The sequence below is a fragment of the Brinjal little leaf phytoplasma genome, from assembly GCF_978563805.1.
This window is the reverse complement of record NZ_CEAFKD010000001.1, coordinates 1-57,671: the sequence shown is the minus strand read 5'-3', so window position 1 is coordinate 57,671 and position 57,671 is coordinate 1. Positions and strand designations below refer to the sequence as shown.

Below are 57,671 nucleotides of genomic sequence, written 5' to 3'. Positions count from 1 at the left end.
TTAAAGGATAAATTTTATATAATATACTTATTGTTTCTTTAACAATTTCATTATTAGGAAAAGGCCCAAATATTTTTTTATTTGGCGGTACATTTTTATATCTGACTGATATTAATCTAGGATGTTTTTCATTGGTTATTTCAATATAAGGATAACTAGTGTCATCAATTAATTTAAAATTATATTTAGGTGTATATTTTTTAATCAAATTAGACTCTAATATTAGAGCTTCTAATTCATTATTGGTTAAAATATAATTTACATTGGTAGTTTCTGAAATCAAAAGATTAGTTTTGTGATTATGAGAACCCTGGTAATAACTTTTAATTCTATTTTTTAAATTTTTAGCTTTGCCAATATAAATTATATTTTGGTTTTTGTCTTTAAATAAATAACATCCTGGTATAGCAGGCAATGTTTTTAATTGTTTTGATAAGCACATTTTTTTGCCTTTATAAAATATTTTTTTAAAAATAAATAAAAAAATATTTGTTAATTAAAGATTATTAAAAAAAATAAAATTTATTAATATCAATAATTTAAACAGAATGATATTAATATATTTTTTTTATATTTAACAAAAGAGATGGCGATAAATAATTAAATTTTTTCTAAAGAAGAATGAGTAATAAGTATTTTTTTTATGCCATGATCTTTAGAAAAAATAATAGTTAAAATATCTTTGTTTATTGAAATAATAAATCCTTTTCCAAAGGTTTTATGTATAATTTTATCTCCTGCTTTATATATTGTTTCATTTTTTGAAATTTTTTTGTATTTTTGTTTATTTTCTTTATTTTTATTTTCATTTTGTTCTTCTAGTTCGGATAATTCCATTTCTTTTAAAAAAGAGACAGGTTGACACAATACCTTTTGGCCATCTAAAAATCTATATTTAGAACTAGTAAGATATAGTAATTCTTTTGCTCTTGTTATTGCAACATAAGCAATGCGTCTTTCTTCTTGAATTTCATTATCATCCAATGACATATTATTTTTATTATATTTAGAAATTTTTTTTTCCCAACCTATAGCAAAAACAACTTTAAATTCTAATCCTTTTACTTTATGGATAGAAGATAAAAGAATTTGATCTTGATTATCATTTTCTTTTTCACTAGATAAAATTATTTTATTTAATAAAATATTTAATTTTTCTAAAAAAGTACCTTGATTTTGTTTTTTATTTTCTGCATCAAAAATTTTTTGTAAATTAGTTAAATTATTTTTAATTTTTGCATTTTCTTCTTTATTTTTAGATAAAGTGTTAGAATATTGAATAATTTCATCAATTAAAAAAATAACATTAGATAAATTACATTTTGATTCATCATAAAAGACATTTAATAGTTTTTGAAAGATATTCTTTAAATTATTAATTTTTATTTTAATTTTATTTTCATCAGATACATGATTTATAGCTTCGAACAAAGAAATTTGTTTTTGATTAGCTATTTGTTCCAATGTTTGTATTGTAGTTTTTCCTATTTGACGCGGTGGAGTATTAATAATTCTTTTGAAATCAGAATCGTTTTTCAAAAAACATAGAACTCTTAAATAAGAAATGAAATCTTTGATTTCTTTTTTATTATATAAAGGTATTGCTTTATTGATAACATAAGGTATATCTTGGATATTTAAACTATTTTCTATTTCTTTATAAAGATTATTATTTCTATATAAAATCGCTATATCTTTATAATTATATTTTTTGTTATTAACTAAATCTTTGATTTTGGTAACAATAAATTTGGCTTCTTTTTGGGCATCGTTAAAATAATGATAATGATGTATTTTTTCTCCCTCTAATTTATTATTTTTAAGATTCGTTTTAAGATTCGCTTGAAAAGAATTATTTTTATTATAATAATTATACTTTATTAAAAGATTAGCTTTATCTAAAATATTTTGAGTAGAACGATAATTTTGTTTTAAATAAAAAATATCAGCTTTAAAATTTTCTAGAAATAATTTATTACAAATAGCATCTGCTCCTCTAAAACTGTATATGTTTTGATTAGGATCTCCTACTACAAAAGCAAAATTATTTTGGCCTATTATTTTTATTAATTGATATTGTATTAAATCAATATCTTGAAATTCATCTACTAAAATATGAGTAAATTTTTTTTGATAAAAAGAAGCTATAGAAGAATTATTTTTTAATAATTTGTAAGGATAAATAATTAAATCATCGAAATCTACAAAATTATTTTTTTTTAAATTTTTATTGTAAAGTTGAAGTATTTGTTCCTCTTTATCAGGAAGAAATGATTCAAAATTTTTATTTTGAGATAAATTTAGTTCTTTATAAATTTTTGCTTTTATTTTATTTGTTTTCATTCGAGACATTTTTTTTTGAAGTTCTTTTGGTTTATATAATTCTTTATCTAATTTTAAATTTTTAATTATTTCTTGAATTATTTGTCTTTTTTTTTGTTCGTCAGCAATAAAAAAAGAAGGGTTTAAATCTAAATAAGAAATGTATTTTCTTAAAATAAGATGCCCCAACGAATGAAAAGTAGAAATTGTTAAAGAAGACAAAATATGAGTATCAATCATTTTTTTTAAACGTTCTTTGAGTTCTTTAGCAGCATTATTAGTAAAAGTGACTACTAAAATATTTCGGCCTTCAATTTTTAATTCATTTATTAAATGAATAATTTTATTTGTTAAAGTTGTTGTTTTGCCTGTTCCGGCTCCAGCATGAACATAAACAGCTCTTTTATTAGTTTCAATTGCTGCTTTTTGTTGTTCATTTAAATTATTTAACCATTTTGTCATTTCTTTTTTTCCATTTTTTAAAGCAACTTTCTTAATTTTTTTAAAATTTTTTTAATAATTAGAATATTTATTGTTATATATTTTTAATCCTATTCTAGTACAAGATAAAAAATCTTCTATGTTTAAAGAACTCTTACCTATCAAAACACCATCAACTTCTTTTTGTTTTAAGATAGATTCTATATTATTAACATTAATAGAGCCACCATAAATAATTCTTATTTTTTGAGCTAATTCTTCAGAAAATAAAGAAGAAATTTTTTTGCGAATATTTTTTATAATTTCATTAGTATCTTTAGGTTTAAGATGTTTGGTTGTGCCAATAGCCCAACAAGGTTCATAAGCTAATATAATTTTTTCTGTTGAATGATAAGGAACGTTTTGGAAAATATTTTCTAATTGATTATCTAAAAATTTTTGAGTTTCATTTTTTTCTTTAGCAACAATATTTTCGCCTATGCAAACGATAGGATAGATATTCACATTGAGCAGAGCTAAAATTTTTAAATTTGCTGTATAATCTGTTTCTCTAAAATTTTTTCTCCTTTCATAATGACCGATTAAAGAATATTTAATACCTAAAGATTGAATATTTATAGGTGAAATTTCTCCTGTATAAGATCCTTCATTTTTATAAAAAACATTTTGAGCGCCTATTCTTAAATTTTTACCTTCTATTTGAGTTAAAGCATCTAATAAAGTTATTTGTGGAAAAATGATAGTTTCTACTTTTTTTCTATCAGGCACTTTATTATTTATTTGATAAATAAAATTTAATGCTGAATTTTTACATTTATTCATTTTCCAATTGCCAGCAATAATAATTTTTTTCATTAGACAAATACTCCTTATATGTTTTTCCCAGGCGAAATTATTTTTAATATTTTTGTTGTTTCTTCGCTTTGATTCAATAAATAATATTTTTTATTTGTGAATAAATAAAAAGTATCGCCTTTTTTTAAAAAATATCTAAATTTATTTAAAATTAAAATAATTTCTCCTTCGAGAACAAAAACAAATATATCTTCTTTTTTGTCATTATTTATAGGGGTCTGTCCTTGAGATTCTATTTCTATAATAATTGGTTCTATTTGATATCTTGTTAAATAAGGGAAAAGATAATAAGTGGTATTTTTTAAATTAGTTTCTTTTACAGCTAAAAAATTATCTTTTTTATGAATTAATTCTATATTTTTTTCTTCTTGAAAAAAATCTGAAGCTGATATTTTAAAAATTTTTAGCAACGAAAATAGAATTTTTAAGGAAGGAGAAATTAAATTATTTTCAATTTGGGAAATATACCCACTAGTCACATTAATTTTTTGTGCTAAATCTTTTTGAGTTATTTTTTTATTTATTCTTAAGTTCCTTATTTGAAGTCCTATATTCAATATTTAATTTCCTTTTTTGTAGTTAAATGAGTTTTATAAAAGCGATGAATTATAAAAATTTTTTTTAATTAAAAAAATAAATTTAAGAAATATAAGAGAAAAAAATATTTTTTATATATACATTATATTATATAACATTTTAAAAGATATTTTGAATTTATAAAAATATTGCGAATTGTTTGTATAAAAATAATTGTATTTTAATTTTATAATTAATTTTTTTTTGATTTTGGGTATAAGTTTTTTTGATTTCTAATTTTTTTTTAAAATTTTTGAAATAAAACATTATTTTAGTTTTCCATAAAGATTTTTTTTGCAATAAAAAAAGGTAATAAATATTTTGTTTCATTTTTTTAATTATTTTATTTTTGTGTCGTGATAAAATCGAATTATAATTATCATATTTATTTTTTATTTTATCTTTAATTGACAAAATATTTATTTCTTCTTGTTTATGGTATGTTTTCATTAAAATTTTTTTATTTTCTATTGTTTTATTTTTTGTCAAAATATTATTTATTTTAGTATTTAAATTTTGAATTAATTTTTTTTCTTGATTCAAACTTTTTATTCTCATTTGATTAAATTTTATATCAAAATTATTTTGGATCGTGGCTAAAACATCTTTTAAATTTTCTTCAATTAAATCATTTTCTTTTTTTTTGTTTTGTGATCGGAATTCAAAAATTTTTGTATTAAGAATTAATTGGTTATTTAAAATATTTTTTTCTTTTTGTTGGTTTTGTTTTAAATTTTTAATATTGATATGATTTATGTTTTTAATGATATCTAAAAAATGTTCAGATAACCATATTATTTTATTTTTGTTATCAGTTAATATTTGTTTTGCTTCGAGTGATGTTTTTTTATTTAAAGTGTTAATGTTTTGGAATAAAGTGTTATATTCTTTATTTAAAATTTGATTTAAAAAATTAATATTGTTTATCCATTTAGAAAAATAAATGTTAATTTTAAATTTATAAAATTTTAAATAAATTTTATTTAAAAGAGATTTATCTTTTGGAATATTTTCCATTTTGATAAAAAAAGAAGAGATTTTATTTTGATATAAACCATTTTTTTTTAATTTATAATTTTGAATTTTTTTTATTTTTTGAATCAATTGTTCTTGTTTGGATTGTTCTTTTTCTTTTTGTAACGAAATATTTTCTTTTTTTAAAGAGAGATACATTTGTTCATAATTTTTAATTTTGTTTTCTATTTCTGCGTATTTTTTTTTGTTTTTTAATTTATTTTTATAAATTATATTGTGAATATAAAAAATATTTTTTTTTGCATATTGACAAATTTGATTATGGAAATCTATTTTTTGTTGAAGTCTTAATTGTTTAAGTTTTTTTATTTTTTCTTTTAGAATGTAATGGTAAAAAAATTGTTTATTTTTAATGTTATTTATGAATAACGGGAATAAATCTAGAATTTTTTTTAATTCTTTCGTTTGATATTGTTTTTTTTCGATACATTTATTTATTTGTTTTACAATTTCGTTGAATAAATTTTCTTTTATTTTATTTCGATTTTTCATATAATCAATAAATGAAATTAAATTATCTGAAAAAGATTTATTGTAATTAAAATATCTTTGAATTTCATATTCTATTTCTAATTGAGTTAGAGAGGTTCTTTTGCGAAAATATTCTTTTTGTTGTTTGAAATTAATTTTTTTAAAAATATTGTTTTTGTTATGTGTTTTATTTAATTCTATCTTTTTTTTATTTAAATCTATTTTTTGGTTGATATTTTGTATAGTATTTTCTAAATGTTGAGCATTTAATTTAATAATTTCTATCCTTAATTGATTTTGTATTAAAAAAGTTTTTTGTTCTCTTTCTTTTTGAATCATAAGTATTTGTTTTTGGTAATTCAAATAATTCAAATAAATGTCTATTTTGTTATTATCTTGATAATACAAATACTCTAAATTATTTTCTTCTTCTTCCTCTTTTAATTCTATATTTAGAATGTTATATTTTTTATTCATTTCAAAAATTAGAAAATTAGTTTCTAAAAGTTTTATTTTTTTAATAGTATTATTATTAATAATTTCTTTATCTTTTTCTTTTAACAAATTATTATTTTTTATTTTTACATTTTTTTGTTTATCTAAAAAAATATTTTCGATATCGTTTTTTTTAGTTTGTTGTTGATACAATAATTTTAAAAATATATATTTTTTATGCCAAAGATATAAATTTTGAAAATATTTTAATTTGTTTGTTTTATTGTGATTCATCAAGGAAATAAATTTTTGATTTTGTGCGGGTTCGATTGTCATGTTTAGCGCAAAAAATATTTTTAATTTTTGTTCTACAAATAATTTATTTATCGCCTTTTCTAAAGTATTCTTTTTTTGAACAAATTTTTGTTTTATTTGGGCTAAAATTTCATTATGTTTATTTAAATTTTTTTGAAATAAAATATTGTTATATCGAAGTTTTTTTAAACATTTTTTTTTTTCTTGATTTTGCTCTTTTTGGATTTGATTGAAATAAGATTTATATTTTTGATTTAAACAAATTATTTGTTCTTTTTGTTCTTTTTTCATTTGGTTTATTTCATCATTAGAAATAATATGTTTTTGTTCAAAATCTTTTATAATATTAGAGATAAGAATTTTAGTTTTGTCTAATAGAATTTTACTATCTTCAGAAAATTTTTGAGTTAATTGTTCTTTTTGAAGTTTTTTTTCTTTTTCTGTTTCGTTAATATTATTAAAATTTAATTTATATTTTTGTTCAATTTCTTCTTTTTGAATATTAAATTTAGTATATATTTCTTTTTTTTCTAAATCTTTTTGTTTTATTTCGTTTTTTATGTTTTCGATTAAAAGAAAATAATCTTTATGATTTAAATTTGTTTGTTGTTGATAATTTTTTTTTTGTTCTAAAATTTTTGATATATTATTTTTATGTTGAATATTTAACTTGTTTATATTCTTTAGGAAATTTTTTTTTAATGTGTCTTGTTCTTGAAATTGATTTTTTTGACAATTTGTAAAGAAATTTTCTTGTTCTAAATTATCACAAAAATTAATTTTTTTTAAAAATGTTTCTATTTTTTGAATTTCTAATAATAAATTAGATTCAGTGTGATCTATTTTATCAGAGGTATTTAAATTATTATTATCTTCTGAATAGGGTATATTTTCTTTTAATAGAGTCATAATTGAAAAAAATCACTTTCGTTTATGTTTTATTTTTTATCATAAATTTTAACGTTTATGATATTATAACATATTCAAAAATTTTCATAAAAGGATATTTTTTAAAATAAATTTAACAAAGGAAATTATATATTTTATGTATTTTTATATTAAAGGAAAAATTACTTCTATTCATAATGATAGCGTTGTTTTAGAAAATAATGGGATCGGTTATCGTATTGTTTTTTCCAACCCTTATGTTTTCGCTATTAATCAAGAAGTTAAAATGTTTACTTACTTTTATGTTAAAGAAAATATTCATTCTTTATATGGTTTTTTAAATACTGAAATTTTATTTTTTTTTAAAAAATTAATTTCTATTTCAGGAATCGGTCCTAAAAGCGCTATTTTATTGACTAATCAGGATTTATTTGAAGAGATTCAAAAAGCAATAACTGAAAATAATTTTATTTATTTATCTAAATTTCCGGGCATCGGTAAAAAGACAGCTCAACAAATTATTTTTAATTTACAAAATAATGGGTCATTTTATAAAAATCAATTTTCTTTAAATCCCAAACAAAAAGATGTTAAAGAAGTATTAATCAATTTGGGTTTTAAAAATAAAGAAATTGAAAACGTGATTAATAAATTAGATTTTAATAAAAAAATAGAAATTATTATTAAAGATGCTTTATCATTCATGATGAAATAATTTTTTAAAAAAAATAATATTAAAATTTTGGGGAATTTAAAATATGAAAAATTTCAAATTACAAGAAGATCATGATAATCAAATTGAAGATAATAATGAAAACAAAAAATTTTTGAGACCTCAAAAATTAAGTGAATACATAGGTCAAAATAAAATTAAAAAAATTTTGTTTGTTTATTTAAAAGCAGCTCAAAAAAGAAAAGAATCAATAGATCATCTTTTATTTTATGGGCCTCCTGGTTTAGGTAAAACTACTTTAGCTAAAGTTATAGCTAATGAATTAGGCGTTAATTTTAAAACTACAAGCGGTTCTAATATTGAAAAAATAGGTGATATAGCAGTTCTTTTAAGCAGTTTACAAACAGGCGATATTTTATTTATTGATGAAATACATAGTCTTCCTAAAAATGTTGAAGAAATTTTATATTCGGCCATGGAAGATTATGTATTAGATATTACTATTGGTAAAAATGATGAAAAAAGAACAATTCGAATTGATTTGCCCCCTTTTTCTTTAATCGGAGCAACTACTAAATTTGGCAATATTGCTTTTCCTTTAAGAGATCGTTTTGGTTTGATTTTGAAATTAGATTATTATAATAAAAAAGAATTAAAATTAATTTTAAAAAGAACTTCTTCTGTTTACGGCAATGAAATAGAAGAACAGGCTTTAGAAGAATTAGCCAAAAGAAGTAGGGGAACACCTCGTATAGCAAATCGTTTATTTAGGAGAGCCCGAGATTTCGCAGAAATTTATTCTAAAAAAAAAATTAGTTATGATATTACTTTGAATACTTTAGAAAAATTACAAATAGATGAAAATGGGTTAGACGCGACAGATTTTAATTATTTAAAAAATTTAGTTTATAAATTTAATGGTGGTCCTGTAGGCATTAAAAATCTTGCGGTTACTATTGGAGAAGAAATTTTTACCATTGAAGAAGTATACGAACCTTATTTAATTAAAGAAGGGTATATTAAAAGAACTTCACGTGGAAGAATAGCTACAGAATTAGCTATCAAACTTTTGACAACAAATGAACAAAAAAAAGAATAAAAAAATATTTATTTATAAAAAAATTATAATTTTTTATACTATTGAATAAGTAATGTGTAATTGGTTATTGTAAATTTGATTGCATAAATAATATTGTTGCATTAATATAAAGTTTTTTTATTGCAATTGATATTAATTATATTATAATTATATAAGGGGATGTTTTAGGAATTTGCCAAAATTAAGGAGTTTTTTATGCATATCTTGGTTGCGCAAGTAAAAACGTTCGAGGTTTTTAAAATAACTGGCAATAATAAAAACGAAGAAGCAGTATCTTCTTATCCTTTTGTATCATTAAATAACAAAGGAATGTTTGGACAATTAGCTTACGCTTAATTTAAAATATTTTTTATAAATTAAAACTAAGTATTGTTTTAATGTCAATACCTTTATATTTTTTCTAACATTTTTTTCTTTACTCTTCTCATAATTTATTCGGTAATTTTAATAAATTATTTAAAATTTATTAAAATATTTAATTTAAATAAATAAAATAAGTATGTAGATTTAAAAAACGAATTAATTTTGTACAGGGGTTCGAATCCCCTCATCTCCACCAAATAAAATTATCAAATTTATTTAAAAAAAGTTTAAATTCATTTGATAATTTTATTTTTTTAATATAATATCATTTTGTTTGAATTTAAAATATTCATTTTTTAGATTTTTATAGATTAAATAAGTATAATTTTATTGTATTTAATTATATTAAATATTAAAATTATGATTAAAATGATAAGTAAGATTAAAATTTATTATTTCAAAATAAGGAATTGAAGGGGTATATATAAATTATATGTCATTCAAAAAAAAAGAGAATTATTTATTTAAAAGGATTTATTTATTATTAGTTCTTTTAGGTATTGCTTTGGCAGTGATTATTGTAATTGGTAAAATACAGGCTTTTGCAGAAAACTTTACAGACAAAACAGAAAAAATAAAGGACCAAGCAGAAGAAGCAATTGCTGAAAGAAATAAACAAATAAAAGATCAAATAGATAAAATAAAAGACCAATTAGAAGAAGCAATTGCTAGCAGGAATAAACAAGCAGAAGAATTAATCGCTAAAAAAGATCAACAAATAGAGAAACAAATTAATATTCAATTTAATTCGATTCAAGAAAAAATTAACAAAATGTATGATTCTTTGATTAAAGATAAAGAAGAAATAAAAAACTTAATTATTGAAAAAGAAATACCGAATTTAAGAGATTCAATTAAAGAAGAATTAAAATACAAAATTGAAGAAATTTATAAATCTTTGATTCAAGATAAAGAAGAAATGAAAAAAATAATTATTGAAGAAGAAATGCCAAACCTAAGAGATTCAATTAAAGAAGAATTCAAAGGAAAAATTGAAAGCATAAATATTGAAGGTATAAATAATTTAATTCAAGAAAAAATTAACAAAATTTATGATTCTTTGATCAAAGATAAAGAAGAAATAAAAAAATTAATTATTCAAGAAGTAATATTAAACTTAAGAGATTCAATTAAACAAGAATTAAAAGCCAAAATAGAAATTATAAATAATTTAATTCAAGCAAAAATTAACAAAATGTATGATTCTTTGATTAAAGATAAAGACCGAATAAACGACTTAATCATTGGAGAAGAAATACCAAACTTAAGAGATTCGCTTAAACAAGAATTAAAAGGCAAAATCGAAAGTATAAATATTTTACTTCAAGATAAAATTACAGAAATGTATGGATCTTTACTTCAAGATAAAGAAGGAATAAAAAACTTAATTACTGAAGAAGAAATACCGAAATTAAGAGAATTAATTGAAAAAGACTTAAAGGGCAACATCGAAAGTATAAATATTTTACTTCAAGACAAAATTAGAGAAATAAGTAAATCTTTAATGGATGAAAAGGACGAAATAATGACAAAAGATAAAGAAAACATAATTAGAAATATAATTCAAACTCTTGACGAATCAATTAAAAAGAAAATCTCAGATTTATCACCGTTCACACCATTTAAAAAATTATTTAAATTTAGTACATCTAAATAATTATTTTTGTTTTTTTAATCAAAAAAATATTTTATATTTTATAAAAATTTAAAGAAGGTTATTAAAAAAATGAATAAAATTAAATTAATATCTACATTAGGGCCGGCTTGTGATAATAAAGAAGTTTTGAATGAATTAGTCAAAAATGGACTTTCCATAGCACGTTTTAATTTTTCTCATGCTAATTATGATAATAGTAAAAGAATTTTAAAAATCATCGAAGAAATTAATAAAGAAAATAAAAGTTATTTAGCGACTATGCTTGATACTAAAGGACCTGAAATTAGAACTCATGAATTTGATGGCGCAGTTAAAATAGAAAAAGATTCTGAAGTGAGAATTACTTTTAACGAAGTTTTAGGGACTAAAGATAAGTTTTCTTTAACTTATGATAAATTGTATGATGATATCGTAGAAGGCAATTTTATTTTTATTGATGATGGTTATTTAACTTTAGAAGTAATTAAGAAAGATGAGCAAAAACGTGAATTAGTTACTAAAGCTCAAAACACTCATATAGTTAAATCTCGTAGAGGCGTTAATATACCAAATGTTAAATTGCAAATGCCTTATATTTCTGAAAAAGATAAAAATGATATTATTTTTGCTTGTCAACAAAAATATGATTTTTTAGCTCTTTCTTTTGTTAGAAAAAAAGAAGATGTTTTAGATGTAAGAAAAATTTTAGAATCTCAACAAGATTATAATATAAAAATTATTTCTAAAATAGAAAATCAAGAAGGTTTGGATAATTTAGATGAAATTATTCAAGTTTCAGATGGTATTATGGTTGCTCGCGGAGATTTAGGTATTGAAATTAATAGCGAATTAGTTCCTTTTTATCAAAGTCAAATTATTAAAAATTGTTTACGTGAAGGAAAACTTGTTGTTGTAGCGACTCAAATGTTAGAATCTATGCAAAGAAATCCTCGTCCTACAAAAGCAGAAACAAGTGATGTTTATAATTCTGTTTTAGAAGGCGCTTCTGCTACAATGTTATCAGGAGAAACAGCTTCAGGGATTTATCCTGAAAAAGCAGTTATGACGATGGCTAAAATTCAAAAAGAAGCTGAAAAAAATATCAATTATGATTTAATATCTCTTCTTTATAATCCTAAAAAAGATGAAGATATTTTAGCTTGGGGAATGATTCAAATGACTTTAAAACATTCTATTGCTGCTATTATTGTTGATGATAAAAAATACGCTATTGCTTTATCTAAATTCCGTCCAAAAGTAGCAGTTTTTGTGAAGGTTAAAAATAATACAGAAGCTACTTCTTTGGCTTTAAATTTCTCTAATGTACCTTTTGTAAATGATCAAGAGTTACAACAAAAATTAACATCTTTACAAAAAAATAATGATTCAAAATTATTATTACAAGTTGTTAAAGACACTTTAAAAGTTATATCTTTTTAAAAAAAATTATAATAATATTTTTTATTTTGGCAAGTAAAAAATAAGAAATTATTTTTACTGATATAATTTTTGTGTAAATAAATTTATTTTTAATATTTAAAAGACTAGTTTTTAAACTAGTCTTTTTTTGTTTTTTTACTGAAAAAAGAGATATCAAAGTTATTTTAATAATAATTTGGCTCATATATTTTTTTAATATTTATAATAATTTTTAATATATAGATATTAGTTTTTTCAAAACAAATTCAAAAAATAATTGAAAAAAATTACACTAAAATAAAATATAAATCATTAAAAAATTATAGATTTAGGTTGAGGTTTTTTATTATGTTCAAGAACTCTGAAATAAAAAAGAACTTACAATAAAAATCTATTATAAGTTCTTTAGTATTCATTTAGATCATATTTGATTATATTTCCGTTAGAAGAAATACTTTTTAATAATTCATTTGTTTTGGAATTATATTCATACATTATGTATGAATTATCCAAAAAAATTTCTTTTATTAATAATTTATTTATTGGATCATATATTTTAATTGTTTTATTAGGTAAAATTTCTTTTATTAAATTTTGTGTGTTAATATCGAATTCTTTGATATGATTATTTGGTAAAATTTTTTTCACTAATATTTGAGTATTCGGAATATATTCTTTTATTGTTTTTTTAATTGTTCCGTCTGGATAAATTATTTGTTGAATTTCGTTTGAATCAGGTTCAAATTCGATTATATTTTTGTTAGGCAAAATTACTTTTTTTAATTTTGTTTTTTCTTTATCATTATATTCTTGTTTTGTTTCAATTATTTCTTTATTAGGTTTTATTTCTTTTAATATAAAACCTATATCAGGATTATATTCTTTTATTATACCATCTTCTTTATTTGTTTTTTTAATTTTATTCCCAGTGAAGGGATCATATTCTATAATATCTCCATTGGGTAAAATTTCTTTTGTTAATTTATGATTATATAAACTATATTCTTTAATATGGTTATTAGGAAAAATGATTTTAGTTAATCTTTTAGAATTCAAATTATATTCTTTTTTTATACGCGGATTAAATGAAATTTCTTCAAAATAATTAGAAAAATAATTTCTTATACTACTATCAGGTAAAATTTCTTTTTTTAAAGAATGGTTATATTCTTTTATGACGTTATTATCTGAATTCATTTCTTTAGATAAATGACCTGTGAAAGGATCGTATTTCTTTGTTTTTTTGTTTATATCAGTAATTTGGTTTATTTGACCTTTAATATAATCATATTCTAAAATTATATTATTATTTTGAGAAATTATTTTTATAATATCGGGATTTAAATCATCATATTGAATTAAGACGTTATTTTGAGATAATTTTTCTTTTATATTATTTTGGTCAATTATTTCATTTGGATTTGATTTTTTTATTAAATTTTCTTCAATAGCTTCATATTCTTCTTTTGTTTTTTTATTTTCTAAAATTTCAATTGAATTATTTATTTTATTTTTATTATTTTCTAGATATTTGGATTGCTTTGTATAAAAAAAATAAATTATAATAACAATCAAAATTAAAATTACAAAATATATTTTGTAAAAAAATTTTTTATTTTTTTTAATTTTAATCAATTGCCTTTCTAATAAGCAAATAAATCAAATTTATTAAATATATTTCAACATTTTTATATTTTTAATTTTCAATTAAAAAAAATTATAAATATTTTTTTAATAAAAAGAAATTTTTATTATTTTTTTTATTAAAAAATTAATTTTCTTTATAAATTTTTATAACAAAAACATTGATATTATATATTAAAATTATTAGAATAAAGAACATAAAAAATATATAAAATATAATTTTTTATTATGAAAATTTTTTATATAAAAATTTACAAAAGTGCGTTTTTTAAATTTTATTAATATAATTTTATTAAATTTTCTTAAAATTCATATTATTTCCAAAAAATTTGTTTTAAATCTTCAAAGTTAAAAAATTATTTCAAAAATAATACGCTTTAAAATAAGAATTCAAAAAAGAACAATATTGTTTTAATGTAAAAAAAGCAATATTTTAAAAAAATATTTTACTATGATTTTTATTATAATTAATTTTGTTATATAAATGTCTTGCTTGAAATCAAGATGTATACTCAAAAAAGTTATTTTAATATAAAAAATATATTTTTTTTGAAATAAATAAATTTAAAAAAATAATTGATGAAAAATATTTTTTTTTTAGATCTATTTTGTAATTTTTTTTCTTCATTTTTTTGATTGTTATATAAAAAAATAAATTTTAAATTTCTCCTAGTTTGTTTATCAAAACTTTAAAATTGTTTTTTTATATTTAAAATATGTTAAATTTTTTTATGTTTTTTTTATTATTTTTTAAATTTTTTTGTATATTTAAAATTTTATATATTCAACTATTAAATAATTCAACAAAAAAAAGAAACTTATTAAAGAAATTCATTTCGGTCATAATATTAAAGTTAATTTTTATAATTATCATTTATTTGAGTTAATTAATTCTATGCAAGAAAAAAAAGATTAATTAATCTAAGAAATAGAAAAATATGTTTCATTAATAATGAATGAGGGGAACATTTTTTGATGGATGAAAAAGAAATTGATGATAAAAAAACCATTAATGCTTATTATCTCCTTGCTAAAGAAATTTTAATAAAAAAAAGCGTGAGGAAAAAATTACTTTTATTAAACAAAACATTGAGAATTTATAATTACCTTTAATAATTGATAATTATAAAAATTTATCTAATAAAGAAATTAATAAAATTTATATTGATATTTGTTGTTTTCTTTCTCCTCAATTTAATCAAAATTTGAAAAAAACTATTTCTCTTACTGATATTATTAAAAATATTGAAACAAGTAAAAAGAAAGCTCGTTATAAAGCTATTCATAATTTTTATCAAGAAAATAAATTAAGTTTTTTAACTTTAACCTTACCAAAACACAACGCTAACGGTTCTTTTTCTAAAGCAGTCTTAAATTTAAATAAAATCGAACCTTTAAGCAAATTATTTATGAAAAAATTAAGACAAGAAATGAGAATTTATTTAAAAAAAATTAAATTATTCTCCTTCTAAAATCAAATATTTTATGAAAAAAACTTTTAAATCTTTAAAAGTTACTCAAACTCAAAAAAGTAAAGTTATTCATTTTCATTTTTTATTTAACGTTAATTTATTAAAAATGTTTGGTTATGATAATAAAGTAATGTATCAATCAAAAGGACTTTTATTTAATACTGAATTTTATCAAAATTCCCAATATTATAAAAAAAACCAAGCTAAATATAATATTAATAATGGTTGGTTTTTTTCAACAAAACAAGAATCTTATTATCTCTTTAGTGACTAAATTGTAGGCTGTATTGTTAATCATCATTTACCAAATTTAAAAAAATTAAATCCTCGTTCTCAAAATCTTCAAATTTTTACTAAGACTGCTTTTAATTGAAGCCAAACAACCACTCATACCTGGAGTTTGTTTCGCTAATTGATCAAAATCAATATCATTAGCTATTTTTTTATTACGAACATGAACTTTTAAAATACCTTCTCGGGCTTTTATATCTGGTAATCCTACTTTAAAAATACGATCAAATCTTCCTGGCTTTTTAATAAAGCAGAATCTAAGCTAAGATATTTATTCTATTATTCGCTCCTATTGCGATAATCCTTGAGATTTAGTAAAACCATCCATTTCAGTTAATAATTTATTTAAAGTTTGATCTTTTTCTTTGAGAACAACCATCAGCAAAATTATCACCTCTTTGAGTATTTATCTTTAGCTTCCTGAAATAGATTTCTTACTCTAGAAGCTCTTACCTCGATATATATTTCTACAAATTTACTGTCAGTAACCCCATAAAAAGGAACATTAGCTTCACCAGTTAAAAATTGAGCTAATAAAGTTTTCCTTGTTCCCGGTGGACCTCCTAATAAAACACCTTTAGGAATCGAAGCACCTATTTCTTTATATTTTTGAGGTTATTTTAAAAAGTCGATTAATTCTTTCATTTCCTCTTTTTCTTCTTCATTACCGGATACAATATTGGAAAGTAAAAAGAGATTTTTTTTAGAAGAAATCAAAGGTTTGGAATTGGATTTTCCTATAATATTGCGTATATTTTTTCTAATATAATAAACCAATACAGTGGTGTACGCATATTTTTATAAAATTAATGATTATAAATAAAAATGACCATTTATCAGGTATTTTGAATAAAATTTCAAAATCTGTTTTGCATTCATATGCTGTATATTGAGAATTATTTTCTGTTTTTAAAATTTTAATAAAATCATATATTTTGTTTAGTCCAATTAGGTTCTAATATTTTAGTTTGATATAGAATATTGTTTATATCTTTTGCTTCTAATAAATAATATATTGAATTGTGGAATGCATTATTATGTTTTGTATATTTAAAATTTTGAATCAATTTATTATTAAATTTGTTTTCCATTTTTTTAATTAAAAAAAGATTTTGTATAACAAAATAAAAATAGTAGATAATTAATAATATATTATCTTAATATTTGTTTCTTATTTATCAAATTGAAGCTAAACATTATTTATATTTTAAAAAATAAATTTTCAGGATAAATTTTTTTATATTTTTTTATGAAATATCAAAGTATATTATTTTTTTATTAATTATTATTTTAATAATGAAGTGGAATTCTTAAAATTTAAATTTTTTACCAAAATTTCATTTTTTATTTTTTGTTATTTATTTTAAATTATTTTTTATGTTTATAGTTTGATTTAGTAATTTTTTTGGATTTTTGATAATCTTTTTTGACTTTTCAAAATAAATTTGTTATAATTAGAACATAATTTGACTATCCTGTTGAAATTTAACACTTTAAATTTGTTTATTTTTTTGAATTTTTATTTGTATTTATTTTGTAAAGGTTTAAGAGAGTATTTTTTTAAATGATTTTTTTGTATAAGAAAGAATTTTTATTTTTATGATTTTTATTTTAACTAGTAATCCTTGTTCTTCATGTAAAAAAGCTAAATAATGGTTAGATTTACATCATATTAAATATCACAAAAAGAACTTGAGTTATTCTTTTCTTTAACTGAAAAAGATATTGATATAATTTTGAATTATGAAAATATAGATTTTAAAAATATAATATCTATTCGTTTTCGGATTTTTAAAAAAACAAAAAAAAGATTTATTTCTAATGACTATTTAAAAGATAAAAAAATTTATAATAAAACCTATCTATTTATAAAAAAACTATTATTATATAATTCAAAATCTATTGTAATAGGTTATAATGAAGAAGATATTAGAATTTTTATGTTTAAAAATTTACGCCAATATATTATTAAAAATAATATTAATACAGAACATAATTATAATAATTATAATTCTATAATAAAAAAATATTTTAGTTTTAAATAATTTTACCAATTGATAAATTTATCGATTGGTAAATTTATCAATATAGTTAATTTTAAATATATGTCTAGTTTTAAAGAAGATTATTATTTTGAAAAAATAAAAAATAATATTAATACAAAAACTAATTTGATTTTTTTATTTAGTTTAATACAATAAAAAAATATTTTTTTATTTTAATATAAATAATAAAATATTGTAAATGTAGAGCATTTAATATGATTCTAAACGGAACAATAACAAAGATAGTAATAAAATTTTTTAATTATTTTATTTTTTTTTTATATTATATTTTTGTATTTATTATTTTTTATTTTATTTTTTTGAATTTTTATAATTATTTTTATCCTAAAAATGCTAATAAATTTATTTTTTTTAATATTAATTATATATCTAGTAATAGCATGTCTCCTGAATATAAAAAGAATGATTTGATTATTGTAAAAAAAATAACTAAAGACGAAATTTTAGATTTAAAAGAAGGCGATGATGTAGTTTTTTATATTGAGGAACAATTTCAAACGAATAGATTATTGAGACAAATTCCTTTTGTTTGTCATCGAGTACAGTATAATAATAAAAATGAAAGATTTATAACAACTAAAGGGATAAATAATAATAAAATATTAGATTTTGAAAAAAGAATTAGTTACGAGAATGTTGCGTATAAAATTATTTATACAATTCCATTATCAAATATTATGAGGGAAAAGAAATCTTATTTATCTATTCTTGGTTATATTATTTTGATTTTATCTATTCTTTTTTTAATATTTAATTTTAAGAATTCAAGTAGTTTTAAATTTATTAAAAATAAGTTTTCTTATTTTATAAATTTAATAAATTTGTTTCTAAAATAATACATAGATACTATAAACTCGAAAAAATATTATATTTTCAAATTCAATTTTAAAATAATTTTGGAATTAGCGGTAGGATTAAAAATATTGGATTTTATTAATGAATTTGAAATATTTTTAAAAATTGAATGTAATTATTCTTATTTTACTATTAAGAATTATATTTATGATGTAAAAGAATTTCAAAATTTTTTGTTTCAAAAAAATATGATATTTAATTTTATTGATTTATCTGAAATAAATGAAGCTCGTTATTTTGTTTCTTATTTAAGCAATAAACATTTGTCTAATACTAGTATTCTTAGAAAAATCTCTTCTTTAAGACTTTTTTATAATTTTTTAATCGAAAGATATAACTTTAAGCATAATATTTTTAAATTAATTAAATTAAAAAAAAAATCTAGAAAATTACCTCAAATTTTACCTGAATCTTTTATTCAAAACTTATTAGATGTTATTGATACATCAAATATTTTTGGGTATCGTAATTATATTATTTTAGATTTGCTTTATAGTTGTGGTTTAAGAGTAAGTGAATTAGTTAATTTAAAAATAAATAATATTTATTTTATGAATCATCAAATTTTAATTTATGGTAAAGGTAAAAAAGAAAGATTTATACCACTTCACATTGTTTTATCAAATATGTTAAAACATTATTTAACTTATATAAGAGATAAATTTTTAAATAAAAATACAAAATCGAATAGGGATAAACATGATTTTTTATTAATCAATTATAAAGGCGATCCTTTAACAGAAAAAGGAATTAGATTTATTTTAAATCAATTAAGTTCTAAGGTAAATTCAAATATTTCTTTATATCCGCACGTTTTTAGACATGCTTTTGCTACTGTTTTATTAAATAACGGAGCAGATTTAAGAGTTGTTCAAGAATTATTAGGACACGCTAATTTAAAAACAACTCAAATTTATACTCATGTTTCTGATGTTTTTTTAAAAAATAAATTTATAGAAAAACATCCTAGAAATGTTTATAAAAAAAAATTATTAAAAAAACACAAAGGAAATATTGAATATGCAAAATAAAATAAATTTTTTTTTTGAAGTTGTAAGTATTTATAAAGATAAAAATATTAGTTTACCGAAAAGACATACTCTTTATAGCGCGGGATATGATTTTGAATCGGCTATTTCGATTATTATAAAACCTAAAGATTTAGTTTTAATTCCTACAGGTATAAAAGCTTATTTTAAAAGCGATAAAGTTTTATGTATATATCCTAGATCTTCATTAGCTTTAAAAAAAGGTTTGATAATGACTAATAGTGTAGGAATTATAGATAGTGATTATTATAATAATTTAAAAAATGAAGGACATATTTTTGTACCTTTATATAATATATCGGATAAAGAAGTAAAAATTGAAAAAAGAGAAAGAATAGCTCAAGGTGTTTTACAAAAATTTTATTTAACTAATAATGATTTGATGCAAGATAAGAAAATCCGCAAAGATGGTTTTGGAAGTACTGATTAAAATTTTTATATAAAGATTTAAATTATAAAAAAATAAAAATATGTTACAATAATTTAGATTTGCGTAAAATAAATAATTTTATGGAAAACATTAGAATTTAATATAAATTTAATTTGCAAATTATAAATATAAATAATTTGATGTATTATGGGATGTTCAATAATTTAATTATTTTAAAAATTTTGATAAAATTTAATTAGGAGTTAATTTTGTTTTTATGTCATCTGTTGTTTCTATTAAACAATTATTAGGATCAGGAATTCATTTCGGAAGTGCAGCTAGAAAATGCCATTATAAAATGAAACCTTTTCTTTTTTCAAATGAAACAGGAATACCTATTGTAAGAAATAGAATTCATATTATAGATCTAAAGAAAACAATGGAAGCAATTGAATTTGTTTATCCAAAGATAGTTGAATTAGCATCTAATAATGGGAAAATTTTATTTTTAGGCACCAAAAAACAAATTCGAGAAATTGTTCAGCAAGAAGCTGAAAGATCCAAACAATATTATATTTCATATAGATGGTTAGGTGGTACTTTTACTAATTTTCAAACTATTTTAAAAAGAATTAATGTTTTAAAAGATTTATATAATCAAGAAAAAGAAGGTTTATGGAAAGGTTTACCTAAAAAAGAAGTTATTAAATTAATAAGACAAAGAGAAAAACTAGAGAAGTTTTTAGGCGGCATAAAAAACATGACAAGTTTACCTCAAGCTATTTTTGTTATTGATGTTAAAAAAGATATTATAGCGATAACTGAAGCACGTAAATTAAATATTAAAGTTTTTGGAATTATTGATAGTGATTGCGATCCTGAATTAGTTGATTACATTATTCCTGCTAATAATGATGCTATTAAAGGCGTTAGATTAATAACTTCTATTATTGCAAATGCAGTCATTGAGGGAACTCAAAAATCAAATAATAATAATAAAATTGATGTAAAAAATAATGAATAAGAAAATATAAAAAACACAACAAAAATTTAAAAAAATGAAATTTGCTATAAAGCGATATTTTATTTTTAATCTTATTTTATTAAAATCGTAATTTATTATAATTAAAGATGTTTAATAAACATCTTTTTTTAATATTAAAAATAATATTATTAGTATTGAAATAAAAAATAAATTTGAAAAAAAATTAAAAAAGGAATAAACATTCATGAAAATAACAATTGAAATGATTAAAGAGTTAAGACAAAAAACTCAGGCAGGTATTACCAATTGTAAAAAAGCTTTAGAAGAGACTAATGGTGATATTGAATCAGCGATTAATTTTTTAAAGGAAAAAGGTCTTTTTTATTATAAAAAGAACAAAACCAAAGACATTGCAGAAGGCTTAACGAATGTTGTTGTTAAAAACAACAAAGCTATTTTATATGAACTTAATGCAGAAACAGATTTTGTTGTCCAAAATAAAAATTTTATGGATTTATATTATCAATTAGAAAATATTTTATTAGAAGCTGATTCTTCAATTAAACATTTAAAAGATTTTTTAAAATATAAATGGAATGGTCAAAGTGTTGAAGAATTAATTTCCCAAAAATCTTTTATAATTAAAGAACAAATTTTTTTATCACGTATTCAAATCATTTATAAAAAAGATGAGGAAGGTTTTGGTTTTTATAAACATCAAGGGGGCAAGATTTCCGCTTTAGTTCATTTAACTAAATCTTCTTCTGATGTCGAAGAACATATGCCAGTGCATATAGTTGGAATGAAACCTAAATTTTTGAGCAAAGAATTAATAGATATTAATTTTTTAAATAAAGAAAAAGAAATTTTATTAGAACAATTGAAAGAAAAAAATAGTCATAAACCTTTAAAAGACGAACTATTAAACAAAATAGTAGAAAATAAATTTAATACTTTAATAGAACAAACTTGTTTATTAGAACAACCTTTTTATATGGATTCAAATAAAAAAGTTAAAGAATATTTAATCCAAAATAAAACTGATATTATAAACTATTATTATTTTGAAGTAGGAAAAAAATAATTTTAAATAAAATATTTTGTAAATAATTTTTTATTAAAAAAAGAGAGAGGGGAAATTTAATGTTTAAAAGAATTCTTTTAAAATTAAGTGGAGAGGCATTAAAAGGAGAAGATTTTAACATTAATCCTCAAACAGTTAAGAAAATAGCTGAAGAAATAAAAGAAATTAAAGATTTAGGCATCGAGATTATAATTATTGTTGGCGCAGGAAATATTTGGCGTGGTCTTGTGGGTCAAGAATTAGGTATGGAACGTAGCCGTTCAGATTATATGGGTATGTTAGGCACTATAATTAATTCTTTAGCTTTGCAAGATGCTTTAAATAATTTGCAAATCCAAACAAGAGTAATGACTTCTTTTCCTGTTATTGCAGTAGCAGAACCGTATATTAAAGAAAAAGCTTTAAGACATTTAGATAAAAATAGAGTTGTTATTTTAGGTACTGGATTAGGTTTACCTTATTTTTCTACAGATACTGCAGCCGCTTTGAGGTCAGCAGAATTAAATGTAGATGTTATTTTAATGGCGAAAAATGGGGTTGAAGGTGTTTATGATAAAGATCCTAAAAAACATACAAACGCTATTTTGTTAAAAAAAATCGATTATAAAGAAATCCTTTCCAAAAGATTAAATATTATGGATATGACAGCCGTTTCTTTATGTTGGGAAAATAAGATTGATATTTTAGTTTTCGATATGAATGAAAAAGGAAATATTAAAAAAGTTGTTTTAAAAGAGAAAATAGGAACTTTAATTACTTCAACGGAGGATAAATAAAAGAGATATGGAAGATTTATCAAAAGAAATTTTAATAAAATTAGAAAATCAAATACGTAAAGCTAAAGAAGTTATGTTATCTAAATTTAATAACATTCGAACAGGCAGAGCCAATCCTAAAATTTTGGATAAAATAACTATTAATTATTATAACGAAGATATTGCTTTAAAAAATATTAGTACTATTAGTGTTCATCAAGGTAATCAGATTAATATTAAACCTTTTGATAATACTGTTATCAATAATATTTCTAAGGCTATTTTAAATTCTGATTTAGGAATAACTCCTCAAGATGATGGTAAAGTTATAAAATTAATTTTTCCTCAACCTACAGAAGAAAAAAGAAAAATGTTAGTTAAAGAAGTGGAAAAAATAGCAGAGCAAACTAAAGTAATAATAAGAAATATTCGCCGTCAAGGTAAAGAACAAATTCAAAAAATGAATTTAAATGACGCATCAGAAAATATTTGCTTAAAAGATATACAAAATTTAATCAATAAATGGATTAAATTAATAGAAGATGAAACAATTAAAAAAAATAATGAATTGTTGAAAATTTAAAATGAATAAAAAAAAATCATTTATTAAAATTTATACAGGATTAATCCTTTTTTTAATAAATTTATTTTTTTTCTTTTTTTTTACATGGATTGACGAAAAATTTAATAAAATTTTTTTTATTTATTTTTGTTTATTTTTTATTTTGATAATTATGATATGTTCTGTTAAAGAAATATTAAAATCTAAACAATTAGCCAAAAATAATTCTTTAAAGTTTATTTATTTTATTTTTGCTTTTGTCTTTTTTTATCTTTTTTTTCTTTTTTTATTTTTTTTTTATTTTAATAATCCTCAATTAAATGATTTTTCAAAAATTTTTTCGCAAAAAATTAATTTACCTGCGCAATTAATTGATTTTAAAAAATCATTTCAACTTGAACAATTTTTGTTTTATTTTTTCTTTCTTTTTATTTTTTTGTGGTTTTGTTTTTTATTTGTTAATAAGTTTAGAGTAGAAAATTTAAATTTTCTTTTATTAATTTTAATATATATTGTTTTACCTAGTGCTTGTTTTTTTACTTTAATTTGTCTCAATTATAAATGGTTTTTTTACTTATTTGTTATTACTATTGCAAATGATAGTTTTGCTTATTTAGGTGGCATTTTATTCGGTAAACATCTTTTATATCCTGAAATTAGCCCTAAGAAAACTTGGGAAGGTTCTTTATGCGGCGTTATTATATCCTTAATTATTGTATTTTGTATTTTTGACGGGGTATTACTTATAAACAAGTTGCCATTTTATATTTTTACTTTTTGTAATTGTATTATCGCTCAAATAGGCGATCTTATTGCTTCAAAATTTAAAAGAGATTTTTTAATTAAAGATTTTGATAGTATAATACCTGGCCATGGTGGTTTTTTAGATCGTTTTGATTCTTTATTCTTTTTATCTTTTTTTGTTATTTTTATTTTATCAATTCCTCGAGAATTTATTTGCTTTTAAAATAAAAAAATATCTCAAACGAGATATTTTTTTATTTTAAAGTTTAAACAATTAAACTCTTTGTAATTCTAATTTTTTTAATGCACGCGCTGATATATAAACTTTTTTCTTTTTACCTTTTTGATCTATAATATTAACTTTTTGTAAATTAGCTTTCCATAATTTACGATTTGCATTCATTGCATGACTACGTTTATTTCCGAATAAAGTTGTTTTGCCAGTGATATAACATTTACTCATAATATTTATTCTACTCCTTTTATGATTTTTTTGTGTGTTTATAACATATGATTCATTATAATATATTTTTGTTAAAAAATAACATATTTTCATTTCTAAGAATACAAGAAGATAATTAAGAATCCAAAAACAATATTAACAAAAATATTACATATGTTATAATATAATTGTTTTTTTAAATTATTTTATATTTTTTAATTAATTAAAAAATATAAAATAATTTATTAGTTACGTTTTTTTATAAAGAACTTAATATTATAATTAAGAAAAGATTTAAATTACAAATAAAAGAAAATTTTATAGAAATTAAAAAGGATTACATTATAAAAAATGGTAGAACAAAACATTATAGACGGTAATTTATTTAAAAAAATGATTATAAACGGAACTTTTAATTTAAAAAAAAATTATCAAAAAATAAATAGTTTGAATGTTTTTCCTGTTCCTGATGGAGATACAGGCACTAATATGCAAATGACTATGATGGAAGGCGTTAAACAACTTCAATTGATAAATGATTCTTCTATTATTAAAGTTAGTAAAGTTTTATCTGATGCTTTATTGATGGGTTCTAAAGGTAATTCAGGCGTTATTTTCTCTCAATTTTTTTCCGGTATTTATGATTATATTAGTAATTTACAAAAAAATAATATTAATGCTGAAGAGTTTGTTAATTCTATGATTAGCGGTTATAAAAAATCTTATTCCTCAATTGTTGAACCAGTAGAAGGAACTATTTTAACTGTTTTACGAGAATCTATTGAAGAAACTGTAAAAAAAAAGAAAGAAATTAATACAATCAAAAGAGCTCTTCAAATAATTATTGAAAATGCTAAAATTTCTTTAAGCAAAACTCCTGATTTATTACCTATTTTGAAAAAATCTAAAGTAGTAGATAGTGGCGGAGCAGGATTTATTTGTTTTTTAGAAGGAATGTTATTATTTTTAGAAGATGTTCAGTTAGAAAATGATGATATAAAAACTTTAGATTTAAAATTCAATCATAATATTGAAAAAAATAGTGAATTAAAATATAAATATTGTACTGAATTTATTATTAAATTAAATAGTTCAAATGATTTTGACGTTGAAGATCAGAAACAAAAGATGAATAATTATGGTGATTCTTTAATTTTATTGAAAAATTCTGATTTATTAAAAATTCATATTCATACGAATAATCCTGACAATATTTTAACAAAATTATCTAAATACGGGACATTAGTTAAATCGAAAATTGAGAATATGAAAGAACAATATAATAATTTTATTTCCAAGGAACAACATAAAAATGATTCCAAAGTTTCTAGATATTCTATTATTACTTTTGTTTCTAGTTCAGGAAAAGAAATCGAAAATACTTTTAAAGATTTACAATCTGATATTGTTTTTAATTTATATAAGAATTTTTTGTCAGTAGAAAAATTAAACAAAATAATTAATGAAATCAATGCTGAAATTATAGTTATTTTCCCTAATCAATCAGACATAATACCTATTATAAAAGAAACTTGTGAATTAAATCCTAAATTCAAAATTGAAATTATTCCTACTAATGATATTGTTGAAAGTTATATTTCTCTTTTAGTTTTTGATAAAAATATTTCTTTACAAAAGAATTTGACTAATATGAAGAATTATATGCAAAAAATTCAAATTGGAAAAATCATTGATTCAAGGCATTGTGATAAAAAAACAGATCATAAATTAGCTTTAGATTGTTTTGTTTCTTATATGAAAAATAAAATAATAGAAAATAATAAAGATTTAATTTTATTAACTCAAAATTTATTAAAAAAAATGATTGGCAAGAAAAATAATTTTTTAACTATTTTTTATCATAAACAAACTTTTTTGAAAAGAAATTTAGAAAAAATAGAATCTTTTGTAGAAGAACATTTTCCTAATTTAGAAATAGAAAAGATAGAAAATAATAATAGCCAAAAATATCCTTATATTTTTGTTTTAGAATAAATCATTAATATTTATTTTTTTCATTTTTTTATATTATTTTTTTATTGATGTTTATATAAATAAAAAATTATATTTAATATATTTAAATATATTATGTTTATTGTATGGATAAATTTAAATTTTTTATTATAAATTATATGTTTTCTTTTCAGGTTGCATATGTTTATTTGAATTATTTTTTTTATATGAATAATAAATAAAATTATTTTCTTTTATAAAAAAGAAGAAATTATAAATTTAATTGTTTTATAATATCGGTTTCTTTGGATATAAATTTTTATATTTTTTTTGATATAATGGATTATAATTAATTAAAGTATAAATAGTATTTTTGACTAATTTTTCATTTTTTTAATAAATAAATTAAATTAAATAATATAAGAGAGGTTTTTAATCATTAAACGAAGATTATTTTTTTTTGATATCGATGACACTTTATATAGTAATGAAAAAAATGAAGTTTTGTCACAAACTAAGAAATTGATTTTAAAATTATCTCAAAATCCTAATGTAGTATTAGGTATAGCAACTGGCAGAAATTATGCAAATTTAGATGTTATTCAGGAATTATTACCTTGTTTCAAGTATTTAGTTTTGGTTAATGGCGCTTTGGTTTTAGAAGATAATAAAGTTATTGATGAACAACCAATTCCTATTAATTATATTGAGAATGTTGTGAAACAAATTAAATTATACTCTGGTCTTAAAATTTTAGCTTCCGGAGTTAGCATGAACGGATCAGCTTTTTTTTCTAATGATGATTCGAAACAATTAGAAATTATTAAGCATTGGACAAAGAAATTCGATATTAAAATTGATAATCAATTTTATTTAAAAGAAAAAGTTTTTATGTTGAATATTTTTGGAGATGATCGAGAAAAGATAAAACCTTTTTTAGATAAATTAGATTGTTTTCAAGGATATTATTGGCGTACTCATATTGATTTAACAATGAAAACAATTAATAAATTACATGGCATTCAACAAATTAAGCAAAAATATAATTATTATGAGTTAATTTGTGTTGGGGATGGTTGTAATGATAAAGAAATGTTAGAATTTGCTGATATCGGTATTGCAATGGGTAATTGTGAATATATAGATGTTAAAAAAAAAGCTAATTTAATATCTGATCATATTATGGAAAATACAATGTATGATTTTTTTATTAAAAATAATTTAGTTTAATTTTTTCAATTTCGATTGATTTTGTAGTAAATTCATCAATTGGTTTTCATTATTTTTTATTATGCGATATTAATAATTAGTAAAGGATTTTTTTGATGGAGCAAAAAACAAAAGCATTATATATTTTTATAGAAAAATTTAAAAATTTAACAGAACAAGAAAAAAATATTTTTTCTAAAATTGTAAATAAATTATTTCAAATAAATTATTTAACTATTCAAAAAACAGAAGATGCCAATGATTATCGTTTTATTTTATTATATAAAGAACTTTTTATTTCTTTTTTTCAACTGTCTGATTTTCAATTAGAAATTAAAAAATATGATGAAGTTATTTTTATTAAAAATTTAAATCATTTTAATAAATTAAAATTAAAAAAAGAAGAAAGTTTAATTTTATTAATTTTACGTATTTTATTTCAACAAAAAAGAGAAAATAAATCTAGTGGTATTATTTCAATATATTTACAAGATATTTATCATAAATTAAATAGTATTGATTATAAAGAAATCAAAAAATTGACTAAAGAAAAAATAAAAAACATTTTAGCTTTGTATAAAAGATTTAATATTATTAATTATATAGAAAATGAATTATCTGATGGTTTAATCATAACAATTTATAATTCTATTCTTTATTTGATTGATTTAGATATGATTAAACAGTATACAGAGTCATTAAATTTGAAGTATGACGACAAACAATTAAAATGAAAAAATTAACTAAAATAATATTAATTAATTGGCATTTATTTTCTTATCAAGAGATAGAAATTAAAGATAATGTTTTAATTTCAGGAGAAAATGGAGCAGGTAAATCAACTTTATTAGATGCTTTACAATATGTTTTGATAGGCGAGAAAAATAGTGTTAAATTTAATATAGCTGCTAATGATAATGCTAAGCGTTCATTAGAAAGTTATATTAAAGGTAAACTTGGCATCGAAAATAAAGAATTTTTAAGAAATCAAGATGTTGTCACTCATATTGCATTGGAGTTTTACGATGAACAAACAAAAACATATACTATTGCGGGATGTGTTTTAGAATTACCTTATAGAGGGGTTTTAAAGGATAAATTTTATCTTTTATCTAATATTCGTTTGAATAAAAATGTTTTTATATTTGATAATCAAATAAGAAATATTAAACATATGCGCGATTATTTTAGATCTTTTAATAAAGATTTTGATTTTTTTGATACTAAAAAACAATATCATAATACAGTTGGTAAATATTTAAAAATTAATATTGTAAAATATTTAAAAATATTACCTAAAGCATTATCTTTTAAACCTTTAAATTTACAAAAGTTTATTTTTGATTTTTTGCTAGAAGAAAATCCTATTAATATTAATAGTTTAAAGAATAATGTTCAACAATTAAAACAAATTGAATTCCAAATGGAGATGGAAAAAAAGAAATTAAAAGAGTTGTCTGAAATTATCGAAATTAATAAAAATTTAACAAAAATAGATGATCAAATGAAGATTCAATCTTTAACTAAACAAATGATTTTGGTTCAACAGAATGAAATAAATTTAGAGTCTTATATTAAAAAAAAAACATTAGTTGAAAAAGAATTAGTTAATTTAACATCTCAAAAACAAAAATATAACGAATCTATTGATAATTTAAATGATTATATTTTGAAATTACAAACTAATAAATTACAAAATAATTTAGGTTCTGTTTTGCATTCTTTGCAAAAAGATTTAATTCAAGAAAAAAGGTTTATCGAAAATCTTAAGGAAAAAATAAATATTTTCATAAAACAATTAAATGAAGAAACTTTTATTTTAGATAATTTATTTATTTTGACTAATGAGATGTTTTTTAAGGAAAGTTCTGAAAAGATTAAGTCTTTTTTATTAAAATCTATAGATAAAAATCCTTTTTTATTAAAAACAAAAATTAATGAAGTATTAGAATATTTTTCTAAAAAAATAATTAGTTTTAATGTTTCGCAAAATAATTTACAAAAAGAAATAATTCTTTTGAAAGAAACAATTAATAAAAATAATTCTGATTTAGAAATGATTACTCAAAATTATGTTTCTCCTAATAATCGTTTTATTAAAATAAATAATTTATTAAAAGAAAAATTAAGTCAAAAATATAATAAAAATATTTTTGTTCATCCTTTATGTGAATTAATAGAATTAAAAGATGAGTTATGGAGAAACGCTTTAGAAGGCGTTTTAGGATATAGAAAGTTTAATTTAATTATAGATCATCGTTATTTCGATTCTGCTTTAAAAATTTATGATAAATTACAAGATGAATTGAAAATTTATGATGTTGGTTTAGTCAATGTTGAAAAAATTCCTGATATTTCTGATAATTTAGATAGTTTAGCTTCGCATATTACTAGTGATAATAATGATGCTTTAAAATATATTAAAATATTGTTATCTAATATTAAATGCGAATTAAATATTGAAAATTTAAAAAATCACAAAACCGCCATTACTCCTTTATGTATGATGTATAGCAATTATACTGCTAAAAAAATAAATCCTAAAATTTATCAAGTTCCTTATATAGGGATTAATTCTCGGAAAATACGCGCAAACATAATTTTAAATGAAATGAATTTGCAAAAAGAAGAGTTAAACCAAAAACAAAATTATTTTAAAAATAATGCAAATATTATTTCTTTGATTCAAAAAAGTAAAATATTTTCGATTGCAAATTTAAATTATTGCGATTGGTTTGAACAAAAAAAAGATAAAGAATCTAATTTAATTATTATTGAAGAAAAAATAAAAAAATTAGAAGCGAATCCTAATTTAAATCAATTAGAAAATAGTATTATTCAAGCACAAGAAGACAAAAAAGTAAAAAATCAAGAATTAGAACAAATTTTATTTCAAATTTTAGAAAATAAAAATAAAGAAAATATTTATTTGAATCAAATTAATAATTTAGAAAATGATTTATCTTTGAACAAAAATAAATTATTCGAAGAAGAAAAAAAAGAAATTATTAATGCGGAAGCTGCTTCTGTACAATTTCATAATTATTTAAAGGAATATTCTAATCATTATGAAATGATGTTCAAAAGTATTCAAGAAGATTTGAAAAATATGGAAAAACAAAAAAATATTTTTGAAATAGATTTAGTCGCTTTCATGAAAAAATATATTGATAATTATCATTTATTTAATGTTGAAGCTAAATTAGAAAATTTAGATTTTTTTATAAAAGAATATAATTTAATCAAGTCTAAAAATTTAATTCAATACGAACAAGAAGCTAAAGAATTAAGCATAAAAACAGAAATTATTTTTAAAGAAGAATTTATTAATAAATTAAAAAAGAGTATTTTAGAAGTTAAACAACAAATTAAAGATTTAAATAAAATTTTAGTAAATAGACCTTTTGGTAATGATTATTATCAAATTGTTATTAAACCTTCTGATGTTCCTGAATATCAACAATATTATTCTTTTTTTATGAAAGATAACGAATTAGAAGAAACAAATTTATTTAATGAAGATTATTTATCTCATAAAGAAATTCTTTTAAACGAGTTATTTCAAAAAATAATGTCTTTTGACTCAGAATATGAACATTTATCTTATCAGTTTTTAGATTATCGTAATTATTTAAATTATGATATTAAAATTTATGATAAAGAAGGCAATTGGTCTTTTTTTTCTAAAATTTTTAGAGAAAAATCAGGTGGCGAAACACAAGTTCCTTTTTATATAATTATTGCTGTTTGTTTTGAACAATTATTAACAGAAAAGAATGAATCCAAAGGGTGTTTAGTATTTTTTGATGAAGCTTTTAATAATATGGATGAAAATAGAATAGACTCTATGATGTCTTTTTTTAATAAATTAAAAATACAATTTTTTATTTCTATTCCACCTCAAAGGATTTGCAATATTTTGCCTCATGTAACCACTAATTTAATTGTTGTTAAAGAACAAAATTATGCTCTTGTAGATAATTTTATAAAAGATTTTTAAAATATATTTTTTATAATTCGCAAATTTGAGTTTTTCAAATAATAAAAAGATCTAAATAATAAAAAGATCTATATGAAGGAATGTAAATAGGTAGAATATGGTGATGAGAGAATATTGTTATAAAAAATATGTTTATTATTTTCTTAGAATTATTGTTTTTTTTATTAATTGTGTTATAAATATCAGTCTTTTGTGTTTATTGATCGTTAATTTATGTAAAATATTTTGGAAACATGAAAAAATTGTTAATACATTTTATTTTGATTATTATCAGGTTATAAGTCCTAGCATGTCCCCTTTAATTAATGTAAACGATATTGTGATAGTTAAAAAAATTTCGTTAGATGAGAAAAAAAAATTAAAAAAAGGCGATATTGTTATTTTTCATAATGAATCTTTATCTAAAAAGATATCTCAAAATATACCTATTATTCATAGAGTTACACAAAATAATGTAAGTCAAGGAAAAATTCAAACAAAAGGTGATAATAATCCATTGAGCGATCCTTTTGATACACAATACAAAGATATTTTTGCTAAACATGTTAATACTATTCCTTTATCTAAAGTATGCGGCAAGAAGAGGGCAGATAATTATAAACAAAATTTTATTTTCTTTTTTTTAATTTGTTTTATTTGTTTAATGTCTAAAATGTCATTTTTTTTAAAAAAATTATTCTTGCCGAATAATAAATTTAAAAAATAAAGAGAGAATAATTAATGTGGCAAGCTTTTATTACTCAAGAAAAAAAGAAAAAGTATTTTCAAAATATAATTCGTTTTATAAAAAATGAAATTAAAAAAGAAAAACAAATTTATCCTCCCTTACAAAATGTTTTTGAGGCTTTCAGTCTAACTTCTTTTCAAGATGTTAAAGTAGTTATTTTAGGGCAAGACCCTTATTTTAGTATAAATCAAGCTCATGGGTTATCTTTTAGTACTAAAAGTAAAATAACTCCTTCAAGTTTAAGAAATATTTTTAAAGAATTAAAAAATGATTTAAATTTAATATCTTATAATAATAATTTAACCTCATGGGCGTTAAAAGGAGTTTTATTGTTGAATAGTATTTTAACAGTAGAATCAGGAAAACCTTTAAGTCATAAAAATATTGGTTGGGAAGGATTTACAAAAAATATTTTTAAATTTTTGAATAAAAAAAATAAAATAGTTTATATTTTGTGGGGCAAATCTGCTCAAGAATACGAGAAATACATTGATATAGATAAAAACTATATTTTAAAAAGCCCTCATCCTTCTTCTTTTTCAGCCTATAAAGGTTTTTTCGGTTCTAAACCTTTTTCTAAAACCAATTCTTATTTAATTAAAAATAAAATTTTACCTATTGATTGGAGTTTAGACAAATAAATATTTTTTTATTTTATAAAATTTATAGAGGTGAAATAATTTTGTATTTATGAGTCAATTATATGTTTTTAAAAATTTTAATTCAGAACAATTGGAAATATTAAAAAAAAAATTTGAAAAATTTATTATCAAAAATTCTCAAAAGAATATTTTTTTAATAATAAAAACAACACAAGTTAAAATAACATGTTATAATAATGGAACTTGTTTAATTCAGGGTACCGAAGTTAATAAAGCAGTTGAATATATTAAAAAAATTTTACATTTAGATAATTATGAATATTCAAATAAAAATATTATTGGTTCAGATGAAGTTGGTACAGGAGATGTTTTTGGTCCTATTGTTGTTTGCTCTGTTTTAGTAAAACCAGAACAAATATCTTTTTTAAAACAGATAGGCGTAAAAGATTCTAAAAAATTATCATTATCCCAAATTAATGAAATTATTTCGCACATAAAAGATAAAATCCTTTATTCAATTCAAATATTATCTCCCTCAAAATATAATTTATTATATAAACAGTATAGTTTTAATAATATTAAAGCTTTATTAGCTTTATTACATAATAAAGCGATTTTAGAACTTTTAACAAAAAACAAAGAAAAAGCTATTGTTATTTTAGATCAATTTGTTAGTTCTAAAAATTATTTTCATTATTTAAGAAATGAAAAAGAAGTATATAAAGAAATTATATTCGAAACTAAAGCCGAATCTAAATATTTAAGTGTAGCTTTAGCTTCTATTTTAGCCAGAAGATATTTCTTAAAAGAAATGTTAAATTTAAGTAATGAAATAGGAATTAATTTATTATTAGGAGCAGGTGTTAAAGCAGATGAACAAATAAATCAAATTTATAAAAAAAATAAAAATTTGATTTATTTTCAAAAAATAGCTAAGTGTAATTTCAGAAATATTAAAAAATATTTTGAAGTTTAAAATTATTTTTTTATTAATATTTGTATTGTTATTTTCGGAATTATATTTTAATAAAAAATATGTTAAATTAAATTTTTTTATTTAAGTTATTAAATAAAAGAATGGGAGAAAGTTTTTTTATATGTCTACTATTTTTACGAAAATTATTAAAAAAGAAATTCCTGGTTATGTTATTTATGAAGATGAATTAGTTATTGCTTTTTTAGATATTATACAAGCTACTAAAGGTCATACTTTAGTTGTTACAAAAGAAGAATATAAAAATATCGAAGATGTACCTCCGAACGTTTTTCAACATCTATTTGGTATAGTTCAAAAAATAAGTAAAATTTTAATTAAAACTTTTAATTGTAAAGGCATTAATTTAATAAATAATAATGGTGTTACAGCAGGACAACAAATATTTCATTATCATGTCCATTTATTGCCTCGTTTTTCCTATAGAGAAATTAAAATTATTTCTAATGATAACAGTGATAAATTGACGAATCATAATTATCAAGAACTTTTAAAACAAATTTTAAGTAATTTAGATAAAAAATAAATAATTTAATAAATTATTATTATTAATATAACGAAGAAAGTGAAAAAATAATATGAAATGGCCTACAAGAAAAAGTCGAAAACAAATAGTATCAGAAGAAATTTTAAATGCTGTATCTCATGGTTTAATGGCTATTTTTAGTATTATTATTTTTTTTATGTTTTATAATAAAAAAAACAAATTTGAATGGCCTTTGTTTTGTTTTACATTAACCATGTTTATACTTTATTTAATTAGTTTTTTATATCATTCTTTATCTTTTACAAAAGCTAAAATACATTTTCAAAGATTGGATCATATTTGTATTTATTTATTGATTTGGGGTAGTTTTTTACCTTTTTTATTTTTAAAAATAAGTTCTTATGAATTAGAAATATTTTTTTTCATTTTACAATCTTTTTTAGTATTAATAGGTATTTTGTTTAAAATATTTAAAATGAATAAAGGTAATAAAGTTCATTTAATTTTTTTTTTATTATTGGGTTGGAATGGCATTTTTATTATACCTAAATTGGCGAGTGATTTTCAGGAAGATTATAAAATATTGTTGTTTTTGTTATTGGGAGGTATTTTTTATAGTATTGGCGTTTTATTTTATAAAAATTTATATAAAAAATATTATCATTTTATTTGGCATGCATTTGTTATTTTAGGAAATTTATGTCATGTTTGTTCTGTTTGGTTTTATTATTGTGTAATTAATAAATAATTAATTATTTTATTTTTTGAAAAAATAATATATAATATGATTGATTATGGATAATGGAATGAAATTAATTTTAGCAATAATGTCAAATGAAGACGCCAATAAGGTACAAGAAAATTTAAATAAAGAAAATTTTTTTAGCACTAGATTAACTACTAAAGGAGGTTTTTTAAAAGCCAGTAATACTACTTTTATTATAGGTTTAAAAAAAGAAAAAGTAGAACAAGTTTTAGATATTTTAAGAAAACATTCTAAAACTAAAACACAATTAATCCCTAATAACATTTTAAATGAGATGAGCATTTATGCACCTTTATCTTCTGAACTTACTGTCGGAGGAGCTACTGTTTTTATTTTGGATATAGAAAAGTTTTTGAAAATATAAAATTATAAAAAATGAAAATTAACATTATATTTAAATTAAGTTTTAATTTGAAAGGAAAATAAATTTATTTTATGACTTTAAATAAAGAACAAAAAAAACAAATCGTTAAGGAGGCCATTAATTTTGAAATTAATACAGGCCATCCCCAAGCACAAATTAATAAATTATCTCAAAAAGTAGATCGATTAAATGAACATTTAAAACAACATAAATTAGATTTTCATTCTAAACGTGGTTTTTTAATGAAAAAGAAAAAAATAAGTAAATTAACTAAATATTTAAATTCTAAAACTAAATAAAAAAAACTATCTTTATTGAAGATAGTTTTTTTTATTTTTAATTATTATTTTACTTTTATTTTTTTTGGAGCGAATGAGGGGAATCGAACCCCCGTCTCATGCTTGGCAAGCATGAGTAATAGCCACTATACTACATTCGCAATTTTAAAATTGATTTAAAATAAACACTTAACTATTATAACATAAAAAAAATATATATCATAAATTATTGGTGCCTTTAACAAGAATTGAACTTGTATTTTGTCATTACCATTGACATGTTTTTCCATTAAACTATAAAGGCTTTTTTTATATTTTTTTTATGAATTTATTTTATCATATTTTAAATTATTTGTCGGATATATTATAAAAAAATGTTTATTTGCCTAATATTTAGTATATAATATAAGTGGTTTTTAATCTAATATATAAAAAAGGAGTTTTAAAATTAACTAATGGACAAAAGAAAAAAGATTCAATTTAAAGGTGTTGTTAAATGGTTCGATAAAACTAAAGGTTATGGTTTTCTTAAATCAGTACAACCTCTACGTGAAGTTTCATATGATGAAATTACTGAACAATTTTCGTTAAATGAGTCAGAAATAGATCAATTAATTGATAAAAGAGATAGAATGGAAGATGATTTATTTTGCCACTCTAATTATATTATAGAAGGAAATAACAAAGAAACGTCTAGTCATTATCAAGATAATAAATATAAAAAATTAGAAGAAAATGATGAAGTAACGTTTTTTATTAAATTAGTTAAAGATAGAGAACAAGCTTGTTATATTGTTTTAGTTTAATTTTTTATAAAAAATTAATATTTTATAAAAAAAGATTCAAAAAAAGATTTATTGGATCTTTTTTTAATTAAAAAAAGGATTTTATTTTTTTGAATTAAAAAAAGAAACAAAATTGACTTTTAATATTATTAAAAAGAATAATATTAATATATAAAATTACCAGGAAAATTATATGAAAAAATTTAGTAGTGAATCAGTTACCAAAGGCCATCCTGATAAAATAGCAGATCAGATTTCTGATGCTTTATTAGATGTTTTTTTAAAAGGTGATCCCGAATCTAAAGTAGCTATCGAAACTGTAGTTACAAAACAAAAAGTTATTATTCTAGGCGAAATTAAAACTTCTTTTAGATTAAGTTCTGAACAAATAGAAAAAATTGTTAAAAATATTGTAAAAGATATCGGATATGATCGAGAAAAAGATAATTTTTGTTATCAGAATTTATCTATTTTAAATTTTCTTCATGAACAATCTAGAGAATTATCAAATATTATTGATAAAGGCGCAGGCGATCAAGGATTGATGTTTGGTTATGCTTCTAATGAAACGAGTTTGTTTTTACCTTTAAATTTTTTTTTAGCTAGAAGTTTATCTTTAAAGTTGACCGAAGTTAGAGAAAACAAAATTCTTCCTTTTTTGAGACCGGACGGAAAAACTCAAGTTACTTTAGTTTATGATGAAAAAAATAAACCTCTTTATATAGATTCTATTGTTATTTCAACTCAACATGAAGAAAATATTACTCAAAATTTTTTACAACAAAATATTTTACGACATGTTATTAATCCGATAATTAATCCTAAACTTATCACTGATAAGACCAATTTTTATATTAACCCTTCAGGAAGTTTTGTTATCGGAGGGCCTTTCGCTGATACAGGTTTGACAGGTCGTAAAATTATCCAAGATGCTTATGGTGGAGAAATTCGTCATGGAGGCGGTTGTTTTAGCGGTAAAGATGCTTCTAAAGTAGATAGAAGCGGAGCTTATATGGCTAGATATTTAGCTAAAAATATTGTTGCTGCTGGTTTATGTGATAAATGCGAAATACAAATTTCTTATGTTATAGCTTTTGATAAACCTGTAAGTTTTTTTATAAATACTTTCGGGACTAATAAGGTATCGGAATTTTTGATTCTTAAAATGATTGAAGAAAATTTTGATTTAACTCCAAAAGGTATTATTAAAATATTAAATTTAAAGAAACCCTTGTTTCGAATAACATCTTGCGAAGGACATTTTGGGCGAAATGATAATTTATTTCCTTGGGAAAGAATAGATCAAATCAATCTTTTTTCTCAATTATTAAAAAAACAATAATTTTTATTTTTTATTAAATAGAAATAATTTATTATAATTAGGTTATCATATAGTACAAAAGGAATTTATTTTAATATGAAAAAATTTAAACTGGTAAAAGAAATAACTCCGCGTGATTTAGATTTTGGTAGATGGTATAAAGAAATTTGTTTAAAATCAGAATTATTGGATTATTCAGATATTAAAGGTTTTTTTATTTATTTGCCTTATGGATATGCTATATGGGAATTGATTCAACAATTTATAGATAAAAAATTAAAAATACTTAATCATCAAAATGTTTATTTTCCTTTATTATTTACTGAAAATTTATTTCAAAAGGAACAAGAACATATTGAAGGTTTTGCTCCTGAAGCTTTGAAAATTAAAGAATTTAACGAAGAGGAATTATTAGAAAAATTAATAGTTAGACCGACTTCGGAAGTTTTATTTTCACAATATTATTCTAAAAAAATATTTTCTTATCGTGATTTACCTAAATTATTCAATCAATGGTGTAATGTTATACGTTGGGAAAAAAATAATAAACCTTTTTTAAGAAGTAGGGAATTTTTATGGCAAGAAGGACACACAGTTCATGCTTCAAAAGAAGAAGCTATAAAAGAAACTAATGTAATATTAAATTTATATAAAAAATTAGGCAAAGATCTTTTAGCTATTCCTTTTATTTCGGGTAAAAAAACAGAATTCGAAAAATTTAAAGGCGCTGAATTGACTTATTCTATAGAAGCTTTGATGCATGATAAGCAAGCTCTTCAAGCAGGAACTTCTCATTATTTAGGTACTAAATTTTCTAAAACTTTTCAAATTAAATTTCAAGATTCTAATTTACAAACTAAATTTGCAGAACAAACTTCTTGGAGTATTTCTACAAGATTAATAGGAGCTTTGATTATGATTCATGGAGATGATGAAGGATTAGTTTTACCTCCTTTTATCGCTCCTATTCAAATAGTTATTATTCCTATTAAAACTTCTGACTTAAAAGTTTTAGAAAAAACTAATGAGTTATATAAAAAATTACATAAAAAATATAGGGTTGTTTTGGATAACCAAAATAAAAATATTGGTTGGAAATTTAGTCATTATGAATTAAAAGGTGTTCCTTTAAGAATAGAATTAGGAACAAGAGATTTACAAGAAAATAATATTACGATTTTTACAAGATATAATTTTCAAAAAAAAGTTATTAAAGAAAAAGATTTATTAAAAGAAATTCCTGTTTTGTTAAAAACAATTCATAAAAACATGTTTCAAAAAGCTTTAGATTTTTTAAATCAAAATATATTAGAAGTAAAAACTTATGAAGATTTCAAAAAAAATCTTAAAAATACGGGTTATATTAAAATGAGTGTTCATGAGAATGAAGCGGAAAAAATTATAAAAGAAGAAACAGGAGCAACAGCCAGAGTTATTATTTCACAAAAATTAATTACTAAAATATGTCCTGTTACTAAGAAAAAAGCTAATCAAACAATTTTATTCGCCAGAGCTTATTAAAATATATACTTTTAGAAATAATAAGAAGTTCATTATATATTTTTTTCGAATTAAAAAGCTTTCGGAAAATTTAAATTTGAATTATTTATTTCAATTCTTTATTCAAATAAAGTTATTTAAATTTTTTATTTTTATATATAAAGAAGATATAAAGATAGATTTAAAAAAAGTAATTTTTTTCGAATATATAAAAAAATAATAAATATTAAATTTATTTTTCTTTTTTATTTTAATGCGAAAATATTTTTAATTTATTTAGCATAAAAAAGAAATATTTTATGAAAAATAATATTTTTAAATATCAATAATAATAAAGAGTAAAATATGAATTTTAAAGTAGCTATTATAGGTAGACCTAATGTAGGAAAATCTAGTTTGTTTAATCGGATTTTAAATAAGAGGTTAGCGATAGTTTATGAAAAAGCAGGAACTACTAAAGATCGTATTTATGCTGAAGCTACATGGTTAAATCAAAAATTTTTTATTATCGATACTGGCGGTATTGTTTTTGAGAATACTCCTCTAATTCAACAAATTAAATATCAAACTGAATTAGCTATTTCGGAGTGTGATTTAATTATTTGGGTGACCGATGGACAAAATGGATTATCACAAGAAGAATTTGAGATAACTAAATTATTATATAAAAACAATAAAAATGTTATTTTAGCGGTTAACAAAATAGATAATGTTATGTTACATGACAATGTTTATGATTTTTATTCTTTAGGATTTAGCGATATTATTGGAATTAGTGCTCAACATGGTATTGGCATCGGTAAATTATTAGATAAAATTATTTCTTATTTGCCACGAAATAAAAAAACAATAAGTAATTATTCAACTGAAGATTTAAAATTTTGTTTAGTAGGACGTATTAATGTTGGCAAATCAACTTTAACTAATGCTATATTGTCACAAGAAAGAATGATTGTTTCTGAGATACCCGGCACAACAACAGATGCTGTTGATACTATTTTTGAAAAAAATAACCAAAGATATCATATAATAGACACTGCTGGTTTTCGTAAAAATAAAAATTTATACGAAAAACAAAATAAATATAGTTTTTTAAGAGCTTTAGATGCTGTTGAAAGAAGCGATATCGTTTTTTTTGTGTTGGATATCAATCAACCTATCACTGAACAAGATAGAAGTATTGCGGCTCTTATTTTTAATTATTCAAAACCTTGTATTATTGTTTGTAATAAATGGGATTTATTAAAAGTTTCTGATAAAGATATGAAAAAATTTGAAGTTCTTATGCGAACAGAATTTAAATTTTTGGTTTACGCTCCTATAGTTTTTTTATCTGCTAAGAATAAAAAAAGAATTCATACTTTGTTTACAACCTTAGATAAAGTTTTTTCAAATTATAAACAAAGATTTTCTTCTCATTTATTAAATGATATTTTAAATGAAGCTGTTCAACTTAATCCTCCTTCTTTTTTTAATCAAGGTAAAGCTAAATTTTATTATTTAAAACAAGTAGCTACTAGAAGTCCTGAATTTATTTGTTTAGTTAATGATCCTAAGTTTATTCATTTTTCCTATGAAAGATTTTTGAAAAATCAATTAAGAACAAATTTAGAATTAATTGGTATTCCTTTAAAAATAATTTTTAAAAAGAAAGAAGTTTTTATTTAATGAAAAAAATTACTATTATTGGGGGTGGCGCTTGGGGTTCTACTGTAGCACAAGTGTTAGCTGATAATAAAAATGAAATATTGATTTATGATATGAATAAAGAATATATCAATAAAATAAATCAACATAAACATCCTTGTTTTGATGTTGTGTTATCAGATAAAATTCAAGCTACTGATGACTTAAAAAAAGCACTTGATTTTTCAGATTTTATTTTTTTATCTGTACCAGCCCAAAGTATGAGAAATTTATTTCAAAAAATTAATAAAAATTTAACTTTGGGAAAAAATTTTATTAATTTATCTAAAGGAATAGAATTTAAAAGTAATAAAATTATTTCCCAAATTATTCAAGAAGAAATACCAGCAAATAAAATTAAAAATTATGCTTTTTTAGCTGGTCCATCTCATGCAGAAGAAGTAGTTTTGAGAAAAATCACTTTTTTAAATGCTGTTTCTTTGAATCAAAAGTTTGCTTTAACAATCAGTCAAATGTGTTCTAACGCAACTTATTTAAAGGTATCTACTTTTAGCGATGTAGCAGGTTGCGAAATTTGTTCTTCTGTTAAAAATGCTTTAGCTTTTGTTAGTGGTATTTTAGATAATTCTCGTTTTTTAACTAATGCTCGTTCAGCATTTATTACTTTTAGTCTTGTTGAAATGAAAAAAATTTTAATTTTATTTTTAAATTCGAACTCTACTGAAACTTTTTTAAGTTTAGTTGGAGTAGGTGATTTAATAGTTACTGTTTTTAATAAAAATTCTCGTAATTATAAAGCTGGTAAACAAATTCAAATGGGTCAAAGTTTAGAACAAATTTACAATAAAAAAACTCAAGTTATCGAAGGATTTTATAATTTAAAGGTTTTTTATCATTTAGCTATCAAAAATAAGGTTAATTTACCTATTATTGAAAGTGCTTATAAAGTAGTCTTTGAAAACGCATCTATTGATGATATTTTATTCAATATTTTTAATAAATATTAAAGAAAATAATTAAAATTATTTTGTATTTTGTTAATTTATGTTTATAATATTATTTTTTATGTTAAAATTTTACTAGGTTTAATTTAAAAAATAATGAAAAATAGGAGAATTAAAAATAATGAATAAATCAAAGTTAATTAGTGAAATATCTAGTAAATTAGGCATGAAAACAGATCAAGTAGATAAATTTTTATCTTGTTTAAGCGAAGTTACAGCTGAAAATTTAAAATTGGAAAAAAAATCTAACCCAGAAGCAAAAGTAATTAAAGTAATTATTGGTGATTTAGGAGCAGTTCACTTAAGACATAGAAAAGAAAAAATTTGTAAAGTTCCTAAAAGTGAAAAAGTTTTAACTATTCCGGCTCAAGATGTACCAGTATTTAAAATAAGCAAAAAATTTAAAGATTCATTTAAATCTTGGAAAGATATAAATATAGAATAGAATATTCTTTACAAAAAAATATATTTTTAAAAAATTAAAAATATTTTTTTTATGTTATTTGTATAATCATAAAAATAAAGAAGGAATTTATTATTGTGGCTTGGCATAATGACACTTATATTATTGGTGAAAAAGTTAAAGTGTTAAATGAAACAGAAATAGGAGTTGTTACTCGTATTGATTTCCGAAAAGGTTTTATTTGTGTATTATTCGAAAGGACGAGAGAAGTCATTTATGATTATCCTTTATCTCTAGAAAACGGTACTATTACATCTTTAGTAAAAAAAAAATAATATTTTTGTGAAATAAATTATTATATTAAATTTAGTATTATTATTTTTATTACGAGTTATAATAGATATAATAATAAAAAAGGTTTGAAAAAAATGAGTACTTTAGTAAAATTAATTTGTACAGAATGTGGTAGAGAAAATTATCATACTTATAAAAATAAGAAGAATCATTCAGGTCGTTTAGAATTTAAAAAATACTGTCCTTTTTTACGTAAACATACCGTGCATAAGGAAAAAAAATAAAAAAATTACGGAGTTTAATCAAAATGTTATCTTTTTATTCTAAAAAACGTTCTTTATTGCTTTCTCGAATGAACAAAGGTAGTATCGCTTTATTATTTTCTAATCCTAGTAATTTTTCTATTGATTTAAAATTTCCATTGAATAAAAATTTTTATTATTTAACAGGAATAGAAGACAATAATGTTGTTTTATTGCTTGTTAAAGGTCAATATGGCTATGAAGAGTCTTTTTTATTTTTAAAATCTAATGATGTTTTAAAAAATAAATGGGATGGTGAAAGCTTAACTTTTAAAATAGCATCGGAATTAAGCTCCATTCCTTTATTAAATTGTTTAGATATTAATAATTTAGATTCTTTTTTAGTTAGATTATTAAACACCTCAAGAATTTCTAAATATGGATTTATTGAAAATTTTTATTTGGATTTATCTAAGGAGAGTTTAAATGAATTTTCTAATTTATCTTTAATTAAAGCTAATTGGCTTTCGAAAAATTATCCTTATATAAAAATTTATGATCTTTGTAGTTTTTTAATAGATATGAGAATTATCAAGGATGAAAGAGAAATTTATTTAATTCAAAAAGCGATTGAAGTTCAAACTGAAGCTTTAAAAGAAATGACTCAAATTATAAAACCTGGTATATATGAATATCAATTATCAGCATATTATAATTATTTTTTAGCACAAAGAAATCTTAGCTCTTCTTTTAATAATGTTATAGCTTCTGGTAAAAACGCTACTATTTTACATTATAGTAAACAACAAGATAAAATTAAAGAAAATGATTTAATTTTATTGGATTTAGGCGTCAATTATAATAATTATGCCTCTGATATTTCTATATGTTTGCCTGTTAGCGGAAAATTTACTTCGCAACAAAAAATTATTTATAATATAGTTTTAGAAACAAATAGAAAAATTATTGAATGGATTAAACCGGGATATACTTTTGCAGATATGAATGCATATGGCAAAGATATTTTAATAAAACTCCTGCAAGAGCATAATTTATTAAAAGAAAATGAAAAAATAGAAAAGTATTGTTATCATGGTTTAGGTCATTATTTGGGTTTAGATGTTCATGATGTCGGAAATATGAATGAACCTATACCACATAATAGTGTTATTACTATAGAACCTGGTTTATATTTTGAAGAATTTAATTTAGGTATTAGGATTGAAGATGATATTTTAATTAGAGATGATGGTAATATAAATTTAACCGAACATATTCCTAGAACAATAGAAGACATTGAATTTTTAATGATAAAAAAGTAAAATATTTTTTTATTATTAGGGCCCTGTAGCCAAGTGGTAAGGCATGGCTCTGCAAAAGCTTGATCGGCGGTTCAAATCCGTCCAGGGCCTCCAAAGGTTTATTTTTTATTATCTTTAATAAATAAAAAATATTTGAAAAAAAATATTAATCACTTATTTTTTTTCAAATATTTTTTTTAAATTTTTTTGATAAAAAATTTTAGATTATAAATGACAAGCCTGAATTATTTTAAGAGATTTTAAGAAAATATTTTATTTTTTTTTAACAAAATTAAATTTATTTTCTTGTTTTTTTATTAAATTTTTAATATTATTTAGATGTTTTATAAAAATAATAATAGTAATAATTAAAATTAATGAAAGTCTTTTTTTATCTACTAAAACAACATCTTCTTTGTTTGGTGAGTAAAAAATATATCGAACCCATAATAAAATATTAACTAATAAAGTAGATATAATTGAGGCAACAGAAGCATAACCCCAAATTCTTATAATAATAATAAAGGATAAAATACCTGATAATCCAATATAAAGGTTTATAATCGTAATAAAACCTACTGAAGTCGCTATTGCCTTTCCGCCTTTAAATTTATTAAAAATAGAAAACATATGCCCCACAATAACAGCAGTCCCATAATAAAATAAATATTCATTGTTGTTTTTCATAAAAAATAACCAAAAACCTTTAAAAAAATCTAAAACAAATACAATTAAACCGTATTTGAAACCTAAAATTCTAGTTGCATTTGAAGAACCTATATTTTTAGAACCTAATAAACGTAAATCTTTATTTTTAAATGTTTTGCTAATTATTAAACCTACAGGTATAGAACCAATTAAATAACATAAAATTATTATTAAAATATGTTGTGCAATTTCCATTTTTTATTTCCGCCCTTTTAAAAAAAATTTCAAAACATAAATGATAATAGTTGAAATTAGAAAAATTTAATAAACTATAAATATATTTTTATAAAAATATATTTTTCTATTTTATATTTTCAAAAAAATTTATATAAAAATTAGTCAATCTATTTTAAGAAATTTATTTTAATTTTTGAAAGTTAAATTTAATTTAGATGTAATATTTTTTATTTTAAAATATTATTTTATTATTTATTAATTGATAATATAGCAAAATAATATTTATTTTAAAGTTATTAATTAAATAATTAAGTTAACTAATTGTATTAATTTAAATTATTATTTTTTTATTAAACATATTATTATAATATAAAAGTAATTGTAATTAGTAAACAAATAAATTTTTTGGATGGAATGTTTTTTTATTTTATTTATTTATATTTATAATTCTCTTTTTTTATTAGAGGTCTAAAATTTGTTTGATTTTAATAAAGTAATATTAAATATAATTATTTTTTCAAAATATTTTTTTGTGTTTTTATATAGAAAGGATAATGTTGTTGTAAATGAAAAAGATAAAAAATTTTCGTTCTTTTTTTCCTATTTTTACAAAACATCCTGAATTGATATATTTTGATACAGCAGCCACTTCTTTAAAACCTTATAAAATGATTGAAGCTTTAATAGATTTTTATCATAATAATGGTTTAAGTATTAGAAGTTCTAATCCTTTGAATTTAGAAAATGATAAAATTTTAGAAAGAACAAGGCAAAAAACCGCATTTTTTTTAAAAGCACAACCAGAAGAAATTATTTTTACTAAAGGAGCCACAGATAGTTTAAATATTATTGCTCAAAGTTTATCTTCTTTTATTTTGCCGCAAGACGAAATTATTGTTTCTTCTTTGGAACATAATTCTTCTTTTTTGCCTTGGATGGAAATCGCTGATCAAAAAAAAGCAAAATTAGTTTTCATTCCTTTAGATTCACAATATCAAATTCAAATTGATAATTTTAAAAAAGTTTTATCACATAGAACCAAAATTATAGTTTTGACTCATGTATCAAATGTTTTAGGCCATATAACTCCTATTCGAGAAATTACTGCTTTAGCTCGTAAAACAAAAGCTTTAGTTATTTTAGATGCTTCACAATCTGCAGCACATATACCTTTAAATGTTGGAAGTTTAGATATTGATTTTATGACTTTTTCAGCACATAAAGTATATGGTCCTTTTGGTTTAGGTATATTGTTTGGTAAAAATAAGTTTTTAAAAAAATTAAAACCACCTTTTGTAGGGAGCGGCAGTATTCAAGAAATTGATATTCAAAAAAATAATTTTCTTTTTCTTGATTCACCTTATAAATGGTTAGCTGGTACACCTAGCATTGCCAATATTATTGCTTGGGAAAAATCTTTAGAATTCGTTGAAGAACTGGGTTTAACTCAAATTTTTGAATATGAAAAAAAAATAGCTCAATATTTGTTTAATAAATTGAGTCAAATGCCTAAAATTAAAATTTTTACTTCACAAATAACTAATATTATTAATTTTAATTTTGTTAATTTGCATTCCCATGATATTGAGCATTTTTTAATTCAAGATAATATTTATGTAAGAACAGGACAATTTTGTTCCCAATTAACTTTAGAACAAATGAGAGAAATCAGTACAATAAGAGCTTCAGTTGGTATTCATAATAATAAAAATGATGTCGATTTATTAATTAATAGTTTATACAAAGCTTACAATTTTTTTTATTAAAAAAGTTTTTTCAAGATGATAAATAGAATCTTAGATAATTTTTTTATTTTGATAAATAAATTTTTATTAATTTTTGGAAAGCGATAATAAAAATTTATTGTTGAAATATATTTTGACAATAATTATTTATTGAAATAAAAAATACGTAAAAAACGTTATTTTTGTAACATTATTCTTTTTTTATGTTATAATATTTTATAAAATGTTTTACAAATTGATTTTTGTATTTATTTAATTAAATCAAATTTTTATTTTATTATTAATAACATCAATAAATAGCAAAGGGTTTTGGATTTATAAATGGCTAAGGATAAAAAATATAATGCTGATAGTATTCAAATTTTAGAAGGATTAGAAGCTGTTAGAACAAGACCTGGTATGTATATCGGATCTACTTCTGAAAAAGGCTTATATCATTTAGTTTGGGAAATTTTAGATAATTCTATTGATGAGTCATTAGCAGGATTCGCTGACGAAATTACTTTAGAACTTTTAGATAATAATGTTATTCGTATTTCTGATAATGGAAGAGGAATACCTATTGATATTCATCCAAAAACTAATAAACCGGCTGTAGAAACTATTTTGACTACTTTACATGCGGGCGGTAAATTTGATAATTCTTCTTATCAAATTTCTGGAGGTTTACATGGAGTTGGAGCTTCTGTTGTAAACGCTTTATCTTCTTGGTTTTCTGTTGAAATTCATTTAAATAAAGAAATATATTATCAAAAATATGAAAAGGGTATTCCGACGACTCCTTTACTTAAAAAAGGGTTTACAAAAAGAAAAGGTACAATAATTACTTTCACTCCTGATCCGACTATTTTTGAAAATATGGAAAATTTTAATTATAAATTGGATGTTTTGAAAGAAAGGATTCAACAAATAGCTTTTCTTAATAAAAATATTAAATTAAATATTATTGATAATCAAAAAACTCCTCCTCAAAGTTTTAGTTTTTGTTATAAAGAAGGAGTTAAAGAATATATTTCATATTTAAACCAAAACAAAAAAACTTTAAATCAAATTTTTTATAAAGAATATTCTTTTGATAATATTTTTTATGAAATCGCTTTCCAATATTCTGAAAATTATAGCCCAAATGTTTATTCTTTTGTAAATAATATTCCTACTAAAGAAGGCGGTACACACGAAGAAGGTTTTAAAATAGCTTTAAATAGAATTTTAAATAAATATGCTAAAGATAAAAAGATTTTAAAAAAAGAAATTAGTTTAATTAGCGAAGACACTTTAGAAGGTATTACAACTATTATTTCATTAAAATGTTCTAATCCTTTATTTGAAGGTCAAACTAAAAATAAATTAGGCAATCATGAAGTAAGACAGTTTATATCTAAATCTTTTGGCGAATCTTTAGATACTTATTTGTTAGAAAACCCGCAAGAAGCTAAAAAAATCATTGAAAAATGTTTATTATCTATGAAAGCTAGAGTAGCTGCTAAAAAAGTACGCGAAATAACTAGAAAGAAAATGTCTTTAGAATTGTTAAATTTTGATTCTAAATTAACTGATTGTTATAATAAAGATCCTAATTCATCAGAATTATATATTGTAGAAGGTGATTCAGCAGGTGGATCCGCTAAACAAGGAAGAGATTCTCACTTTCAAGCTATTTTACCTTTAAGAGGGAAAATTCTAAATGTAGAAAAATCAAATGTAGAAAAAGTTTTAGGTAATAATGAAATTGTTTCTTTAATACAAGCTATAGGAACAGGTATAGATAAAGAATTTAATTTACAAAAAGCTCGTTATAATCGTATTATTATAATGACGGATGCCGATGTGGATGGAGCTCATATTAGAACTTTAATCCTTACTTTCTTTTTTAGAAACTTAAGACCTTTAATTGAAGAAGGTTATATTTATTTTGCTCAACCACCTTTATATAAAACAGAATGTAATAAAAAAATTAAATATTTTTATAATGAAAAAGATTTTAAAGATTATAAAAATGAAATGGAAAGCAAAAATAAAAAAATTCATTCACAAAGATATAAAGGTTTAGGAGAAATGAATCCAGAACAACTTTGGAATACTACTATGGATCCAAAACAAAGAATTTTATTAAGAGTATCTTTACAAGATAGTTTAGAAGCTGATAAAGTTTTTGATAAATTAATGGGAAAAGTAGTTTCTCAAAGAAAAGCATTTATCGAACAAAATGCTACTAAAGCAGATATAGATGTTTAATTTTATTAATATTTTTCCGAAGTATTAAAAAAAAGGCGATAAAATTATGTTAAATAAATTGAAAAAAAATAATTCTTTTGATGAATCTAATTCGATGGATGATCCTAATAATATAGGGGAAGTTCAAGAAGTTAATATTAACGACGAAATGGAAAAATCTTTTTTAGATTACGCGATGAGTGTTATTATTTCTAGAGCTTTACCAGAAATTCAGGATGGTCTAAAACCAGTTCAAAGAAGAATTTTATATAGTATGAAAGAATTAGGTGTTGTCGCTCAATCTAGTTACAAAAAAGCCGCTAGGGTTGTCGGTGATGTTATGGGTAAATATCATCCTCACGGAGATAGTAGTATTTATGAGGCGATGGTAAGAATGGCTCAAAATTTTAATTATCGTTATCCTTTAGTTGATGGACATGGTAATTTTGGTTCTATTGATGGCGATTCTGCTGCAGCAATGCGTTATACAGAAGTACGTATGTCTAAAATAGCTATGGAATTAATAAAAGAAATAGATCAAGAAACTATTGATTTTGTTGATAATTATGATAATAGCGAAAAAGAACCAGTTATTTTACCAACAAGTTTTCCTAATCTTTTAGTCAATGGAGCTACAGGAATCGCTGTTGGAATGGCCACTAATATTCCTTCTCATAATTTAGGTGAAGTAGTGGATGCTTTAGTTGCTTATATCAATGACAAAACTATTTCTATTGTTGATATAATGAAATATATTAAAGGTCCAGATTTTCCTACAGGAGGCGAAATTTTAGAAGCTGACAATTTAAAAGAAGCTTATGAAACAGGTAAAGGGAAAATAATTATTCGTTCTAAAACAGAAATTGTAATGTCCGAAAAAAACAAAAGTTCAATTATTATTACTGAAATTCCTTATCAAATTAAAAAAAGTAATTTAATTAAAAATATTGTCTTTTTGTATAGAAATAAACTTTTAGATGGTATTACAGATTTAAGAGATGAATCTTCAAATCGTAAAGGTATTAGAATTGTTATTGATTTAAAAAAAGATGTTAATCCTGAAGTATTTTTAAATAATTTATATAAACGTTCTCAATTACAAGTATCTTTTCATTTTAATATGATTGTTTTAATTAATAAAAAACCTCAACTTGTTAATTTAAAACAAATTTTAGAAGCTTTTTTTAATTTTAGAATAGATATAATTAATCGTCAAAAAAAATTTGAATTAAAAAATGCTTTAAATAAAAAACATTTAATTCAATCTGCAGTAATTGTTTTAAATGATATTGATGCTGCCATTGAATTAATTAAAAGTTCTAAAGATGTAAAAGATGCACGCGAAAAATTAATGTTAAAATATAATTTTGATCAAATTCAAAGTAAATACATTTTAGAAATGAGTTTACAAAAAATAACTAACTTAGAAATAGAAAAAATTAGAATAGAAGAACAAAATTTAATTCAAAAAATTGAAGAATGTGAAAAAATTATTAATTCTCAATCTGAAAAAGAAAAAATTTTAAAAAAAGAATTACTTCAATTGAAAAAAACTTTTAAAGATGAAAGAAAAAGTTGCATTAGAAAAGATGTTGATGTCCATATAACTGACGAAGATTTAATAAAACCAGAACGTATTTTGATTACTATCACTAATAAAGGTTATATTAAACGTTTAGGCTTAGATACTTATAAAAAACAAAACAAAGGTGGCATAGGTGTTAGCGGTATCACTATGAATGAGAATGATTTTGTTAAACATTTTGTTACTACTTCTACTCATGACTATCAATTGTTTTTCACTAATAAAGGTAAAGTATATCGTATGAAAGGTTATGAAATACCTGATTATTCAAGACAAGCTAAAGGTATACCATTAATTAATTTAATTCCTTTAAGTGAAGGAGAATTTTTAACTTCTGTAACAAGTATTAATCCTGATCCAAATAAAAATAATAATTATTTAGTTTTAGTAACTAAAAAAGGTTTAATAAAACGAAATAATATTAAAGATTATCAAAATATTCAAAATAAAGGAAAAAAAGCTTTTACCTTTAAAGAAGAAGATGATGAAGTTTTAACAGTTTTAAATAGTTTAGGTAATCAAGATATTATTATGGCTAGCTCTAATGGAAAAGCAATTCGTTTTAATGAACAATCTATTAAAATAACTAGTAGACAAGGTAGCGGCGTTATCGGGATGAGACTAGATGATGATGAAAATGTTATAAGCGCTACTGTTATTGATTCGGATAAACAAGATATTTTGGTTTTAACTGAATTAGGATATGGTAAAAAAAATAAAATTAACAAATATAAAATCCAAAAAAAAGGTGGTAAGGGAATTAAAACCTTAAAAATCACTTCTAGAAATGGACAAATCATTGCTTTAAAAACTATTTTACATGGTGATGAACTAATTTTAATTTCTAATCGCGGCAAAGTGATTAGGTTATCAAATAATAGTGAAATACCAATTCTTAAGTCTAAAGTTACTCAAGGAAAGAAATTAGTAAAATTAAAAAAAGATGATAGATTAGTTAATATTGTTGTTGTTAATAATAAAGATAAAGATAAAATAGAAGTACTTTAAATTAAATATTTTTTAATATAAATCATCTAAGGAGCAAAAATTATATAAATTAGATGATTTTTTATTTTATTTTGTTATTCTAAAAATAAATAATTTATATTTAAGGTTTGATAAAATATGTCAGAAAATAAAATAATAACTTATTCTACAATAACTTTGTCAGAGCTTCAAACTAAACATTTAGGTTTTAGTTTGTGTCAAACACTTCTTAATAAATATGTAAACCTTAATAAAAAAATTTATATTATTATAGAAGGCAGGATTGGTTCAGGTAAAACAATTTTGACTAAAGGGATTGCTCAAAAATTAGGTATTCGAGAAGACGAAGTCACAAGCCCTACTTTTCTTTTATTAAAAACTTATAAGAATAATATAAAAAATTTACATCATTTAGATTTGTATCGTATTTTAGATAATAAAAATGAAGAAAATGATCGTCTAATAGAAATAGAAGAATTATTAGAAAATACATATAAAGGGGATATTATAGTCATTGAAACGATTATAAATATAATGCATTTGTTGGATGAATGGGATTATTATATTCAAATTAAAGTTTTAGATAATAAAAACAGAAATATTATTATAAAACAAAATATTTAATTGCAATGTGTATTTTATATTAATTTTTTGAATTTAGAAAGTGTATTTATATGGTTTGTAAATGAACAAGTATATTATTTTAGATGTTTCTACTAATTGTCAGTTAGTTATTTTAAGCACAAAAGAAGAAATCATTAGTATAAATAAAAATTTATTTAAACAAAATTTTGTTTCTGAAATGATTCCGTTAATTTCTCGAATATTAAATAAAAATAATTTGAAATTAAAAGAATTAAAAGGTATTATTGTAGGGGTCGGTCCTGGTTCTTATATAGGTAGTAGATTGGCTGTTTTAACTTCTAAAATTTTATCTTTAGAATTAAATATACCTTTATATCAAATCAGTAGTTTATTACTTTTATCTAGTGGTTATAAACAAGATATAAAAACTCCTAAAATTTATGCTAATAAAAATTGTTTCTATAGTTTAAGTTTAAAAAATCAAAAAATTATTTTAATCGAAAATATTTATACAAAAGATTTTTTAAATGATTTTGAAAATCATATTTTATTAGAAGGGAACAATTTTAAAATATCTCCTTCTAATTTTTTTAATCATTTAAAGGAAGTGCAACAACCTTCTTTGTTTGTTCCTCGTTATTATATTCGTTCTTAAAATATAAACTTTTTATTTTATTTTTTAAAAAAAGACATAGGATATTTTTTTAATATGATAATCTTATCAATAGAAACTAGTTGTGATGAAACAAGTGTTTCAATTACTGAAAATGGAAAAAATATTTTATCTAATATTGTTTGGTCACAAATAAAGTATCATAAAGAATTTGGCGGAGTAGTGCCAGAATTAGCCTCTCGTAAACATGTAGAAACTATTACTTTGGTTTTGCATAAAGCTTTAAAAGAAGCTAAAATAACTCCTCAAGAAGTTGATTTAGTAGCAGTGACTCAAGGACCAGGTTTAATCGGTTCTTTGTTCGCTGGGATTAATGCAGCGAATACATTTGCTTATATTTATGACAAACCTTTAATGGGTGTTAATCATTTAATAGGCCATATTTATGCTGCTCAAATAGAATATGAATTAAAATTTCCTTCTTTAATTCTTTTGGTTTCGGGAGGCCATACTGAATTATTTTATTTAAAAAAACATTTTGAAATTGAAAAAATAGGCACTACTTTAGATGATGCAGTAGGCGAAGTGTATGATAAAATTGCCAGATGTTTAAATTTAGGATATCCTGGTGGACCTATCATTGAAAAATTATCGCATGAAGGAAAAGATAATTTAGCTTTTACTCGTCCTTATTTAAATAATAAAAATTTAAATTTTAGTTTTTCTGGTTTAAAAAGTCAAATTATAAATTTTATTCATAATACAAAGAATTTAAATGTTAATAATGTTTGTGCTTCTTTTCAAGGAAGTATAATAGATGTTTTAATACATAAAACAAAGAAAGCTTTAAAAATATACCCTTCTAAACAACTTGTAATTGTAGGCGGCGTCGCTTCAAACCAATTTTTAAAAAAACAATTTCAAAATGTTTTCCAAGACTTAGAATTAATAATTCCTTCCCCTAAATATTGTACTGATCAAGCTGCTATGATTGGGATTGCTGCTTATTATCAAAATATGTTTGGTTATCCAAAAAGTAAAAAAAAATATAATTTAACAGGAGATCCTAATTTATCTTTATTTTTTCAATAATTTATAAATGTAATTATGTATATTACTTAAATAAGTGAGGTTTTTATTTATTTTATGTTGCAAGAATCCAATTTTATTAAAAGCATTATTAAAGAAGATTTGGCGAAAGGAAAATATAAAACAATTATTACTCGTTTTCCTCCTGAACCAAATGGTCTTCTTCATTTAGGTCATGCTCGTTCTATAATTATTAATTTTGAATTAGCCAAATTTTTTAATGGTAAAAATTATTTAAGATATGATGATACTAATCCTACTGTAGAGAAAAAAAAATATTTAGATTTTATTTTAAAAGATGTGCAATGGTTAGGTTATACTCCTGATAAAATTTGTTTTACTTCTGATTATTTTGATATAATTTTTGAAAAAGCAATTATATTAATTAAAAAAAAATTAGCATTTGTAGATGATTCAAATGAAGAAGAATTAAAAAAACAAAGAGGCGATTTATTTCGACCGGGAAAAAATTCTTCTTATCGTGATCGTAGTGTAGAAGAAAATTTAGATTTATTTATCAAAATGAAAAAAGGATTTTTTAAAAAAGGCACAAAAGTGTTAAGAGCTAAAATTGATATGGCAAGCCCTAATATGAATTTAAGAGATCCTGTTTTATATAAAATTCTGGATGCTTATACTTTGAAACAAAAACATCATTTTATTTTCCCTTCATATGATTTTTCTCATCCTTTATCAGATTCTATTGAAAGCATTAGTCATTCTTTATGTTCTATAGAATTTGAAGATCATCGATGTTTATATAATTGGGTAATAAAAGAAACTGAAATGGAACATATTCCGACTCAAATAGAATTTGGTAGATTAAATATGGCTAGAACAGTTTTAAGTAAAAAAAGTTTAAAATTTTTAGTTAATTCTCGTTTAGTTAATGGTTGGGATGATCCTAGAATGCCTACTTTAATAGGGATGAAAAATAAAGGATATACTCCAGAATCTATAAAAAAATTTATTCTTGATATTGGATTATCAAAAAATAATTCTTATATGGATCAAAATATGTTAGATTCATGTTTAAGAGAAGATTTACAAAACAAATCTCCAAAAATAATGGCTGTTATAGATCCTTTAAAAGTAACTATTATTAATTATCCTGACGATAAAATAGAATCTCGAGAAATACCTTATCATAATAATTTGGATTTTTTAGGTTCACGTAAAGTATTTTTTTCTAAACATGTTTATATCGAAAAAAAAGATTTTGAAATCGAAAAATCTGATCCTAAATCTAAAAAATTTTTCTTAAATGGGGAAATAAGATTATTTTATTTTTATTTTATTAAAGCTATTGATGTTATTAAAAATAATAAAGACGAAATTATTGAAATTTTAGCAACTTATGATCCTAAAACTAAAAGCGGTAGTTCTTTTAATGAAAGAAAACCTAATGGTACTATTCATTTTGTAGAAAAGAATACATTAAAAAAAACTATTATAAATTTTTATCAACCACTTTTTATAAGTGAAAATCCTCAAGATTTAAAAGCAGAATTTAATTATTCATCTTGGATTAAAAAAGAATGTTTTATTGAAGGAGGTTTAGATAAAACACAAAATTATGCTAAATTTCAATTTATTAGAAGAGGTTATTTTTGTTTAACAAATATAACTGACCAAATAATGTATTTTAATGAAATTATTTCTTTAAAAAAAATTAAATAAATAGAGATAAAGATAAAATATGAAAAAAATAAAGGTTTTAATTAAAAATTCATATGAATTAGAATTACAAGAAAACGGTTCTAAAGGAGATATTATTGATCTTAAAGATTGTTTAGAATTAAATTTAACTTTATTACAAAAAAAAATAAAAGAAGAAGAAATTCAAGATATAGTTTCAAAGATAAAACAAGAATATGAACAGAAAGTTATTATGTCTAACAATGAAAAAGAATTTTTGTTATCTAAATCATTAATGGAATTAGAAAATAAAAAAAATAATGAAATTTATGAATTGAAAAATGAAATTACCAAATTAACATTAACTAGATCTAATTTTAATATTAAATTAATAGGTGAAAATTTAGAAATATGGTGTGATAACGAAATACAAAACCAAATATTAATTATGGATGATGTTTCTTGGTATAAAGATAATGAAATTATAAAAGGAACTAAAGGCGATTTTATTTATAAATTACATTTTGATGAAAATAAAAAAGAAAATGAAATTTTAACTTCAGCTCTTTTAGAAATTAAAACAGAAGTCAAAAATTTACAAAAAAGCCCAAAACAAAAAAACGAACATTTTTTTAAAAAAATAGATAAAGATCGTAATAATAGAAATTTAGAATTTGCTCTTTTGATAAGCGAATTAGAATATAATAAAGAAAATGATACACCTGTTAAAAAGGTGAGCGGATATAAAAATATGTTTATTGTTCGACCTCCTTATTTAGTTATTTTTTTGAATATTATTACTGCTTTAGGACGCAAAAATAAGGAATTAATTTTAGCTATTTCACAAAAAAAACAAGAATTTTATAAAGAACAAGAAATACAAGATAATTTTCAAAAAATGAAAGACAAAATTTTAAATAATTCTCTAAAGAACATACAAAATAATTTAGTAAAAATTTATGAGGAAAATGAAAAAATTAAACAAATATCTAAATCTTTAAATAATTCTTCTTTAAAAATTCAAGAAAAAATTGAAATTATCTCTAAAGAACATTTAGAAACTATTTTTAATCAAATTACAAATTTTAATATAAATAAAATTATTAAAAAAATAAATTCTTTAGATAAATAGATAATCATTCATATTTTTTATATTTTTTTTAATAATTTGGATATTTTATATATTTTTATAAAATAAAAAATTATTATTTTTTAATTTTTTCGGAATTTTATAAAAAATTTATGTAAAATATTATAAGTATTGAACAAATTAATTTTTTAAAAATTGAAATTTTTAAAAATGATGATATTTTTTATAAACTTAAAAAAATTAATTTTATTTAAATTTGTTTTGTTTTTTTTATAAATTATGTTAAAATTATTTGTACTTCTATTTTAGAAAAAAGTTTAGTTTAATTATTTTATTTCTTTTTATAATTTTGGAGGGGTAGCGAAGTGGCTAAACGCATCAGTCTGTAAAACTGCTCCGTAACAGGTACGATGGTTCGAATCCATCCCCCTTCACCATTTAAGAATTAATTTTTTTATTTATATCTTATGATTAAACTTATTTCTTTGAAAACTGAAGATGATATTTTAAACGATT

At 21.0% G+C, this 57,671-nt stretch carries 54 protein-coding genes and 4 tRNA genes (1 of these 58 running past the window's edge); 46 read left to right on the top strand and 12 right to left on the bottom strand.

Annotated features, from left to right (window positions below; all coding sequences use genetic code 11):
- From uvrC to ACTCUI_RS00270, 5 genes are all read right to left on the bottom strand, one after another.
- Window positions 1-442, bottom strand: the start of a protein-coding gene (gene uvrC, locus ACTCUI_RS00290) for an excinuclease ABC subunit UvrC (protein ID WP_463430644.1). The gene continues 1,304 nt to the left of window position 1, outside the view; only the first 442 of its 1,746 coding nucleotides appear in the window; the start codon lies at window positions 440-442; the stop codon falls past the left edge of the window.
- Window positions 443-600: 158 nt separating this feature from the next.
- Window positions 601-2,784, bottom strand: a complete 2,184-nt coding sequence (locus tag ACTCUI_RS00285) for an ATP-dependent helicase (RefSeq protein WP_463430642.1) — start codon at window positions 2,782-2,784, stop codon at window positions 601-603.
- Window positions 2,785-2,835: 51 nt separating this feature from the next.
- A complete protein-coding gene (gene tpiA, locus ACTCUI_RS00280; RefSeq protein ID WP_463430640.1) occupies window positions 2,836-3,618 on the bottom strand; it encodes a triose-phosphate isomerase in 783 nt (260 codons plus the stop codon).
- A 14-nt stretch (window positions 3,619-3,632) separates the two neighbouring features.
- Window positions 3,633-4,175, bottom strand: coding sequence for a helix-turn-helix domain-containing protein (locus tag ACTCUI_RS00275; protein ID WP_463430638.1), 543 nt, complete (start codon window positions 4,173-4,175; stop codon window positions 3,633-3,635).
- Between the two features lie 157 nt (window positions 4,176-4,332).
- Window positions 4,333-7,359: an RNA polymerase beta'' subunit family protein gene (locus ACTCUI_RS00270; protein ID WP_463430636.1), complete on the bottom strand. Its 3,027-nt coding sequence runs from the start codon at window positions 7,357-7,359 to the stop codon at window positions 4,333-4,335.
- A 136-nt stretch (window positions 7,360-7,495) separates the two neighbouring features.
- Between ACTCUI_RS00270 and ruvA the strand changes: the two genes are divergently transcribed.
- The 5 genes from ruvA to pyk all read left to right on the top strand — a co-directional run bounded on the left by ruvA (window position 7,496) and on the right by pyk (window position 12,549).
- Window positions 7,496-8,053 carry a Holliday junction branch migration protein RuvA gene (gene ruvA / locus ACTCUI_RS00265; protein WP_463430634.1) on the top strand — a complete coding sequence of 186 codons (558 nt, stop codon included), beginning with the start codon at window positions 7,496-7,498 and terminating at the stop codon, window positions 8,051-8,053.
- A 43-nt stretch (window positions 8,054-8,096) separates the two neighbouring features.
- Entirely contained in the window at window positions 8,097-9,110 is a 1,014-nt protein-coding gene (ruvB, locus tag ACTCUI_RS00260; protein WP_463430632.1) for a Holliday junction branch migration DNA helicase RuvB, read from the top strand.
- A gap of 195 nt (window positions 9,111-9,305) precedes the next feature.
- Complete coding sequence (locus ACTCUI_RS00255) at window positions 9,306-9,446, top strand: hypothetical protein (protein WP_463430630.1); 141 nt, start codon at window positions 9,306-9,308, stop codon at window positions 9,444-9,446.
- Window positions 9,447-9,906: 460 nt separating this feature from the next.
- The gene (locus ACTCUI_RS00250; RefSeq protein ID WP_463430628.1) at window positions 9,907-11,130 is read left to right on the top strand and encodes a hypothetical protein; all 1,224 of its coding nucleotides are present in this window, start codon (window positions 9,907-9,909) and stop codon (window positions 11,128-11,130) included.
- A gap of 69 nt (window positions 11,131-11,199) precedes the next feature.
- Window positions 11,200-12,549 (top strand): pyruvate kinase, encoded by a 1,350-nt coding sequence (gene pyk / locus ACTCUI_RS00245; protein WP_463430626.1) that lies wholly within the window; start codon window positions 11,200-11,202, stop codon window positions 12,547-12,549.
- 384 nt (window positions 12,550-12,933) lie between these two features.
- Here the strand turns inward: pyk and ACTCUI_RS00240 are convergent, their stop codons facing one another.
- Window positions 12,934-14,163 (bottom strand): hypothetical protein, encoded by a 1,230-nt coding sequence (locus ACTCUI_RS00240; protein WP_463430624.1) that lies wholly within the window; start codon window positions 14,161-14,163, stop codon window positions 12,934-12,936.
- 984 nt (window positions 14,164-15,147) lie between these two features.
- On the opposite strand from ACTCUI_RS00240, the gene ACTCUI_RS00235 reads away from it, so the two are divergent.
- The 3 genes from ACTCUI_RS00235 (at window position 15,148) to ACTCUI_RS00225 (ending at window position 15,918) form a co-directional block, all read left to right on the top strand.
- On the top strand, window positions 15,148-15,285 hold the full coding sequence (locus tag ACTCUI_RS00235; RefSeq protein WP_463430622.1) for a hypothetical protein: 138 nt from the start codon (window positions 15,148-15,150) through the stop codon (window positions 15,283-15,285).
- A gap of 92 nt (window positions 15,286-15,377) precedes the next feature.
- A complete protein-coding gene (locus ACTCUI_RS00230; protein WP_463430620.1) occupies window positions 15,378-15,644 on the top strand; it encodes a hypothetical protein in 267 nt (88 codons plus the stop codon).
- Between the two features lie 13 nt (window positions 15,645-15,657).
- Window positions 15,658-15,918 carry a hypothetical protein gene (locus ACTCUI_RS00225; RefSeq protein ID WP_463430618.1) on the top strand — a complete coding sequence of 87 codons (261 nt, stop codon included), beginning with the start codon at window positions 15,658-15,660 and terminating at the stop codon, window positions 15,916-15,918.
- 407 nt (window positions 15,919-16,325) lie between these two features.
- Here ACTCUI_RS00225 and ACTCUI_RS00220 read toward each other — a convergent pair whose 3' ends face one another.
- Window positions 16,326-16,520: an AAA family ATPase gene (locus tag ACTCUI_RS00220; protein WP_463430763.1), complete on the bottom strand. Its 195-nt coding sequence runs from the start codon at window positions 16,518-16,520 to the stop codon at window positions 16,326-16,328.
- A gap of 341 nt (window positions 16,521-16,861) precedes the next feature.
- Window positions 16,862-17,026 (bottom strand): hypothetical protein, encoded by a 165-nt coding sequence (locus ACTCUI_RS00215; protein ID WP_463430616.1) that lies wholly within the window; start codon window positions 17,024-17,026, stop codon window positions 16,862-16,864.
- Window positions 17,027-18,381: 1,355 nt separating this feature from the next.
- Between ACTCUI_RS00215 and ACTCUI_RS00210 the strand changes: the two genes are divergently transcribed.
- The 8 genes from ACTCUI_RS00210 (at window position 18,382) to ACTCUI_RS00175 (ending at window position 24,628) form a co-directional block, all read left to right on the top strand.
- Window positions 18,382-18,837, top strand: coding sequence for a S24/S26 family peptidase (locus ACTCUI_RS00210; protein WP_463430614.1), 456 nt, complete (start codon window positions 18,382-18,384; stop codon window positions 18,835-18,837).
- 87 nt (window positions 18,838-18,924) lie between these two features.
- Window positions 18,925-19,887, top strand: a complete 963-nt coding sequence (locus ACTCUI_RS00205; protein WP_463430611.1) for a tyrosine-type recombinase/integrase — start codon at window positions 18,925-18,927, stop codon at window positions 19,885-19,887.
- Window positions 19,877-20,335 carry a dUTP diphosphatase gene (gene dut, locus ACTCUI_RS00200; RefSeq protein ID WP_463430609.1) on the top strand — a complete coding sequence of 153 codons (459 nt, stop codon included), beginning with the start codon at window positions 19,877-19,879 and terminating at the stop codon, window positions 20,333-20,335. Before ACTCUI_RS00205 ends, dut begins: the two co-directional genes overlap by 11 nt.
- Before the next feature lie 217 nt (window positions 20,336-20,552).
- Window positions 20,553-21,299 carry a 30S ribosomal protein S2 gene (rpsB, locus tag ACTCUI_RS00195; RefSeq protein ID WP_463430607.1) on the top strand — a complete coding sequence of 249 codons (747 nt, stop codon included), beginning with the start codon at window positions 20,553-20,555 and terminating at the stop codon, window positions 21,297-21,299.
- Window positions 21,300-21,504: 205 nt separating this feature from the next.
- Window positions 21,505-22,344 (top strand): translation elongation factor Ts, encoded by an 840-nt coding sequence (gene tsf / locus ACTCUI_RS00190; protein WP_463430605.1) that lies wholly within the window; start codon window positions 21,505-21,507, stop codon window positions 22,342-22,344.
- A gap of 59 nt (window positions 22,345-22,403) precedes the next feature.
- The gene (pyrH, locus tag ACTCUI_RS00185; RefSeq protein ID WP_463430603.1) at window positions 22,404-23,120 is read left to right on the top strand and encodes a UMP kinase; all 717 of its coding nucleotides are present in this window, start codon (window positions 22,404-22,406) and stop codon (window positions 23,118-23,120) included.
- Between the two features lie 7 nt (window positions 23,121-23,127).
- A complete protein-coding gene (gene frr / locus ACTCUI_RS00180) occupies window positions 23,128-23,682 on the top strand; it encodes a ribosome recycling factor (RefSeq protein WP_463430601.1) in 555 nt (184 codons plus the stop codon).
- A 1-nt stretch (window position 23,683) separates the two neighbouring features.
- Window positions 23,684-24,628 carry a phosphatidate cytidylyltransferase gene (locus tag ACTCUI_RS00175; protein ID WP_463430599.1) on the top strand — a complete coding sequence of 315 codons (945 nt, stop codon included), beginning with the start codon at window positions 23,684-23,686 and terminating at the stop codon, window positions 24,626-24,628.
- Between the two features lie 51 nt (window positions 24,629-24,679).
- On the opposite strand, the gene rpmB is transcribed toward ACTCUI_RS00175, so the two are convergent.
- A complete protein-coding gene (gene rpmB, locus ACTCUI_RS00170) occupies window positions 24,680-24,868 on the bottom strand; it encodes a 50S ribosomal protein L28 (protein ID WP_463430597.1) in 189 nt (62 codons plus the stop codon).
- A 330-nt stretch (window positions 24,869-25,198) separates the two neighbouring features.
- Here rpmB and ACTCUI_RS00165 point away from each other — a divergent pair, with 330 nt between their 5' ends.
- The 11 genes from ACTCUI_RS00165 to ACTCUI_RS00115 all read left to right on the top strand — a co-directional run bounded on the left by ACTCUI_RS00165 (window position 25,199) and on the right by ACTCUI_RS00115 (window position 36,248).
- Entirely contained in the window at window positions 25,199-26,842 is a 1,644-nt protein-coding gene (locus ACTCUI_RS00165; protein ID WP_463430595.1) for a DAK2 domain-containing protein, read from the top strand.
- Window positions 26,843-27,304: 462 nt separating this feature from the next.
- Window positions 27,305-28,030 carry an HAD-IIB family hydrolase gene (locus ACTCUI_RS00160; RefSeq protein WP_463430593.1) on the top strand — a complete coding sequence of 242 codons (726 nt, stop codon included), beginning with the start codon at window positions 27,305-27,307 and terminating at the stop codon, window positions 28,028-28,030.
- 95 nt (window positions 28,031-28,125) lie between these two features.
- Window positions 28,126-28,743, top strand: coding sequence for a DUF4194 domain-containing protein (locus ACTCUI_RS00155; RefSeq protein ID WP_463430591.1), 618 nt, complete (start codon window positions 28,126-28,128; stop codon window positions 28,741-28,743).
- Window positions 28,740-32,009: an ATP-binding protein gene (locus ACTCUI_RS00150; protein ID WP_463430589.1), complete on the top strand. Its 3,270-nt coding sequence runs from the start codon at window positions 28,740-28,742 to the stop codon at window positions 32,007-32,009. The genes ACTCUI_RS00155 and ACTCUI_RS00150 overlap by 4 nt, the downstream gene beginning before the upstream one ends.
- A gap of 97 nt (window positions 32,010-32,106) precedes the next feature.
- Window positions 32,107-32,715, top strand: a complete 609-nt coding sequence (locus ACTCUI_RS00145; RefSeq protein WP_463430587.1) for a signal peptidase I — start codon at window positions 32,107-32,109, stop codon at window positions 32,713-32,715.
- A 14-nt stretch (window positions 32,716-32,729) separates the two neighbouring features.
- On the top strand, window positions 32,730-33,377 hold the full coding sequence (locus ACTCUI_RS00140; RefSeq protein ID WP_463430585.1) for a uracil-DNA glycosylase: 648 nt from the start codon (window positions 32,730-32,732) through the stop codon (window positions 33,375-33,377).
- 49 nt (window positions 33,378-33,426) lie between these two features.
- On the top strand, window positions 33,427-34,314 hold the full coding sequence (rnhC, locus tag ACTCUI_RS00135) for a ribonuclease HIII (protein WP_463430583.1): 888 nt from the start codon (window positions 33,427-33,429) through the stop codon (window positions 34,312-34,314).
- A 121-nt stretch (window positions 34,315-34,435) separates the two neighbouring features.
- Entirely contained in the window at window positions 34,436-34,858 is a 423-nt protein-coding gene (locus ACTCUI_RS00130; RefSeq protein ID WP_463430581.1) for an HIT family protein, read from the top strand.
- 52 nt (window positions 34,859-34,910) lie between these two features.
- Window positions 34,911-35,567 carry a PAQR family membrane homeostasis protein TrhA gene (gene trhA, locus ACTCUI_RS00125; RefSeq protein ID WP_463430579.1) on the top strand — a complete coding sequence of 219 codons (657 nt, stop codon included), beginning with the start codon at window positions 34,911-34,913 and terminating at the stop codon, window positions 35,565-35,567.
- A gap of 58 nt (window positions 35,568-35,625) precedes the next feature.
- Window positions 35,626-35,949: a cyclic-di-AMP receptor gene (locus ACTCUI_RS00120; RefSeq protein ID WP_463430761.1), complete on the top strand. Its 324-nt coding sequence runs from the start codon at window positions 35,626-35,628 to the stop codon at window positions 35,947-35,949.
- 71 nt (window positions 35,950-36,020) lie between these two features.
- Window positions 36,021-36,248 carry a 30S ribosomal protein S15 gene (locus ACTCUI_RS00115; RefSeq protein WP_463430577.1) on the top strand — a complete coding sequence of 76 codons (228 nt, stop codon included), beginning with the start codon at window positions 36,021-36,023 and terminating at the stop codon, window positions 36,246-36,248.
- Between the two features lie 65 nt (window positions 36,249-36,313).
- On the opposite strand, the gene ACTCUI_RS00110 is transcribed toward ACTCUI_RS00115, so the two are convergent.
- Window positions 36,314-36,388: transfer RNA gene (locus ACTCUI_RS00110), tRNA-Gly, on the bottom strand.
- A 69-nt stretch (window positions 36,389-36,457) separates the two neighbouring features.
- A tRNA-Thr gene (locus ACTCUI_RS00105) sits at window positions 36,458-36,531 on the bottom strand.
- A 151-nt stretch (window positions 36,532-36,682) separates the two neighbouring features.
- Here ACTCUI_RS00105 and ACTCUI_RS00100 point away from each other — a divergent pair.
- The 10 genes from ACTCUI_RS00100 (at window position 36,683) to ACTCUI_RS00055 (ending at window position 44,838) form a co-directional block, all read left to right on the top strand.
- On the top strand, window positions 36,683-37,033 hold the full coding sequence (locus ACTCUI_RS00100; protein WP_463430575.1) for a cold-shock protein: 351 nt from the start codon (window positions 36,683-36,685) through the stop codon (window positions 37,031-37,033).
- Between the two features lie 172 nt (window positions 37,034-37,205).
- Complete coding sequence (metK, locus tag ACTCUI_RS00095) at window positions 37,206-38,354, top strand: methionine adenosyltransferase (RefSeq protein ID WP_463430573.1); 1,149 nt, start codon at window positions 37,206-37,208, stop codon at window positions 38,352-38,354.
- A 75-nt stretch (window positions 38,355-38,429) separates the two neighbouring features.
- Window positions 38,430-39,854, top strand: coding sequence for a proline--tRNA ligase (gene proS / locus ACTCUI_RS00090; RefSeq protein WP_463430571.1), 1,425 nt, complete (start codon window positions 38,430-38,432; stop codon window positions 39,852-39,854).
- Window positions 39,855-40,178: 324 nt separating this feature from the next.
- Complete coding sequence (gene der / locus ACTCUI_RS00085) at window positions 40,179-41,501, top strand: ribosome biogenesis GTPase Der (protein WP_463430569.1); 1,323 nt, start codon at window positions 40,179-40,181, stop codon at window positions 41,499-41,501.
- Complete coding sequence (locus tag ACTCUI_RS00080; RefSeq protein WP_463430567.1) at window positions 41,501-42,487, top strand: NAD(P)H-dependent glycerol-3-phosphate dehydrogenase; 987 nt, start codon at window positions 41,501-41,503, stop codon at window positions 42,485-42,487. Before der ends, ACTCUI_RS00080 begins: the two co-directional genes overlap by 1 nt.
- Window positions 42,488-42,605: 118 nt before the next feature.
- Complete coding sequence (locus ACTCUI_RS00075; RefSeq protein WP_463430565.1) at window positions 42,606-42,929, top strand: HU family DNA-binding protein; 324 nt, start codon at window positions 42,606-42,608, stop codon at window positions 42,927-42,929.
- 95 nt (window positions 42,930-43,024) lie between these two features.
- Window positions 43,025-43,222 (top strand): hypothetical protein, encoded by a 198-nt coding sequence (locus tag ACTCUI_RS00070; RefSeq protein ID WP_463430563.1) that lies wholly within the window; start codon window positions 43,025-43,027, stop codon window positions 43,220-43,222.
- Between the two features lie 93 nt (window positions 43,223-43,315).
- Complete coding sequence (gene rpmG / locus ACTCUI_RS00065; RefSeq protein ID WP_273585314.1) at window positions 43,316-43,465, top strand: 50S ribosomal protein L33; 150 nt, start codon at window positions 43,316-43,318, stop codon at window positions 43,463-43,465.
- 23 nt (window positions 43,466-43,488) lie between these two features.
- Window positions 43,489-44,745 (top strand): aminopeptidase P N-terminal domain-containing protein, encoded by a 1,257-nt coding sequence (locus ACTCUI_RS00060; protein ID WP_463430561.1) that lies wholly within the window; start codon window positions 43,489-43,491, stop codon window positions 44,743-44,745.
- A gap of 19 nt (window positions 44,746-44,764) precedes the next feature.
- Window positions 44,765-44,838 (top strand) — tRNA-Cys (locus tag ACTCUI_RS00055).
- A 159-nt stretch (window positions 44,839-44,997) separates the two neighbouring features.
- Here ACTCUI_RS00055 and plsY read toward each other — a convergent pair.
- Entirely contained in the window at window positions 44,998-45,627 is a 630-nt protein-coding gene (gene plsY, locus ACTCUI_RS00050; RefSeq protein WP_463430559.1) for a glycerol-3-phosphate 1-O-acyltransferase PlsY, read from the bottom strand.
- Window positions 45,628-46,175: 548 nt separating this feature from the next.
- Between plsY and ACTCUI_RS00045 the strand changes: the two genes are divergently transcribed.
- From ACTCUI_RS00045 to ACTCUI_RS00005, 9 genes are all read left to right on the top strand, one after another.
- On the top strand, window positions 46,176-47,375 hold the full coding sequence (locus tag ACTCUI_RS00045; protein ID WP_463430557.1) for an aminotransferase class V-fold PLP-dependent enzyme: 1,200 nt from the start codon (window positions 46,176-46,178) through the stop codon (window positions 47,373-47,375).
- A 300-nt stretch (window positions 47,376-47,675) separates the two neighbouring features.
- Complete coding sequence (gene gyrB, locus ACTCUI_RS00040) at window positions 47,676-49,589, top strand: DNA topoisomerase (ATP-hydrolyzing) subunit B (protein WP_463430555.1); 1,914 nt, start codon at window positions 47,676-47,678, stop codon at window positions 49,587-49,589.
- A gap of 46 nt (window positions 49,590-49,635) precedes the next feature.
- Window positions 49,636-52,161: a DNA gyrase subunit A gene (gene gyrA, locus ACTCUI_RS00035; RefSeq protein WP_463430553.1), complete on the top strand. Its 2,526-nt coding sequence runs from the start codon at window positions 49,636-49,638 to the stop codon at window positions 52,159-52,161.
- 117 nt (window positions 52,162-52,278) lie between these two features.
- The gene (gene tsaE, locus ACTCUI_RS00030; protein WP_463430551.1) at window positions 52,279-52,764 is read left to right on the top strand and encodes a tRNA (adenosine(37)-N6)-threonylcarbamoyltransferase complex ATPase subunit type 1 TsaE; all 486 of its coding nucleotides are present in this window, start codon (window positions 52,279-52,281) and stop codon (window positions 52,762-52,764) included.
- Between the two features lie 61 nt (window positions 52,765-52,825).
- On the top strand, window positions 52,826-53,380 hold the full coding sequence (gene tsaB, locus ACTCUI_RS00025; RefSeq protein WP_463430549.1) for a tRNA (adenosine(37)-N6)-threonylcarbamoyltransferase complex dimerization subunit type 1 TsaB: 555 nt from the start codon (window positions 52,826-52,828) through the stop codon (window positions 53,378-53,380).
- Between the two features lie 54 nt (window positions 53,381-53,434).
- A complete protein-coding gene (gene tsaD, locus ACTCUI_RS00020; protein WP_463430547.1) occupies window positions 53,435-54,430 on the top strand; it encodes a tRNA (adenosine(37)-N6)-threonylcarbamoyltransferase complex transferase subunit TsaD in 996 nt (331 codons plus the stop codon).
- Between the two features lie 54 nt (window positions 54,431-54,484).
- Window positions 54,485-56,107, top strand: a complete 1,623-nt coding sequence (gene glnS, locus ACTCUI_RS00015) for a glutamine--tRNA ligase (protein ID WP_463430545.1) — start codon at window positions 54,485-54,487, stop codon at window positions 56,105-56,107.
- 19 nt (window positions 56,108-56,126) lie between these two features.
- Entirely contained in the window at window positions 56,127-57,197 is a 1,071-nt protein-coding gene (locus ACTCUI_RS00010; protein WP_463430543.1) for a DUF2130 domain-containing protein, read from the top strand.
- A gap of 309 nt (window positions 57,198-57,506) precedes the next feature.
- Window positions 57,507-57,592 (top strand) — tRNA-Tyr (locus ACTCUI_RS00005).
- The last annotated feature ends 79 nt before the right edge of the window (window positions 57,593-57,671 follow it).

Bases quoted from the DNA above. Each gene is read 5' to 3' on its own strand.
- ACTCUI_RS00285 (WP_463430642.1), bottom strand. From the start codon at position 2,784: ATGACAAAATGGTTAAATAATTTAAATGAACAACAAAAAGCAGCAATT.
- tpiA (WP_463430640.1), bottom strand. From the start codon at position 3,618: ATGAAAAAAATTATTATTGCTGGCAATTGGAAAATGAATAAATGTAAA.
- ACTCUI_RS00270 (WP_463430636.1), bottom strand. From the start codon at position 7,359: ATGACTCTATTAAAAGAAAATATACCCTATTCAGAAGATAATAATAAT.
- ruvA (WP_463430634.1), top strand. From the start codon at position 7,496: ATGTATTTTTATATTAAAGGAAAAATTACTTCTATTCATAATGATAGC.
- ruvB (WP_463430632.1), top strand. From the start codon at position 8,097: ATGAAAAATTTCAAATTACAAGAAGATCATGATAATCAAATTGAAGAT.
- ACTCUI_RS00255 (WP_463430630.1), top strand. From the start codon at position 9,306: ATGCATATCTTGGTTGCGCAAGTAAAAACGTTCGAGGTTTTTAAAATA.
- ACTCUI_RS00250 (WP_463430628.1), top strand. From the start codon at position 9,907: ATGTCATTCAAAAAAAAAGAGAATTATTTATTTAAAAGGATTTATTTA.
- pyk (WP_463430626.1), top strand. From the start codon at position 11,200: ATGAATAAAATTAAATTAATATCTACATTAGGGCCGGCTTGTGATAAT.
- ACTCUI_RS00235 (WP_463430622.1), top strand. From the start codon at position 15,148: ATGGATGAAAAAGAAATTGATGATAAAAAAACCATTAATGCTTATTAT.
- ACTCUI_RS00225 (WP_463430618.1), top strand. From the start codon at position 15,658: ATGAAAAAAACTTTTAAATCTTTAAAAGTTACTCAAACTCAAAAAAGT.
- ACTCUI_RS00215 (WP_463430616.1), bottom strand. From the start codon at position 17,026: ATGGAAAACAAATTTAATAATAAATTGATTCAAAATTTTAAATATACA.
- ACTCUI_RS00210 (WP_463430614.1), top strand. From the start codon at position 18,382: ATGTCTCCTGAATATAAAAAGAATGATTTGATTATTGTAAAAAAAATA.
- dut (WP_463430609.1), top strand. From the start codon at position 19,877: ATGCAAAATAAAATAAATTTTTTTTTTGAAGTTGTAAGTATTTATAAA.
- rpsB (WP_463430607.1), top strand. From the start codon at position 20,553: ATGTCATCTGTTGTTTCTATTAAACAATTATTAGGATCAGGAATTCAT.
- tsf (WP_463430605.1), top strand. From the start codon at position 21,505: ATGAAAATAACAATTGAAATGATTAAAGAGTTAAGACAAAAAACTCAG.
- pyrH (WP_463430603.1), top strand. From the start codon at position 22,404: ATGTTTAAAAGAATTCTTTTAAAATTAAGTGGAGAGGCATTAAAAGGA.
- frr (WP_463430601.1), top strand. From the start codon at position 23,128: ATGGAAGATTTATCAAAAGAAATTTTAATAAAATTAGAAAATCAAATA.
- ACTCUI_RS00175 (WP_463430599.1), top strand. From the start codon at position 23,684: ATGAATAAAAAAAAATCATTTATTAAAATTTATACAGGATTAATCCTT.
- rpmB (WP_463430597.1), bottom strand. From the start codon at position 24,868: ATGAGTAAATGTTATATCACTGGCAAAACAACTTTATTCGGAAATAAA.
- ACTCUI_RS00165 (WP_463430595.1), top strand. From the start codon at position 25,199: ATGGTAGAACAAAACATTATAGACGGTAATTTATTTAAAAAAATGATT.
- ACTCUI_RS00155 (WP_463430591.1), top strand. From the start codon at position 28,126: ATGGAGCAAAAAACAAAAGCATTATATATTTTTATAGAAAAATTTAAA.
- ACTCUI_RS00150 (WP_463430589.1), top strand. From the start codon at position 28,740: ATGAAAAAATTAACTAAAATAATATTAATTAATTGGCATTTATTTTCT.
- ACTCUI_RS00145 (WP_463430587.1), top strand. From the start codon at position 32,107: ATGGTGATGAGAGAATATTGTTATAAAAAATATGTTTATTATTTTCTT.
- ACTCUI_RS00140 (WP_463430585.1), top strand. From the start codon at position 32,730: ATGTGGCAAGCTTTTATTACTCAAGAAAAAAAGAAAAAGTATTTTCAA.
- rnhC (WP_463430583.1), top strand. From the start codon at position 33,427: ATGAGTCAATTATATGTTTTTAAAAATTTTAATTCAGAACAATTGGAA.
- ACTCUI_RS00130 (WP_463430581.1), top strand. From the start codon at position 34,436: ATGTCTACTATTTTTACGAAAATTATTAAAAAAGAAATTCCTGGTTAT.
- trhA (WP_463430579.1), top strand. From the start codon at position 34,911: ATGAAATGGCCTACAAGAAAAAGTCGAAAACAAATAGTATCAGAAGAA.
- ACTCUI_RS00120 (WP_463430761.1), top strand. From the start codon at position 35,626: ATGAAATTAATTTTAGCAATAATGTCAAATGAAGACGCCAATAAGGTA.
- ACTCUI_RS00115 (WP_463430577.1), top strand. From the start codon at position 36,021: ATGACTTTAAATAAAGAACAAAAAAAACAAATCGTTAAGGAGGCCATT.
- ACTCUI_RS00100 (WP_463430575.1), top strand. From the start codon at position 36,683: ATGGACAAAAGAAAAAAGATTCAATTTAAAGGTGTTGTTAAATGGTTC.
- metK (WP_463430573.1), top strand. From the start codon at position 37,206: ATGAAAAAATTTAGTAGTGAATCAGTTACCAAAGGCCATCCTGATAAA.
- proS (WP_463430571.1), top strand. From the start codon at position 38,430: ATGAAAAAATTTAAACTGGTAAAAGAAATAACTCCGCGTGATTTAGAT.
- der (WP_463430569.1), top strand. From the start codon at position 40,179: ATGAATTTTAAAGTAGCTATTATAGGTAGACCTAATGTAGGAAAATCT.
- ACTCUI_RS00080 (WP_463430567.1), top strand. From the start codon at position 41,501: ATGAAAAAAATTACTATTATTGGGGGTGGCGCTTGGGGTTCTACTGTA.
- ACTCUI_RS00075 (WP_463430565.1), top strand. From the start codon at position 42,606: ATGAATAAATCAAAGTTAATTAGTGAAATATCTAGTAAATTAGGCATG.
- rpmG (WP_273585314.1), top strand. From the start codon at position 43,316: ATGAGTACTTTAGTAAAATTAATTTGTACAGAATGTGGTAGAGAAAAT.
- ACTCUI_RS00060 (WP_463430561.1), top strand. From the start codon at position 43,489: ATGTTATCTTTTTATTCTAAAAAACGTTCTTTATTGCTTTCTCGAATG.
- plsY (WP_463430559.1), bottom strand. From the start codon at position 45,627: ATGGAAATTGCACAACATATTTTAATAATAATTTTATGTTATTTAATT.
- ACTCUI_RS00045 (WP_463430557.1), top strand. From the start codon at position 46,176: ATGAAAAAGATAAAAAATTTTCGTTCTTTTTTTCCTATTTTTACAAAA.
- gyrB (WP_463430555.1), top strand. From the start codon at position 47,676: ATGGCTAAGGATAAAAAATATAATGCTGATAGTATTCAAATTTTAGAA.
- gyrA (WP_463430553.1), top strand. From the start codon at position 49,636: ATGTTAAATAAATTGAAAAAAAATAATTCTTTTGATGAATCTAATTCG.
- tsaE (WP_463430551.1), top strand. From the start codon at position 52,279: ATGTCAGAAAATAAAATAATAACTTATTCTACAATAACTTTGTCAGAG.
- tsaB (WP_463430549.1), top strand. From the start codon at position 52,826: ATGAACAAGTATATTATTTTAGATGTTTCTACTAATTGTCAGTTAGTT.
- tsaD (WP_463430547.1), top strand. From the start codon at position 53,435: ATGATAATCTTATCAATAGAAACTAGTTGTGATGAAACAAGTGTTTCA.
- glnS (WP_463430545.1), top strand. From the start codon at position 54,485: ATGTTGCAAGAATCCAATTTTATTAAAAGCATTATTAAAGAAGATTTG.
- ACTCUI_RS00010 (WP_463430543.1), top strand. From the start codon at position 56,127: ATGAAAAAAATAAAGGTTTTAATTAAAAATTCATATGAATTAGAATTA.